Below are 57671 nucleotides of genomic sequence, written 5' to 3'. Positions count from 1 at the left end.
CGTTCCGCGACGGAACTCCTCGTGGAGCTTGGTGAGCTCCCGCGCCACGACCGCCCGTCGCGCCCCGCCGCCGGCGGCGGCGAGCGTGGCGAGGAGGTCGCCGACGCGGGGCGGGGCCTCGTAGAGTATGGCCGTGTGGGGAAGGGCCAGCGCCGCCGACGCGGCCGCGGCCCGCTCCGTGGCCGGCCGCGGCAGGAACCCCAGGAAGGTGAAGGCAGTGGCCGGCAGCCCGCTGCCCACGAGCGCGGCGAGGATCGCCGAGGCCCCGGGCACAGGCACCACCGGCACGCCGGCGGCGATCGCGGCGTCCACCAGCCGCGCGCCAGGGTCCGACACGAGCGGGGTCCCGGCATCGCTGATCAGCGCGACGTCGTCCCCCGCCACCAACCGTTCCACCAGCCGCGGGGCCTGCTCCGCCTCGTTGTGCGCGTGATAGCTGCGCACCGGCGTCGAGACGCCGGCCCACGCCAGGAGCGGCGCGCTGTGCCTCGTGTCCTCGGCCACGATCAGCGTCGCCGCCTGCAGGACCGATATCGCCCGCGGCGTGAGGTCGGCGCGGTTGCCGATGGGTGTTGCGACGATGAAGAGCGTGCCGGTCATGGACTCACAAGATGCACCTGCGCAGAGCTACGTGGCACCGCGGCGGTGCGTGGCGCTGCACCGCTGGCACCGCCGCGCGGGGAACGGGGCGCGGGCGCACAGGCTTCGCACCGGATGCGAGCCTTCCTCACGGCGCAGTGGCGCGACCTCCTGATGGTGAACTACGCGGTCGATCCCGCCCTCCTCCTTCCCCACGTGCCACGTGGCACGACGCTCGACCCCTGGCGGGGCGATGCACTCGTGAGCGTGGTCGGCTTCCGCTTCGTGGACACGCGGCTGCTCGGCGTCCCGGTGCCGTTTCACCGCACGTTCGACGAGGTCAACCTGCGCTTCTACGTGCGGCGCGAGACGCCCACCGGCGTGCGACGCGCCGTCGTGTTCGTGAGCGAGCTGGTGCCGCGTCGCGCCATCGCGTGGACCGCCCGCCTCGCGTACAACGAGCCGTACCGCGCGCTGCCGATGCGTCACGCGATCACCGGCGGAGACGGGTCGCGGCAGCTCCGCTACGAGTGGCGCGTGGGGCCACGGTGGACCCACGTTGCCGCGCGCACACGCGGACCGTGCGCACCACTCGAACCCGGGTCCGATGCCGAGTTCATCACCGAGCACTACTGGGGATACACCCGCCAGCGGGATGGCGGCACCGTGGAGTACCAGGTGGCGCACGCACCGTGGCGGGTCTGGGCCGCCGATTCGGTGGAACTGGCCGGCGACCTCACCGGCACCTACGGGCCGGAGTTCGCCGCGGTGCTGTCGGGCACACCGCACTCGGCCTTCGTGGCGGAGGGGTCGCCCGTGACGGTGTTCCGGCCGGTGCGGCTACGCTGAAACGCCGCGCCGCCGTTCCGCGGGGGAACGGCAGCGCGGCGTGGACCGTCCCGGAGGACGGCGCGTCAGACGTGCTTTTCGAAGTACGTCTGGAGCTGCGCCTTCGGCATCGCGCCGACGACCTGGTCCACGACCTTTCCATCCTTCACGAACAGCAGTGTCGGGATCGAACGGACGTTGAAGCTCGCGGCCGTCTTCTGGTTGGCATCCACGTCCAGCTTGGTGATCTTCACCTTGCCGGCGTATTCAGTCGCCAGCTGGTCGAGGATCGGCGCCACCATGCGGCAGGGGCCGCACCAGACCGCCCAGAAGTCCACGACCGCCAGGCCCTGATGGTCGAGCACCTCGTTCTGGAAATCGCCGTCGGTGACGGCCGTCACGTTCGCCATGTCTCTCACCTGTCGTGGGCGACCGATCGCGCAGCCGCCCCGCTAGAGTTCTCATCATCATGACAGATACCGCACCACGCGGCACCCGTATCGCCCACATCGGCCTTGCCGTGCCGGCGCTCGAGCAGGTCCTGCCCTTCTACCGCGACATCCTCGGCATGCCCGAGGTACCCCTCGACGACTCCGATGGTGCCCGGATCGCCGGCGTGGCCGCCGGCGAATCCCTCGTGGAGCTCCTCGAGGCCGACAGCCCCGACTCCCCCATCGGAAAGTTCGTCGCGAAGCGCGGCCCCGGCATCCACCACATCTGTTTCTCCGTCGACGACCTCGATGCAACGCTCGAGCGGTGCCGGACGTTCGGCATCCGGCTCATCGATCAGGTCCCCCGGCTGGGTGCCGAGGGCAAGCGCATCGCCTTCCTCCATCCCGCCGGCACCGCCGGCGTCCTCATCGAACTGTCGGAACACTAGTGGCGTGTGATCGAAGTTCGGATAGCACACAGCCGGATGGGGCGCCTGGATGGCCAGGCGAACACAGCAGCAAGACCAGCGGTATTGCGAGGATGTTCAACGCCGCCAGCCGGGATGCCCCGACCGGCGACTGCGTCCGGAACTTCGATCACACGCCACTAGCCCTGCCGATCCCCCGCCTAGCGACGCGGCTCCAGCGGCTGGCTGGTGCAGAAACCGCGCATCGGGGCCAGGTCCGTGTTCTCGATGTACCACCGCTGGTTGGGCCCGGGCGTGGCCGTCATCGTGGTCTGGGCCACGAGCTGGCCGCGCCGGACCTCGAGCTTCAGGTTCCGCTTCGCCCCGTCACCCGGCAATTCGGAGAGGATACGGTAGCTGTCGTGGCTCAGGTTGCACTGCATGACCAGGATTCGCTTCTCGAGGTCGCCACGATTCGAGATCAGCTCGCGGGCCGGACCCTTGGCGCTGCCCCAGATGATCGAGGTCGCCTGGATGTCCTCGGCCTTGATCGAGGCCATGAACTGGGCCACCGCCTGCCGCGGCCCATCCGCCCCCACCTGTCCGGCCGGCGTGCGCGAGCCTCCCGAGCGGCAGGCTCCCAGCACCAGCATCAGTGCCACTATCGTCCGACGCATCACGTTTTCACTCCATAAGTCCGATTGAACATGCCGAGCGAAGGTAATCCCGGGGTGGACCAGCCACCACGCACTGCACCCTACCAGCGGCTGTATGTGAACATCGACCATGTCGCGACCTTGCGGCAGGCGCGGCGCGGCAGCATGCCGGACCCGGTCGAGGCCGCCCGCTGGTGCGAGGACGCGGGCGCCGACGGCATCACGGTCCACCTGCGCGAGGACCGGCGCCACATCCAGGACGCGGATGTGGAGACCCTGTCGCGCACCGTCCGTTCCTACCTCAACCTCGAGATGGCCTGCACCGACGAGATGCTGGCCATCGCCCTCCGCCTCGCGCCGCAGCAGGTGACCATCGTCCCGGAGCGGCGCGAGGAGATCACCACCGAGGGGGGCCTCGACGTCCATCGCGACCCCGCCGGCCTCCGCCGTACGATCGCCGCCCTCGAGGCCGCCGGCATCCGATCCGCCCTCTTCATCGATCCGGACCCGGACGTCGTCCGCGCCTCACGCGACGCCGGTGCGACCGCCGTCGAGCTCCATACCGGGCGCTACGCCCACCACCCGGACGACGGGACTGCTCTCAGGGCACTCGCCGTCGCCGCCGAGACCGGTGTAGCCGTCGGGCTCGCTGTGCACGCGGGCCACGGGTTGTCGGTCAGCAACGTGGCGCCGGTGGCGGCGATCTCCCCGATCGAGGAGCTGAACATCGGTCACGCGCTGATCGGACGGGCCATCCTCATCGGCATCGCCGGCGCGATCCACGAGTTGCGGGCCGTCATGAACGCCGCCAGAATGCCGCGCTGACGCGCCCTCGCCGCCGCCGGCGTTGGAGGCGGCCCCGCGCCGCATGTAGCTTGCGGGGCGCGCCACTCGTCTGCCGGGATACGCTCCCACCCGCTCCCGTATCCAATGTCTGTCGGACTGCTCGATTTCTTCGTTCTCGAAGCCAGCGACTACGTCGACCGGCTGCAGCGCCTCGCGGCCACCGACGAGCCGCAAGGCCCCGACTCCGCCACGCTCCTGAAGCTGGCCCGCGGACTCCGCGGCAGTGCCGTGATGGCCCGGCTCGCCAGCTTCGCCGATGCCTCCTCCGGCCTCGAGCGCGGTGCGCGCCTCCTCCACGAAGGCCGCATCGCCTGGACGCCCGGCCTCGCCGCCGCGATGACCGAGTCCATTGCCGAGCTCCGGTCGCTGATCCCGATGGCACGCCTCTGGGGCGAGTCGCATGACCAGCGTGCACGGACCGCCGCGGGCCGCCTCGGCGCGGTGCTCGACGACGTCGAGCGCCAGGGTGCCCTGATGCAGGGCGGCGGGCCGGCAGCGCTGGCGGCCGCCTCCGCGCCCACGGCCCCGGCGTCCCACGCAGCGCCGGTGCCCGCGCCGGCCACGCCCGCGCCGCCCGCCGCGCGGCCGAAGAACCCCGCGGTCACCGCCTTCTTCGACTCGCTCGATCAGGCCGTGGCGACGCCGGCCTCGGTGCCGGTGGTGCCCGCCGCAGCCGAGCCGATCGCGGCCACGAGCGCCCCCGCACGTCCGGTCGAGCCCCTCCCCTCGGCCACACCGACGCGCGGGATGCCCGCCCACCCCGACGCCAACATGCCCATCGTCCCGATCGCCGCCCTCGCGCCTGCCGACGACGCCGACCACGTCGTCTTCCGGGCGCCGAACCCCGCCATCACCTTCGCGCAGCGGTTCATCGCGGACGTCTCGCCGCTCGTCGGCTCGCTGCGCGCCCGGCTGGCACCGCTGCGCCAGGGCGCGATCCAGGAAGCCAGTGCCGACATGGTCGCGGCATTCCGCCCAGTGCTCGTCTCGCTCCGCGACATCGCCTCGAGCTACCAGCACGACGACATCCGCAGCTTCTGTGACGCTGTCCTCTCGGCGCAGGCCCCGCTGCCGGCTCCCTCGGCCGGCGCGCTCGACAGCGCCCTCTCGGTGATCACACAGCAGGACCTGGCGCCACACCTCCGCGCGCAGCGCCTCAACGAGCTGCGCCGCGTGGTGCTCGCCGCCACGCCGCTCACCAGCGCGTCGCAGTCGGAGCGCACGTCGCGGCCCACGCCGTACACGCAGCGACCGCGCACGCCCACGATGTCGGCGACCGTGCTCCCGACGCCCACCGTCGCGCGTCCCACGCCCGCGGCGCCCAGCGGACGGGAACTCAGCACACTGCTCAGCAACAGCCTCGAGAAGGTGCGCGAGCTGGATGCCACGCCGCTGGACCTCATCACCGTCACCGAAGGCGGTGCACCGCCCGCGCGGCCGGCGCCCGACGGCGAGCCCGACGTGGTCCCGATCGACGCCCTGCTCTACCGCGGCCCGCGCGCGCTCTCGCGTGCCCGGCACATCGTCGGCCAGCTCCGCACCGCCGGTGCGCCGCACGACGAGGAGCTGGTGAACGAACTCCTGGACCTCGTCGAGCTCGCAGGGAGCGCGAGCTGACCGGTCGCCCGGGATGACCCGCACCCGATGGCAGACCGCGATCGGGGCGCTGCTCACCCTGCTGTTGCTGGCGTGGACGCTCCGGGACGTGAAGCCCGATGAACTGCTCCGGCAGCTCCGCGGCGCGAATCTCGCGCTGCTCCTGCTCGCGCCGGTGGTGGCGACGGCGATCTTCCCCATGCGCGCGATGCGCTGGACGGTGCTGCTCGAGCCGATCGCACCGGGACTGCGGTTCCTCGATGCCTGGCGGGCCGTGGCCATCGGGATGATGATCAACAACGTGCTCCCCGCACGCGCCGGCGAGCTCGCGCGCGCCTACGCCATCACCCGCGAGGAGCCGCGCGTCTCGTTCACCAGTGCCCTCGCCTCGATCGCGCTCGACCGCGTGTTCGATGCGCTGGTGGTGTTCGCACTCATGTTCGGCGCGATGCTCGCGCCCGGCTTTCCCGACGGCGCCACCATCGCCGGGCGGCCCGCCACCGCGCTGGTCGGCACCTGGGGCGTGACGGTGCTGTTGGTGGCCTTCGCCGGCGCCACCATGGTGGCATTCCGCCCCGAAACGGTGCGGCGCCTCGCGGCCCGCCTCGTGCGCGCCATCCGGCCCGCGTGGGAGCCGCGCGTGGCGCGGTTCGTGGAGCACGCCACCGACGGCCTCGCGGTGCTCCGCAGCCCGTCGCGGTTCGCCCGCGTGGTGTTCTGGACGGTGCTGCACTGGCTCACCAACGCCCTCGCCTTCTGGATCGCGTTCCGCGCCGTCGGCATCACCGCGCCGTTCTCGGCCGCGCTCTTCCTGCAGGGCCTCATCTCCGTCGGCGTCGCGATCCCCTCCTCCCCCGGGTTCTTCGGGCCGTTCGAGGCGTTCGCGAAGGCGGGGCTGCAGATCTACGGCGTGCCGGTGACGCTCGCCGTGACCTGGGCGGTGGGCTTCCACCTGCTGTCGTTCATCCCGATCACCGCGCTCGGCGCCTTCTACTTCTCGCGGCTTGGCCTCAGCCTGCGCGAGATGCGCGCCACGGCGGCGCAGCCCTCCCCGGCCGATGCCTGACACCACCGCACGCTACGCCGAGGTCGAGGCCTGGGCCAAGGTGAACCTCGACCTGCGCATCCTCGCGCGCGAGGCGTCGGGGTACCACCAGCTCGAGACAGTCTTCCAGCGGATCTCGCTCGCCGACGACGTGAAGGTGCTGGTGCGCGAGGGCGAGGGCATCGCGATCCGCTGCACGCCGCCGGTGGACGTGCCCGACCACGAGAACCTCGCCTGCCGTGCCGCGGCCGCCTATCGCGCAGCGGCGGCGTGGCCCGCGCCTGGCCAGCGCATCGTGATCGCGATCACCAAGCGCATCCCCACCGGTGGCGGCCTGGGTGGCGGCAGCGCAGATGCCGGCGCGGTGCTTCGCGCGCTGAACGCGCTGAACCGCGAGCCGCTCGACACTGCGACGCTGCTCACGATCGCCGCCAGCCTCGGTGCCGACGTGCCGTTCCTGTCCACCGAGGCGGCCTGCACCCTGGCGTGGGGCCGCGGGGAGCGCCTGCTGCCGCTGGCACCACTCCCCGCGCGCACCGTGCACATGGCGACCTTCGACACCGGCGTCAACACCGCCCTCGCCTACCACGCGCTGGCCACTGCACGCAGTGACGGGCGCATCACGCCGCCGGGCGGCATGCTCCTCGGCGCCGGCACGCTGGATTCGTGGCACGCGCTGCAGCGCCATGCGCGGAACGATTTCGAGGGGCCGGTGTTCGCATTGCGGCCCGACATCGCGGCCGTGCACGCCGCGTGGTCTGCCGTCGCGCCGCAGGCACTCGTGCGGATGTCCGGCTCGGGGGCCACGGTCGTGGCCATCACCGATGTGCAGCCTGACGCGTACGCCGCCGTGGCCGCGACCTGGCCGGCGCGCGACGGCACGCGCTACCAGCGCGCGCAGACGCTGACTGCCGTCCCGCCGGTGCGCATCTTGTCGCCGCCGATCGGTTTCCGTTAGCCTTCGACCCGGTCCCCGATCGTCTAATGGCAGGACAGCGGCCTTTGGAGCCGTGAATCGTGGTTCGAATCCACGTCGGGGAATCCTCGTCCCAGCACACACACCTGCGTGATCACTGAGCGGGCGCCGCGGCGCACCACCGACATGCCCGCGCACCAGGCGCCGCGCCCCGGGCTCGACCTGGTGGCCATCGCCGTCCGCCACGCGACCGTGCTGCGCCTGGCGTATTTCGCGATCATCTGCACCGCGACGCTGATGCGCCTCGGCTTCGATCCGGACCCGGAGCGCGTGCTCGCGCGCCTGCGACGCGCGCTCGATCCGCAGATGAACTTCAAGAACGTCGTCGACGCGGTGCGCAACGTCGCCCTCTTCGCCGGCTGGGGCGTGACGTGGGTGCTGACGGCGCGCGCGCCCGCCACCCGGCGCGACCTCGCGATGGCCACGTTCCTCGGCATGCTCGCCAGCCTCACGGTGGAGTCGATGCAGCTCTTCTCGGCCAGTCGCGAGACGAGCGTGCTCGACGTGCTGACCAATACCCTCGGCTCGGTGGTGGGGGCGGCCGGCGTCTGGCTGATCGAGCGCCGGGCGACGACCGACATGCGGAGCGGGACCACGCTGGGGGTGCCGGGGTGGATGCCGGCATCGGCGCTGCTGGCCACCGCGGCCGGCCTCGCCTTCGCCCCGTCCAGCCGTCCGTCGCAGGTGCTCGGCTGGGCCGCCACGCCGATGCTCCGGATGGAGGCCGTGGCGCAGCAGTCGCCGCTGGTCGTGCCCTGGCTGGCCCTGCTCACCGACCTTGGCGCCTGGGGCCTGGCCGGCATCGCGGTGGCCGTGTCGATCAGTGACCGGACCGGTCGGGTGCGTCGGGCGCAACTCGCCGTCTGGCTGCTGATCGTCCCATTGCTGCTGGCCGGGGCGTACTACGGCCGGGCGATGGCCGGACTCCAGCGCGAGAGCCGAAGCCTCCCGGTGCAGGCCGTGGCGGTGAGCCTGGGCCTGCTGCTGGGCCTGGCACTGGTCGGGCGCTGGCGCCGTCGCTTCCCGGCCCGGAGCGACCGCGGGCTGCAGCTGGCGGTGGCGTGTGCGGTGGTCGGCGCCCTGATGTCATGGGTGCCGGCGGCCTGGGCAGTGCACCCCGATGGCGGCCCCGGGTTCACCTGGCGGCAGCTCGTGCCCCTGATGTCCCAGTTCAGCCGACAGGACATGTCGAGCGTCTTCCTGGTTCTGCAGAAGGCCGGGATCGGGGCGGCGCTCGGGGCATGCCTGGCGGCGCGGAAGCGGGCCGGGGCCCCGCAGCCGGGGGTCCGGGCGGCGGTGCTGGTCGCGATCGTCTACGAGGCCGGCCAGCTCGTGGTCCCGGGCCGCTTTCCCGACGTGACCGACATCATGATCACCAGTGCCGCGGCCGCCCTGGCGGCGGTCCGGGTGGCGCGCGCCTCGCAGGCCGCCCGCCAGTCGCCGGCCGAGCTGGTGTAGCGTCGCCGACGCCCAGTTTCACCGCAGCCTTGAATGGACGAGCCTCGGCAGGTAGGTTCTGAGGCTCTGCCATATGGACACGCTGCCGCTGGCGCCAGGCGCCAAGATCATTTCCGGGACCGCCAATCCGGCGCTGGCCGACGAGGTTGCACGCCATCTTGGCGTCGAACTCGCCCGGACCACGGCAACGCGTTTCAGTGACGGCGAGATCTTCGTCCGGATCGACGAGAACATCCGCGGGTCGGATCTCTTCATCATCCAGTCGACGAACCCGCCGGCGGACAACATCCTCGAGATGCTGCTGCTCATCGACGCCGCGCGTCGGGCGAGCGCGACCCGCATCACGTGTGTGCTGCCCTACTTCGGCTACGCGCGGCAGGACCGCAAGGACCAGCCGCGGGTGGCGATCGCGGCGAAGCTGATGGCGAACATGATCCAGACCGCCGGCGCCGACCGCGTGCTCGGCCTGGATTTCCACCAGCACCAGTTGCAGGGCTTCTTCGATGTGCCGGTCGATCACCTGTATGCGGCGCCCGTGCTCACGGCGCACTACCGGAAGAAAGGCCTGAAGGACCTGGTGGTGGTGGCGCCGGATGTCGGTGCCGCCAAGATGGCCCGCGGGTTCGCCAAGCGGCTCGACGCATCGCTCGCGATCGTCGACAAGCGGCGCCCGAAGGCGAACGTGGCCGAGGTGCTGAATGTCGTGGGGGACGTGGAGGGGCGTGACTGCCTCATCGCCGACGACATGATCGACACGGCCGGCACGATGACGGAGGCGGCCCGCGCGCTCAAGGCGCTCGGCGCCGCCGACATCTACGTGTGTGCGACCCATGCGTTGCTGAGCGGTCCTGCCAAGGAGCGCTTCGACGATGCACCGATCAAGGAGGTGACGGTGACCGACTCCGTCTTCATCCCCGAGACCCGCCGCCCGCGCCAGCTGAACGTGCTGTCGGTGGGCGAACTGCTGTCGAAGGCCATTCGATTCACCCACAGTGAGCAGTCCGTCAGCTCACTGTTTGACTGACGCGCTGCGCGTCCCGAGGAGTCCTGCCGATGTCCACTGCCACGCTCTCTGCCACCCTCCGCTCCGAGTCCGGGAAGGGCGCTGCCCGCGCGCTGCGTCGCGCCGGCTCCGTGCCGGCCGTCATCTACGGCCACAAGCGCGCGCCGATGTCCCTCTCCGTGCCGACCCGTGAGCTGGAGCGACTGCTCGAGCGCGTGGCCGCCGAGACCACCGTGGTGGAGCTCAGCATCGACGGCAAGGTCTCGCGCACCCTGATCCGCGAGATCCAGAAGCACCCGTTCAAGAAGCAGCTCGTCCACATCGACTTCCAGGAACTGGTCGCCGGTGAGAAGATCACGGTCAACGTGCCCCTCGTCCTCGTCGGCACCTCGATCGGCGTCCGCTCGTTCGGCGGCATCGTCGACCAGACGCTCCGCGAGCTCGAGGTCAGCGTCGACCCGTCGGCCATCCCGAACCACATCGACGTCGACATCTCGGCCCTGAACGTCGCGGACTCGATCCACGTGCGCGACCTCACCCTGCCCGCCGGCATCACGGTCCTCACCGACGCCGATGCCTCGGTCGTCGTAGTCGCCGCGCCGAAGGTCAGCGCCGCCGATGCCGCCGCCGAAGCCGCTGCGACCGCCGAGCCCGAAGTGCTCCGCGCGAAGAAGCCGGCCGACGACGCCAAGTAAGCCCCACCGTCCGACAGCGGGGCGCTCTGCGATCACTCGCATGGCGCCCCGCTCTCGTTTCCCCGCATGAAAGTCTTCCTCGGTCTCGGCAATCCCGGCAGGGAGTACGAGCGCACCCGGCACAACATCGGCTGGTGGGTGCTGGACCACCTCGCGCGCCGGTGGAACACCGACGGCTGGACGAAGGACGGCAAGGCGATGGTCGCCACCGCCCGCGTCGGCGACGAGGTCGTGAAGCTGGTCAAGCCGCAGACGTACATGAACCTCAGCGGCGAGGTCCTCAAGCCGTTCCTCACCCGGCCAGGCTGGGACCCGGCGGCAGACCTGCTGGTGCTCGTGGACGAGGTGGCCCTGCCCTTCGCCGCGATGCGCACGCGCCCCAGCGGCAGTGCCGGCGGGCACAACGGCCTCAAGTCGGTGCAGGCGCACGTGGGCTCCACCGGCTACCCGCGCCTCCGCATCGGCGTCGCCCCGCTCCATCCGCGCGCCAGCGTCGGCAACCTCTCCGACTTCGTGCTCGGCCAGTTCGGCCGTGAGGAGGCGGAGTTCATGGAGGCCGCACTGCCGCGCATCGGCGAGGCCTGCGAGTGCTGGGTCCGTGAGGGAATCACGGCCATGATGAATAAGTTCAACCCACCGCCGCCCACCGCGCCGTGAGCGTCCCTTCCCCTCTCCGATCCATCCTGTGCTGAAGCTCGGCATCGTCGGCCTCCCGAACGTCGGCAAGTCCACCCTGTTCAATGCCCTCACCGCCGCCAAGGCGGAGGCCGCGAACTACCCGTTCTGCACCGTCGAGCCGAACGTCGGCATGGTGGAGGTGCCCGACCCGCGCCTCGACGCGCTCGCCGTCGTCGTGCAGCCGAAGCGCACCGTGCCTGCGGTCGTGCAGTTCGTGGACATCGCCGGCCTGGTGAAGGGCGCCGCGCAGGGTGAGGGCCTGGGCAACAAGTTCCTCGCCAACATCCGCGAGACCGACGCCATCGTGCACGTCATCCGCTGCTTCGACGACGACGACATCACGCACGTGATGGGCGGCGTGGACCCGGTGCGCGACCGCGACGTGATCGACTTCGAGCTCTGCTTCGCCGACATCTCGAGCGTCGAGAAGCGCCTCGACAAGCAGCAGCGGATCGCGAAGAGCGGTGACAAGGACGCCATCGCCGAGCTGCCCGCGCTGCAGAAGGCCCTCGCCACGCTGCAGGCCGGCGTGCCGGTGCGCCGCGCGGGGCTGAGCAAGGAGGAACTCCTCCTGCTCGAGCCGCTGATGTTGCTCACCGTGAAGCCGGTGCTCTATGCCGCGAACGTGACCGACGACGAACTCGCGACCGGGCACGGCGCGCACGTCGACGCGCTGCGCGCCGCCATCGGCGCGTCGGACGAAGTGGCCGACGTGGTGCCCTTCTCGGCGCGCATCGAGGCCGAGCTGGCCGAGCTCGCGCCCGAGGAAAAGCAGGAGTTCCTGGCCTCGCTCGGCCTCGAGAGCGCGGGGCTCGATCGCCTCATCCACGCCGGCTATCACCTGCTCGGGCTGCAGACCTACTTCACCGCCGGCGAGCAGGAAGTGCGCGCGTGGACGATTCACCGCGGCGACACCGCCCCGAAGGCCGCCGCCGTGATCCACACCGACTTCGAGAAGGGCTTCATCCGCGCCGAGACCGCGGGGTTCGACGACTTCGTGCGCTTCAAGGGATGGAAGGGCGCGAAGGAGAACGGGGCGGTGCGATCGGAAGGCAAGGAGTACGTCGTGCACGACGGCGACGTGCTGCTGTTCCGCTTCAACGTCTGACGAACGCGGCACCACGGCCACGGACGGCACCACTGGGACTGGTACCGTGACCGGGGCGCGGCAATCGGATTGCCCGCCGCCCGGCCGCACCGTAGTCTTGGCCCGTCACACCCGATGCCGGCCCACCGCACCACGCGTGCGCGAGCCGGCATCCGTCCATCCCGGACCCGGCACCGGCCGGCCGCTGGCCCGCGCGCGCCAGGCAGGCTGCCGCACGCTCACCCCCCAGGGCACTCCATGACTCTGCTCGCGATGCTGCAAGACACCGCCGCTGCCGCCACGGCGGCACTGCCGTTCTTCCGGACGCTGCCGTTCTACAAGTATCTGCACCTGCTCGGCATGTTCCTCGCCATGACCTCGCTCGGCGGGATCGCGATCCACGCCGCGAATGGGGGCACCAAGGCCACCGCGCGCACCCGCGGCCTCACCGCCGGTGTTTTCGGACTGGGCATGTTGATCGTGATCGCCGGCGGATTCGGCCAGGCCGCCCGCCTTGGGGTGATGGCGAACGGGATCCCCGGGTGGCTCTGGGCGAAGATCGGCATCTGGGTGATCGTCGCGCTGCTCTCGATCCTGCCGTATCGTATCCCGGTACTGGCACGCCCGATCTACCTGCTCGTCCCGCTGCTCGGCGGCCTCGCCGCGTACCTCGCGATCTACCACGGTCTCTGAGGCCGGCGCCGGTCGTTCACCCCCTGCCCCTCACGCCCATGATCCGGAAGACCTGCCTCCCGCTGCTCCTCGCCACGGCGGCACAGGCGCAGGCCATCAGCATCCCGTCCGGCAATGCCGCGATCCGGAATGCGCTGGCCGCCATCCGGGCCGACAATGCATGGACGCTCGACCAGCAGACGTCCATTTGCCAGATCCCCGCGCCGCCGTTCAAGGAGGCTGTGCGTGCCGCCGAGTTCAAGCGACGCCTCGAGGCGCTTGGCATCGCGAACGTGCACATGGATGCGGAAGGCAACGTGATCGGCGAGCGGCCAGGCACGGGCACCGGGCCCACCGTCGTGCTCTCGGCACACCTCGACACGGTGTTTCCCGAGGGCACCGACGTGACGGTGAAGCGTGACAGCACCGAGGCGCGTGGCACCACGCTGTCCGGCGCCGGCATCGGTGACGACTGCCGCGGACTCGCCACCGTGCTGGCCGTGGTGAAGGGCCTCCGCGCCGCCAGCGTGCGCACGGCGGGCATGGTCTACGTCGTCGGCACCGTCGGCGAGGAAGGCCCGGGCAACCTCCGCGGCGTGCGGGCGCTGTTCAACGGCGAGTTGAAGGGCAAGATCGACTACTTCATCTCGGTGGACGGCACCGGATTCGGTGCCACCAGCGGCGCCGTCGGCAGCAACCGATACAAGGTCTCGTACCGCGGCCCGGGCGGGCACAGCTACGGCGCGTTCGGCATGCCCAATCCCATCCACGCGATGGGGCGCCTGATCGCGAAGATGTCGGAGTTCACCGTGCCGGCCACACCGAAGACCACGTTCAGCGCGAGCGTGGTGAGCGGCGGCACCTCGGTGAACAGCATCCCCGCGATCGGGGCGGTGGAGATCGACATGCGCTCCGAGAGTGCCGCGTCGCTGGCGGAGATCGATGCGAAGTTCAAGGCGGCCGTGCAGGCCGCACTGACCGAGGAGCGTGCGCGCTGGCCCAACAGCAAGGTGCCGCTCACGGTGACCATCGACACCATGGGCCTCCGCCCCGCCGGCGGCCAGCCGGACAGCGCGCGCGTCGTGCGCATCGCGGTGGCGGCGGGCAAGGTGCTCGGCTTCCCCGTCACGCCCGGCATCGGCAGCACCGACTCCAACGTGCCGATCGCGCTGGGCATCCCCGCCATCACGCTCAGCGCCGGCGGCCGCGGCCTGGACGCGCACTCCACGACCGAGACCTACGCCGACGGCCCGAACGGCTGGCTCGGCCCGCAGTACGTCGCACTCGTCGTCGCGACACTGTCCGGTGTGTCGTCGTCGTCCGGACGGCCGGCCATCATCCCGTAGCGTCATTCGAACGACCGCGTTCTGCGGGCCTCGACAACGCGGTTCGTGAACCCCTGTTCCGATCCGAGCACGACACCGATCCAGGCTACCGCGAAAGATCCTCGAACCGCGCATTGCCGATGCGGTACGACCGCCAGTCCTTGTAGTCGAAGTGCCACCACTCGGCCGCGAACACGCTGAATCCCTCGGCTTCCATCGCGGCCCGCAGGATCTCGCGCAGTGCCCGCTGGCGTGACGTCCCGCCTGGGTACTGCGGATACGAGCGGTCCGACATCTCGTCGTAGCCGCCGGTCATCATCACCGGCTCGCCGGTGCGCAGGTCGAACAGCGTCAGGTCCACGGCACACCCGCGGTTGTGCCGTGACCCCGACGCCGGATCCGCCACGAAGTCGTGCTTGTCCGGCGGCGTGCCGTCCCAGAACATCTTCGTCACGTACCACGGCCGGTACCCGTCGTGGATCAGCAGTCCGTAGCCCTGGCGCGCCAGCGCGCGATGCGCGCGCACCAGCGCCTCGGCGGCGGGCCGCTGCAGGAAGGCGCGCGCCTGGCTGTAGAACGGGGTGCTCATGAAGTTGCGGTCCGACGCGTAGCGGATGTCGAGCCGGATGGTGGAATCGAGCGCCACCAGCTCCGTCAGCGCCTGCGCGCGGAAGGTGCCCGTCTCGGACGGCGGCTGCACGGCGAGTGCCGCGGCCTGCAGTGCCGCCACCGGCTTCAGCGGCGTGAGGCGGAACACCCCGCCATCCTCGCCCACGATCGGGCGGCGTGCGAACTCCACGCCGGCCGCGCGCGCGGTGGTGCCGCGGCGTCGGGCATCCCGGGTGAACTCGATGCGCTCGCCGGCATACAGCCCCGAGTTCGGGAATGCGTACACATCGGGTGACACCTCGGTCAGCGGGTAGTCGAAGAACCACTCGATCAGGGCATGCAGCCGGCCCTCGCGCTCGAGGATGTAGAGCACGTTGTGGTCCCAGCCGTACTCCCCGACCAGTCCCGTCCAGTGCGCGGGCGGTGCGGGCGGCAGTGCGGCGGTGCGCGCGCGCCGCCGGAGCCGGCGGTCACCCAGGCGCATCTCGTCGCCGTCCAGCCACAGGCGGCGGCCGAACGAGAGCCCGTCGTCGGCGACCAGCGTGTCACCACGCCAGTGGCGCATGCCGAGCTGCATCTCCAGCATGCTGCCGGACACACTCGCCATCGTGTCACGCGCCACGATCGTGACCAGCGAGTCACCGTCCCCCCAGTCGCCACGCAGCCGCTCCAGCAGCGCCGGCGGCACGATCGTCGTCTGCATGATGGACGGCAGCGGAGTGCCGGCGCGGGCCGCGCGCATCAACCGCAGCGCCTCGCGCGCGATGCGCGCCGTGAGCGCGTTGACGCCGTCCTTCGCCGCACTCACGGCCACGCCGAGCTTCGCGTCCGGCATGGCCGTGAGCTGCGTGGCAAAGCCGTAGATCGCACCGCCGTGCTGGACGACGGGCTCGCCGTCCAGCTCCCCGATGCCGAAACCCAGCCCGGAGCCAACCGTCGCACCGGGCGGCGCGAACTGCGGCTCCCACATCCGCCGGAGGGTGCCGGCCTTCAGCAGCCGCCCGCGCGACGCGGCACCATCGCGGAACAGCATGCTGATGAAGCGCCCCAGGTCAGGCATGGTGGCGTACATGCTCCCCGCCGGTGCCATGCCGAGCTGGAAGGTCGGCGCCGCGAAGGGGCGGTCGTGGTAGTTCCACATCACGGCCTGCGGCACACGCGCCGACAGGGCCGCGGTCGGCCGGAACGCACTCGACTCCATGCCGAGCACGCGCAGCACCCGCCGCTGGAGGTAGTCGGCGAACGGCGTGCCGCTGTCGTGCTCCAGCACGTATCCCACGACCGCGATGGCGGCGTTGGAGTACTTGTGCAGCGTGCCGGGCGCGGCCACCAGCGAGGTGCCATTCAGGCTGGCGACCGTGGCAGCGAGGCTCGGCGCGGTGTCGTCGAAGTAGTGGCCCACCGGCGGCTCGCGTACGAGGCCGGCATGGTGCGACATCAGGTGACGCAGCGTGACCGGCGTGCCGAACGGATTCCGCGGCGTGAACCCGGGCAGGTAGCGCTGCACCGGCGCGTCGAGGTCCAGCCTGCCGGCGTCGACCTGCTGCATGACGGCGATGTCGGTGAAGAGCTTCGACACCGACCCCACGCGGTACACGGTCCGTGCGGTCGCGGGGCGGCGTGCGGCAGCATCCTCCATGCCGAACCCGCGTGACCAGACCACCTGCTGGTCATCCACCAGCGCAATCGAGAGCGCCGGGATTCCCTGCACCGCCATCTCGTGCTCGATGAACGCGCTGAGCGCGGTCGCCACGGGCGCATATCTGCCAGCGGCCGGGATCACGGCCGGGGACCGCTGCGCCGCCAGCACATCCACGCCGCACACCATCGCGACGAGCGCGCCAGCGCGCACCATGCGTCTCACCATTGCCCACGCTCGCCGACGGAGGAGATCACGCGCCCGAGCCGGTCGGCGGCGTTGCGCCAGTTGGCCTGCACGGCACGCTGGGCGGCATCGGCATCGCCGGCGCGGATAGCACGGATGATGGCCGCATGCTCCGCCACCGACGGCGCCAGCCCGCGCGACAGCAGGCTGACGTAGAGGCGCTCGTAGCGCTCGGCCTGCGGCTTCACCACGTCATGCAGGGCCCGCAGGCGCGGGCCGGCAGCCGCGGTCACGTAGGCGCGGTGGAACCGCTCATCCAGGTCGTAGAGCAGGTCGTGCCGTGGCACCTTCGCCCGGCTCGCCTTCCCGAGGCGATCGTTCAGTGCCGCCAGTGCGGTCGCGAGCCGCTCGCGGGGCCCGGCATCGAGCTGCGCCGCACAGCGCGCCGCGAGTCCCTCGATCTCGGCCACGATCGAGAACAGCTCCATCGCATCCTCTCGGGTGAGCGGCGCCACCATCGGGCGCGACTGCAGCAGCGACGGCGAGTCGACGATGTACCCTTCCTGCTGCAGCCGCTGCAGCGCGCCGCGCACCGGTGGGCGGCTGACCTGCAGCCGCGCCGCCACGTCGGTCTCCACGATGCGTGAGCCCGGCGCGAGCTGGCCGCGCACGATCCGCGCGCGCAGCGTCTGGTAGACCACCATCGGGCGCGCGCCGCGCGCCGCCGGCGCCGGCGAGGCCTTCATCGCGCCACCGCGGCAATGTGTCCGGGGCCCCGCACCACGCGGCCAGGCTTCGCCCCGGTGTGCTTTCCGTCACTCCAGACCCGCACCCCGTTCACGATCACCGTCGAGACGCCGGTGGAGAGCCGGTGCGGGTCGGTGTAGGTGGCGTTGTCGATGATGGTCGCCGGGTCGAAGACCACCACGTCGGCGAGGAAGCCCTCGCGCAACTGGCCGCGGTCGCGGATCGAGAGCCGGTTCGCCACCGCGGAGGTCATCTTGCGCACCGCCTCCTCCAGCGTCATCACCCGCCGCTCGCGCACGTAGTGCCCGAGGATGCGCGGGAAGGTGCCGTAGGAGCGCGGGTGGGCCAGGCCCTTCGCGGAGTCGGGATCGAGGCCGTCGGCATCGGTGCCGAACTTCATCCACGGCTGCCGCATCTGCATCTCCACGTTCGGCTCGGACATCATGAAGACCAGCATGCCGACACGCCCCTCGGTGCCAAGCAGCACGTCCACGATCGTGTTCGCCCAGTCGGTCCGGCGATCGGCGGCGATCTCGGCGAGTCGCTTGCCCTCGTACTGCTTCCAGTCGGGGTGCTCGAAGCCCGCGGTGACGATGCCCGCCGGCGTGGCGAGTGCGCAGAGGTTCTCCCAGCTGTTCCGCGGCGCCTGCATCTCGGCGATGATCTTCGCGCGGGTGGCAGGATCGCGCAGCCGGTCCAGCAGCTTGTCGCCCTCGGTGGCCCAGGGCGGCGTGCACGCCGAGAGCGAGGTGCCGCCGGCGGTGTACGGGTACATGTCGGCGGCGATGTCCTGGCCGGCCGCGCGCGCCGAGTCGATCTTCGCCACCGCCTGGGCGGCCTTCGGCCAGTTGCGCACGCCGCCGGCCTTCAGGTGGTAGATCTCGGTCGGCACCCCGCCCTCGCGGCCAATGCGCAGCACCTCGTCGATGGCCTCGAGGTAGCCATCGGCCTCGGAGCGCATGTGCGTGATGTAGACGCCGCCGAGCGGCGCCATCGCCTTGGCCATCTCCACCAGCTCGCCGGTGGTGGCGAAGTTGCCCGGCGGGTAGATCAGTGCACTGGCGATCCCGAAGGCACCGTCCTGCATCGCGTTGCGCGTGACGGCGCGCATGGTGTCGAGCTCCGCGGGTGACGGGTCACCGCGCGTGTAGCCCTTGGCGTACACGCGCACGGTGGCGGCCCCGAGGAACGAGCCCACGTTCACCGACGTGCCGTGTTGCTCCATCGCGTCCAGCCAGCGGCCGAAGCCGTGCGGGCCGGTGAAGGTGCCGTACGCCGTCGCGGCCAGCGAGTCGTCGCGCGAGCCGCGCTGCGACTCGAGCAGGGCGACCATCGCGGCGTTCAGCGGCGCCGGCGTGGTGCCCTCGCCGAGGATCTCGGTGGTGATGCCCTGCGAGACCTTGCCGACCACGCGGCCGTCACCGACGGTGAACTGGAAGACCGACTGCCCCTGGATGTCGATGAAGCCCGGCGCGACGACCTTGCCGGCCGCGTCGATGCGGGTGGTGGCCTGTGCACGGGCGAGGGCGCCGGCCGGTGCGATGGTGGCGATCCGGTCACCGCGGATGCCGACATCGCCGGCAAACCAGGCGTTGCCGGTGCCGTCGACGACGTGGCCGTTGCTGATCACGATGTCGTAGGATCCGGGCGCCGCGGCGGTGGTGCCGGCCGAGCCCCCCGCGACGGCGCCGCGGCCGCAGGCGGCGAGGACGATCGAGGCGGCGGCGGCGGTGAGGGCGGCCTTGCGCGGGCAGTGGCGGAGGCTCATGCTTGGGCGGGAAGATTGTATACAGTTTTGTGCGCACCTATCGCTACCGCGCCGCCGCCGCCACCGCAAGAGCCGCCCCCCGCATGCCCCTGCCGACCCCCGGATTCGCCCTCGCCGACCTCACCATCCGCGACCTCGGCACCCTCGAAGACTACGACGCCGCCGTGGCGCTCCAGGACGAGACCTGGGGCCACGGCTTCGCCGAGCGCGTCCCGGGCGCCATCCTCCGCGTCAGCCAGAAGATCGGCGGTGTCACCGCCGGCGCCTTCACGCCCCACCACCGGCTCGTCGGATTCGTCTTCGGCATGACCGGCGTGCGCGATGGACAGCTCGTCCACTGGTCCGACATGCTCGCCGTGCTCCCCGAGGCGCGCGGCATCGGCCTCGGCGAGCGCCTCAAGCAGCACCAGGCCGACACCGTCCGGCGCCTCGGCGTCACCCGCATGTACTGGACCGCCGACCCCCTCGTCGCCCGGAACGCACACTTCAACATCAACCACCTCGGCGCCGCCCCGCACGAGTACGTCGAGAACATGTACGGCGAGAACACCGGCAGCGTGCTGCACGGCGCCATGCCGACCGACCGCTTCGTCTACCACTGGGCCCTGGACGCCGCCGGCGCGCACCGCGCCGGCCTGCCCGCCGACGGCGACGACCGCCTCCCCAGCGCCATCACCATCGGCCGTGACGGCACCCCCGTGGCCGTCTCCACCGTGGATGCCCGGCATCTCCGCGTGCCGCTCCCCGACGACCTCACCGTCGTGCAGGCCGCCAGCAGCGACCGCGCCCTCGCCTGGCGCATCGCCGTGCGTGCCGCCTTCACCCGGCTCCACGACGGCTGGCGCGTCACCCGCTTCGTGCGCAGCGCGGCCGGCGCGCTGCCATACTACGTGCTCTCCGCCCCGCTCTGACCCGACCGCCCCAGCCTCCGCACATGCTCCAGATCACCGGCATCACGCTCCGCGAAATCCGGCTCCCCCTCCGCGAGCCGTTCCGGATCTCCTCCGGCACCATGACCGACCGTCGCATCGCACTGCTCGAGCTGCACGATGCCAGCGGCGCCAGCGCGTGGAGCGAATGCGTCGCCGACGACCTCCCGAACTACACCTCGGAGACGATCGACACCGCCTGGCTGGCCATCAGCCGCTGGATCGCGCCCCGTGTCATCGGGCGCCGATTCAACGCCCCGGGCGACGTCTTCGCCGTGCTCGAGGAGGACTTCCGCGGGCACCTGATGGCGAAGGCCGCCGTCGAGATGGGGATGTGGGGGGTGGAGTCGGTGCGCATCGGCACGCCGCTCGCGCGGCTCATCGGCGGCACCCGTGCCGCGATCCCGGTCGGCATCTCCCTCGGTATCCAGGCCTCACCCGAGGCGCTCGTCGGGAAGGTGCGCGCCGCACTCGACGAGGGGTACCGCAAGATCAAGCTCAAGATCATGCCCGGAAAGGACGTCGCATACGTGCGCGCCGTGCGCGAGGCCTTCCCCGACGCCCCGCTGATGGCGGATGCCAACAACGCCTACACCCTCGACGACGCCGAGGCGCTGGTGGCGATGGACGCGATGAACCTGATGATGTTCGAGCAACCGCTCGCGTGGGAGGACATCGTGCGGCATGGCCAGCTCCAGCGCATGCTGAAGACGCCGGTGTGCCTCGACGAGTCGATCACCTCCCTCGCGCGCGCGCAGGACATGGTCACGCTAGGCGCCGGCCGCCTGATCAACATCAAGCCGGGACGGGTGGGCGGCTTCGCGGAATCGCTGGCCATCCACGACTTCTGCGAGGCCAACGGCATCCCGGTCTGGTGCGGCGGCATGCTCGAGAGTGGCATCGGTCGCGCGTACAACGTGGCGCTCGCGTCGCTCAGCAACTTCCAGAAGCCGGGCGACCTGAGCCCGAGTGCGCGGTACTGGGCACGCGACATCGTCACGCCGGAGTGGACCATGGACGCCGAGGGCATGGTGCAGGTGCCGCGCACCAGCCCGGGCATCGGCGTGCAGGTCGACGTCGACCGCATCGACGACCTCACGGTCCGGACGGAGTCGCTGTAGTCCGCCGCGGCGCTTGCCGTGTCACCACGCCACCACACCGACATGACCGCCGGCAACGTCCCGCTTGCCCCCGCGCGCGCCACGGACCGCTTCAGTGACGCGCAACTTGCGGCGCTGCTCACGCTCCGCCGCACGCTGCACCGGCATCCCGAGCTGTCGAACGCCGAGCACGAGACGGCCGCCCGGCTGGTCGCGGCGCTCGAGTCGATCGGCGTGGACGGGATCCGGCGCGTGGCCGGCACCGGGATCGTCGCGCGCCTCCCCGGGCGTGACCGCCATGCGCCGGTCGTCGCGCTGCGCGGTGACATCGATGCGCTGCCGATCACCGAGGCCACGGGCCTGCCATTCGCCTCCGTCACGCCCGGCGTGATGCACGCCTGCGGGCACGACGTCCACGCCACCTGGACCATCGGTGCAGCGATGGACCTGCTGCGCGAACCGGCGGCGGGAGACGTGCTGCTCGTGCTGCAACCGGCGGAGGAGATCGGGGCCGGCGCCATCGCGATCCTCGCCAGCGGCGCCCTCGACGGTGTGTCGGCGATCTTCGGTGGGCATGTGGACCGGCGCTTCACGGTGGGTCAGGTGGTGGCCGAGGCCGGGCCGCTCGCCGCGTCGGCCGACGAGTTCACCATCACGCTGCACGGACGCGGCGCACATGGCGCGCGTCCTCAGGAGGCGGACGACCCGATCGTCGCCGCCGCGGCGGTCATCACGGCGCTCCAGACCATCGTCGCCCGGCGCCTGGACCCCGCGCGGCCTGCCGTCTGCACCGTCGGCAGCATCCACGCCGGCGTGGCACCGAACGTGATTCCGGAGACGGCGGAGCTGACCGGGACCCTCCGCGCCATGGATCCCGACACGAGGGCGCGACTGGTGACCGAGGTCACCCGCATCGCGCGTGACGTCGCCGCCGCGCACAACGTGGTGGCCAGCATCACGATCGGGCATGGCACGCCGCCGATCGTGAATCCGGCGCGCGAGGCGGCGTGGGCGCGCAGCGCCGCCATCCATGCCCTCGGTGACGACAGCGTGGTGCCGTTCGGCATCACCAACATGGGGGGCGAGGACTTCGCCTTCTACATGGAGCGGATCCCCGGCTGTTTCCTCCGCATCGGCGCCCGCAACCCGGGCGAGGAACCCACGGCGGCTCACTCCCCGCGCTTCGACGTGGCCGAGGGGGCCATCGTGACCGGGGCGGTGGTGCTGGCGGCCTGTGCCCGCGAGGCATCCCGGGCCCTCGCGACGTCCTGACGCGACGCCGGCGCACCATCCGGGTGCAGGGGATTCAAGCATCCCCGACAGCCTGCCGATGCTCTGGGGAAACCCCTGTTCACCCGGGACGTGCATGTTCTTCCAGAGAAAAGCCGCCGCGCCGCGACCGGCCCCAGCGCACAGCACGCCGGACACCGAGCCGGCGGGCGCCCCGCCGCGGGCCCCGGCCGCGCCGTCGGGCGACGTGAGCGCGGTCATCGACGCCCTCGGCGGCGTGATCAGTGCGATCGCGCGCTTTCCCGTCGACCTCCCGCACCGGCCGGCGGCCGACACCACCCGCGAGATGACCGCCTGGCAGCGCCACGCCACGCTCGGCATGCCGCTGGAGGAGTCGGACGACGGCAGCGCGTCGGTCGGCTTCCACGACCGTGACTGGAAGGGGCTGGTGCGCGCCGTCGCCGCACTCCGCCGCGACGAGCAGCAGTCCGTGGAATCGCTCGTCTCCGAGCTGCGCAGCGCGCTCTGGACCTGCGTCTCCGCCGTGCACCAGGCGGTGCGCATCGACGACACCACCGAGGCGAGCACCGCGTCGCAGCTCACCCTCGTGCGCAAGGTCGTGAGCGGGTCGCAGATGAGCACCATCAAGGACGACGTGCTGAGCGCCATCAGCGAGATCGATCGTGCACTGAAGGAGCGGCGCGAGGAGCAGCAGCGGCAGTACAAGTCGCTCGCGAACTCCCTCGACTCGCTCGGCCGGCAGCTCGAGGAGGCACGCAAGGAGAGCGAGACCGACCCGCTCACGCGCGTCGGGAACCGCAAGCACTTCGACCTGATGGTGCAGCGCGCCGCACAGCTCTTCTCGCTCAGCCGGGCGCCGATGACGCTGCTGATGATCGACCTGAACAAACTGAAGGTGATCAACGATTCCTACGGGCACCCCGTGGGCGACCTGGCCATCCAGAGCGTGGCCGGTGCGCTCTGGAAGGTGTTCCTGCGCCAGTCGGACGTGATCTGCCGGTACGGCGGCGACGAATTCGCGGTGATCCTCAACGGGTGCGAACTCCCCGTGGCGCAGACGCTGGCGAAGCGACTGGTGGAGCTGGTCCGCGCACTGCCCTTGCCCAGCCCGCAGATGGAGTTCGCGCTCGGTGCCTCGGTCGGCGTGGCGCAGCTCGCCGTCGGCGAGGACGTGGCGCAGTGGGTGGACCGGGCCGACCGGGCGATGTATCAGGCGAAGCGCCACGCGACGAGCGGCGTGATGGTGGCCGATGCCGGTGGCAACTGCACCCCGACCGCCCCTGCTGGCCGGGAGCGCCTCAGCGCCTGACCCGCACGGCGGGAGGACACCGGCGCGCGCCGCCGTGATATCTTTGCGGATGCGTGCGCCGCTTCCACGGGAGCCGCACCCCCAACCGTGCCGCCAGACCCACGACGACGTGATCGACCGCACACATCCGTTTCCTCCCGGGCAGGACCGATGACGGCTGCCCGCCGCGCAGGGCCGCTGCTCCTTCTCGCCGCCGCGCTGCTCTCCGGCTTCACTCCGGTGCCCGGCCCACAGGCGCCCGCGCCGCGCCCGCGCACCGTCGTCCTCATCTCACTCGACGGCTTCCGCTGGGACTTCCTGCAGCGACCGGCCGCACGCCGCCTGCGCGCGCTGGCTGCGCGCGGCGTGCGCCCCCGCCGCATGATCCCGGCATTCCCGTCGAAGACCTTCCCGAACCACTACACCCTCGTCACGGGGCTCTACCCCGAGGAACACGGCATCGCGGCCAACGTGATGCGGGATTCCGTCCTGGGCCGGTTCGCGACGGGCAACGATCCCGCCGTCCGTGATGCGCGCTGGTTCGGCGGCGAGCCGATCTGGGTGACGGCAGAGCGGCAGGGGCTGCGCACGGCCACGTACTTCTGGCCGGGCTCTGAGGCGCCGATCGGCGGCCTGCACCCGCACTGGTACTACGCCTACGACGGCGCAACGCCGAACAGCGCCCGCGTGTCGCGGGTGCTGGAGTGGCTCGCGATGCCGGACAGCGCCGCGCCTCGGCTCATCGCGGTGTACTTCAGCGACGTCGACACCGACGCGCACAACCACGGCCCGGACTCGCCCGAGGCCGATTCGGCCATCGCGCGCGTCGACAGCGCGGTCGGCGCCATCCTCGATGGCATCGACCGGCTCCGCGCGCGCAGCCGCGTGGACGTGGTCGTCGTCTCCGACCACGGCATGGCCGAGATCGAGGCGTCGCGCACCATCTCACTCGACGACTACGTGTCGCTCGACAGCCTCGACATCGGTGACTGGTCGCCCGTCGCGACCATCATCCCGAAGCCCGGCGCGGCGGAGTACGTGTATCGCGCGCTCCTGCACGCACATCCGCACCTGCAGGTGTACCGAAAGGGGGAGCTGCCGGCGCGGCTGCACTACAACACCGGCGCGCGGGTGACGCCGATCGTGGCGATCGCGGACGAGGGGTGGTCGATCGGCACGCGGGAATACAACGCGAAGCAGGTGCCGGGCAAGGTGGGAGGCGCGCACGGCTACGACCCGCAGGTGCCGTCGATGGGGGCACTCTTCATCGGCGCCGGTCCCGACTTCCGGCGCGGGCGGGTGGTGGCACCGTTCAGCAACGTCCATGTCTATCCGCTTTTGGCGCGCCTGCTGCGTGTGCTGCCGGCGGCGTCGAGCGGGTCGCTCGACTCGGTGCGGACACTGCTCCGCTGATCGGTGCGCAGTGAACGCGGGGTGGTGCGACAGCCGCGGCCACGCGAGACTGTCGGGATGTCCCTGCCCCCAGTCATGCGCGCCGCCGTCATCACGGCCCCCGGTGCCCCGGACGTCCTCCGGATCCTCGAGCGTCCGCTCCCGGCGCCCGCGCCCGGCGACCTTCTCGTCCGGGTCCGCGCCTCGGCCGTGAATCGCGCCGACCTGCTCCAGCGCATCGGCCGCTACCCTGCCCCGCCAGGCGTCCCCGCCGACATCCCGGGCCTGGAGTTCGCCGGCGAGGTGGCCGCGTGCGGCGCGGGCGTGGAGGGATTCGTGGTGGGCGACCGGGTGTGCGGGCTGGTGGCGGGCGGGGCGCATGCCGAGTACCTCGTGACCGACGCGCGGACGGTGGCGCGTGTGCCCGACGGGATGAGCTGGGAGGTGGCGGGCGCGGCGCCGGAGGTCTTCATCACCGCCCACGACGCGATGGTGACACAGGCCGGACTGCGCGCCGGCGAGACGGTGCTGGTGCACGCGGTCGGCAGCGGCGTCGGGCTGGCGGCAGTGCAGCTCGCCACCGCGCTTGGGGCGCGGGTCTTTGGCACGGCGCGTGGCCTGGCCAAGCTCGACGCCGCCCGGGTGATGGGGATGGTGGACGGGTGCCAGCCTGGCGAGGGGGACTGGATCGCGCGCGCGATGGCGGGGTGGACCGATGGCGGTGGGGCCGACGTCGTGGTGGACCTGGTCGGCGGCGACTACACGGCCGGCAGCCTGGCCGCGATGGCGCCGCGGGGGCGCCTGATGCTCATCGGCGCGCTGGCGGGGTCGAAGGCGACGATGGACCTGCGCACCGTGCTCGGCCGCAGACTCACCATCCGGGGAACCGTGCTGCGGAGCCGCGGCCTGGACGAGCGGATGGCGGTGATCGGGGCGTACGAACGCGACGTCCTGCCGTGGCTGGCGAGCGGCCGGCTGGCACCGCGGATCGATGCCCGGTTCGAGCTGGCCGAGCTCGCGACGGCGCATGCGCTGGTGGAGTCGAACGGGACGGTGGGCAAGGTGGCGCTCCGGTTCGACTGACCCGGTTCGACCGGCCCGGTACCACCACGGCCTCGGCCGGCATAGCTTTGGAGGCTGGTCCGCATCAGGCACATGGCCGGTGCGGCACAACGGGCACCCCGATCCGGGGCGCCCCTCATTCCCCTCCTCCTGCGTCGGCAACCCGCGGGGGGCGGTTCTGACCACAGGGAGGATTGCCACTCGTGACGACGATTCTGCGTCCGTACGAGGCCGTCTACATCTTCGACAGTGCGCTCGAAGATGGTGTGATCGCCGAGAAGCTGGCCAAGCATCATGGCCTGCTGTCGCTGGCCGAGGAGGCCACGCTGGACCTCTGGGGCCGGCGCCAGCTCGCCTACCAGATCAAGAAGAAGGACACCGGCTACTACGTCGTGGCCCGCTTCACTGCCGAGACGGGCAAGCTGCCCGAGTTCGAGCGGTCACTGAAGCTCGACGACGGTGTGCTCCGCTATCTCATCTCGCTGCATGAGCACGAGCTGGGAGCCCCGCCGCTCACCGAAGAGCAGCTGGAAGCCAAGCGCCGCGCTGAAGAAGCCGGCGATGACGACGACGACGAGGATTAGCCCATGGCCCGCCGCAACAAGAAGCCCAGCCCGGTCAACGAGGCAGGCATCCGTTTCGTGGATTACAAGGACGAGCGCTTCCTCAGCCGCTTCATCACCGAGAACGGCAAGATCCTGCCGAGCCGGTTGAGCGGTGTGGACGCCCGTCACCAGCGCCAGCTGGCGTCGGCGATCAAGAAGGCGCGCTACCTCGCGCTGCTGCCGTACACCCGCTCGAGCAAGGCCTGACGGGACGATGACGGACGCCACCACGCCGGCGCCGCGACGTGGCTGGTGGTGGCTGGGGCTGGCGGTGATCGGGTACCTGGTCGCCGCGAACCTGCCCATCGCACACACGCTGCTGCCGGTGCAATCCGCCCTGTCGGTGCTGTTGCCTGCCCTCGCCGCGTGTGCGTTGGTGGGGTGGTGGCGCGGGGGCAGCCTGCCGCTGGCGATCGCGACGGTGGCGGGGGCGACGTATGTCGTGTGGGTGGCGCTGCGTGGTGGGGTCAGCAGCGAGATGCTCACGACGGGGTGGACGGTGCTGGCGGCCGGCTGCCTCGGGATCACGCTGCTCGCAGCGCGGTCACGGCATTTCCTGGTGCGTGGCGTGGTGGCGGTGCTCTCGGCGCTGCTGCTCTCGGCCGTGCTGGTGGCATCGACACCGTCGGGCCCGGCCAGCTTCGAGCGGACGGTCACGTCCACCCTCGAGGTGCGGGGCAAGACGGAGGTGGACAACTGGCGGCTCTTCCGCACCGGGATGGAGCGGGAGAACGCCAGCCGGCCGGACAGCGCGACCGTGGCGGTGCTCGATGCGTTCGAGACGAGCCTGGCCGGGTTGCCGCAGATGGCGCGACTGGTGCTGCCGGCCCTGCTGGCACTCCAGACGCTGGTCGGGATGGCGATCGCGTGGGCGCTCTTCCATCGCTTCAGCCGCACGCGGCTGGGCGAGGGGATCGGTCGGCTGCGGGATTTCCGGTTCAACGATCACTGGATCTGGTCCGTGATCGTGGGGCTGGTGGTGGCGCTGCTGCCGGCGCTCGAGGCGCTGCGTCCACTCGGCATCAACCTGCTCGTGTTCTTCGGTGCGCTCTACGCCCTGCGTGGCGCCGCCGTGCTGGCGTGGTTTCTTCGTCCGGGGCGTTCGCTGCTCGGCCTGCTCGTCGGGGTGGCATTGCTGCTGCTGCTGCGCGACGGGGCCGCGATCGCACTCGGTTTGGTGGGACTGGGTGATACTTGGGCCGACTGGCGACGCCGGATCCGGCCAGCGGTTTCCTGATTCGAGGAGGGTGATCTGATGGAAGTGATTCTTCGGCAAGCGGTGGACAGCCTCGGTCATGCGGGGGACCTGGTGAAGGTCTCCTCGGGGTATGCCCGCAACTTCCTGCTGCCCCGCGGCATGGCCCTCCCGGCCACCGACGGCAACAAGAAGCGGATTTCGATGGAGAAGGCGAAGCTGGTGGCCGCCGAGACGGCCCGCGTCGAGGCCGCCCAGGAGCTGGCCAAGGCCTACGCCGACCTCTCCATCACCTTCGCCGCCCGCGTGGGCGAGGAAGGCAAGCTGTTCGGGTCGGTCACGGCCGGCGACATCGCCGAGCAGCTGAAGGCCCAGGGCCTGAACGTGGAGAAGCGCCACGTGGACCTGCACGAGCCCATCAAGGCGCTCGGCGTCTACAAGGTCGCCATCAAGCTGCACGCCGACGTGAAGCCCGAAGTGAAGGTGTGGGTCATCAAGGGTTGAGCCGGGCGGCCCGGCCGGCTTGCCGACCGGGAATCGATGGCAGGCACGGGGCGTCTCCTCTTCCAGGCCGGATGGGGGGGGCGCCCCGTGTCGCGTGTCCGGCCGTGTGGTGGACGCCGGATGTGACGGGACCGATCGGCCGGATGGTAAGCGCGATGTCGGTGCCGGCCCGCCGGTCCAGTGTGTGGTTCAGGGTGCGACGGGTTAACCTATCTCCGGTCGCTCCCGTCGCTCCCGTCGCTTCCGGTGACGGGTCCCTGTGCCAAGAGGCGGGCCCCGGCCCGCCGTTCCTTTCTTCGATGACTGCATTGACTCGCACGACCCGCGCGGCAACCAAGGCGGAGGCGAAGGCCCTGGCGATCCGCGCAGCCCGGCTGATGAACGACTTCAAGGGGACGGATATCCAGGTGCTCTCCCTGGCCGGCCTCACCGACATGACGGATTTCTTCGTGATTGCATCCGGCACGTCGGATACGCACGTACGGAGCATGGCGGACCACGTGGTGCGCACGCTGCGCGAGGGCGGCGAGCGCGTGACCCACGCGGAGGGGGTCGAGCAGGGGCGCTGGGCCCTGCTCGACTACACCGACGTGGTCATCCACGTCTTCCACCCCACGCTGCGGAACTTCTACCAGCTCGAGCGGTTGTGGAGTGATGCGGAACGGGTCGCGTTCGAGTGAGTCGGCGCTGAGTCAACGAGTCGCAAGGGGTCCGGGAGGACTGGGAATGGGGATGCGGCGGAATCTGGTCGTGGCGATCACCACGACACTGGCCCTGGCGTCGTCGGCTGGCGCCCAGGGGTATTTCGGCAAGAACCAGGTGCAGTACAACCGGTTCGACTGGCGCGTGCTCGAGACCGAGCACTTCCGCGTGCACTACTACAAGGAAGAGAAGGCGGCGGTGGAGGACGCGGCCCGGATGGCCGAGCGCTCCTACGCCCGGCTGTCGCGCATCCTCGGGCACCAGTTCCGCGAGCGCAAGCCGATCGTGATCTTCGCCAGCCGCACCGACTTCGCCCAGAACAACATCTTCGGTGACCTGGGCGAGGGCACCGGCGGCGTGACCGATGCCCAGCGCCAGCGCAACGTGCTGCCGCTCACGGGTGACTTCCGCACCTTCGAGCACGTGCTCACGCACGAGATGGTGCACCAGTTCCAGTACGACGTGTTCTCGCGCGGCCGCGCCGGCGCGAACCTGCAGGCCCTGCAGGCGGTGAACCCGCCGCTGTGGATGATGGAAGGGATGGCCGAGTACCTGTCGCTCGGCACCGACCACAAGTTCACCGACATGTGGCTCCGGGATGCCGCCATGAACGGCGACATCCCGACCATCGAGCAGATGACGATGTACCCGGACCAGTGGTTCCCCTACCGCTTCGGGGAGTCGCTGATGCGCTACATCGGCGAGCGCTGGGGTGACCAGGTCATCGGGCAGATCCTCGAGGCGCTGCCCAATGTCGGCGTGGAGCGCGCGTTCAAGCGCGAACTCGGGCTCTCGCTCGAGGAACTCGGCGACGACTGGAAGGACGCGCTGCAGAAGCAGTTCCTGCCGACGGTCGTGAACCTCGACCGGCCGCGCCGCTTCGCCGAGAACCTGCTCAACCCGAAGAAGAGCGGCGGCAACATCTTCCTCGCGCCGACCCTCTCGGACGACGGCTCGAAGGTGGTGTTCCTCTCCAACGGCAACTACCTGCGCGGCGAGGTGTTCATCGACCTCTGGCTGGCCGATGCGCGCACCGGCAAGCGGATCCGCCGCCTGGTGAAGAGCACCACCAATCCGAATGCGGAAGAGCTGCGACTGCTCTACAGCCAGAGCGCCTTCTCGCCCGATGGCAGCCAGGTGGCGTACGTCGGCCAGCGGAACGGCAAGGACGTGCTCTACCTCACACGCACGCGCGGCGGTGACACGCGCCGCATCGACCTCCCGGTGGACGGGGTGCTGAGCCCGGTGTTCACGCCGGACGGCTCGCACATCGTCTTCAGCTCCAACAAGGGCGGCATCACCGACCTGGCGATCGTCGCCGTCGACGGCACCGGGTTCCGCATGCTCACGAACGACCGCTACGGCGACTTCATGCCGAACGTGTCGCCCGACGGCCGGACCATCGCGTTCGCGAGTGACCGCGGCGCCGAGACCGACTTCGACCTGCTCCGCTTCAGCCGGTGGAAGATCAGCCTGTACGACATGGCGACGGGCAACGTCACCGTGCTGCCCAACCAGCCGGGCCTGAACATCAACCCGCAGTGGGCGCCCGACAGCCGGAGCATCGCCTACATCACCGACCGCAACGGCGTCCCGAACGTCTTCCTCTACGACTTCGGGAACCGCGAGCACTACCAGCTCACGAACGTCGCCGGCGGCGTCTCCGGCATCACGGAGTTCAGCCCTGCCCTGACCTGGGCACGCACGGCCGACCGCCTCGCCTTCGTGCACTTCGAGAAGAAGGGCGACTACACGGTGTGGACGGTGGACAACCCGCGCGCGCTGAAGAACGAGCCGTACCGTCCCGCCACGGCGGCGCCGGCGGTGATCGCGTCCGCCGGCAGCGTCTCGGGGAACGGGATCACCATCACGGCGGTGCCGAGCGCGCCGACGACGCCCGGCATGACGCCTGGCGTGGCCGGCCAGCCGGGCACGATTCCGGGCACGATTCCGGGCACGACCCCCGGCACCGCGATCGGTCGCCCGGGGGCACAGCTGCCGGGGATCGGCCTGACCCCCGGCACGCCCGGCGCCGCCCCGATTCCCAAGCCGGCCGGCTCCACGCCGACCATCGTGGCCGGCCAGCGCCTGGCCGCCACCGGGAGCCGCTCGGTCTATCGCGGAGCGGAGGGGTACCGCACCTCCGACTCGCTGCCGCCGCGCGGCGAGCGTGACTCGACCGCGTTCACGGTCGACGACATGCTCGACAGCGCCGACCTGGCGCTGCCGGATCCCACGCGGTTCCGCGACGCGAAGTACAAGGTCAGCTACGAGGCGGACTATGTGGCGCGACCGAGCATCGGCTACGCGCAGGACAACTTCGGCCGCGGGCTCTTCGGCGGCACCACCGTGGTGCTCAGCGACCTGCTCGGCAACAACCGGCTCGCCTTCACGGCGCAGGTGAACGGGCGCCTGCAGGACGCGATCGTCTACGCGGGCTACACGAACCTCGGCGGGAAGCTGCAGTACAACGCCGCCATCTCGCAGTTCCCGTACTTCTTCTTCAACGGGCAGAGCGTCGTCCAGGTCTCGCCGGGCATCTACGAGGAGACGCAGTCGCTGGCGCGCTACGTGTTGCGAGACGCCGGCTTCACCTCGCTGCTCCCGAAGAACCGGTTCAAGCGCTTCGAGCTCGGGCTCGGCCTGCAGAACATCGGGCGGTCGATCCTCGACGTGGCGCGGCAGTTCAACAGCTTCGGCGAGAGCACGCAGTTCCAGATCGTGGGCGACCAGAACCTCGGCTCCCTCACGTTCCTGCAGCCGAAGGCGGCGTTCGTCTCCGACAACACGCTCAACGGCTACACCGCGCCGCTGATGGGCCGCCGCATGCGGTTCGCCTACGAACCGACCTTCGGCAGCCGGCAGTGGCACGAGTTCCTCGCCGACTACCGGCGCTACGACCCGATCCTCTTCAACTTCGTCACCATCGCCACGCGCCTCACCAGCACGGTGCGCACCGGCAAGGACGAGACGTTCTTCCCGAACTACATCGGCAACCCGAACGGCTTGATGTGGCTGCGCGGCTACGATCGCGTGAACGCGCTGAACTTCGGCTGCCAGCCGACCATCGGCGCCTCGTCGGGGTGCAGCAACACGGAGCTCCTCGGCTCGCGCGCCGCGGTGGCCTCGGCCGAGTTGCGCATCCCGCTGGTGCGGCGGTTCGAGCTCGGCGTGCTGCCGGTGCAGCTGCCGCCGGTGGACGGCGCGATCTTCTACGACGCCGGCATCGCGTTCAGTGCGGGGCAGAAGGCGTCCATTTCCCGGCCCGCGAACTACGACGCCAACACGCAGCGATTCCTGCTCCGCAGCTACGGCTATTCCATCCGGGTGAACCTGTTCAACTTCGCGCTCCTGCGCTGGGACTATGCCATCCCGCTGGACCGCCCCGAACGGAAGGGCTTCTGGCAGTGGTCACTCGGCTCGTCGTACTGACGCCGGGACCGGCCGACCCACCACACGGCACGCACGGGCGCCCGCATCTGCGGGCGCCCGTCGCATTTCAAGCCGTTTTCCGGCCGCGGTGTCACGGCTAGCTTGTGCAGGTGCGCACTCCCTTGCTCGCCCTCCTGCTGGCTCTGGCCGCCTGTTCCGGCGCCGACGATCGCGGGGCGACCTCCGCCACCGCCGCGTCGCCCGGTCCGGACGCCATCATCCTTCGTGTCCCGGCCGCGGGAGGCGCCGCCCGCGCCTATCTCTATCCGCGCCTCGACAGCGTGATCTGGCGCACGCGTGCCGCCCTGCCGGCGCACATACAGCCACTGGCGTTCAACATCGATGCCGGCACCCTGGCGCTCGCCGACAGCGCCGGCGTCGCCTGGCGGCTGACGCTCGGCAGCGGGCAGCTCGAGCGCGCCTTTCCCCGCCCCCTCGGTGAACTCGCGAGTCTCGACGGCACCGGCATCTTCGGCACCCACGAGGACTCGGTCTACCGCCTCACCGCCAGCGACGCGACGCCGTGGCAGGTACGCAGCGACGCGATGCCGTCACAGCTGCAGCCCCTGCGCGATGGCGGCGTCCTGATCGTCGCACAACGCATCGGCGAGACGCGCCTCAGCCGCTATCGCCCGCCGGCGGCCGCCGCGGTCGACACCGCGGTCTTCACCGGCACCGAGCGCCTCATCTCCGCCGCCGGCGGTGACCGCTACTACCTCAGCGACGGCCCTGACCGGCTCCGCAGCGTGCGGGCACGCGACCTTGAGCCGCTCGGCACCATCGCGATCGGCGATTCCATCGTCGCCACCGCGTCGTCGCCCAGCGGTGACCGCGTCTACGTGCTCGGCCTCGACGACGACGAGGCCCGCGTGCAGGTGATCAACAAGTACACCGACGAGGTGATCGCGAAGATCGAGGTGCCGGCGAATGCCAGCGCGCTGCGCATGGATCCCCTCGGCCGGTACCTGCTGGTGCGACACGGCCCGAGCGCCGACTCGGTGCTGGTGGTCGGCATCGCCACCGACGAGATCCTGGGACGCTTCGCCTCGCCGTGGCGAGGTGACCTCCCGATGGTCTTTCCCGACGGCCGCCTCGCCACCCTGCGGGGCAACGACGTGGTCGTGCTGTCAGCCGGTGAGTTCCGGCCCCAGGACGTGATTGCCGGCGGCGCGGCGGACATCTGGACCGCCGTGCAGTGGAACGGCTTCCGGCGGCGCGCCGGCGATCCGCCCCCGCGCGCGACGGCCGCCCTGGCCGACACCACCCGGTCCGCGAGACCCGCCGACTCCCTGGCACGTGCCGCGCGCGTCTCGGCAGAGTCCGCTTCGCGACGCGGTGACACGCTCACTTCCCGGCGCGACACCGCCACGCGGCGGGTCTCGCGCGCCGACTCCGTTCGCCGGGCTGCCCTCGCCGCCCGGGCGGACAGCCAGGGAAAGGGCAGCCGACCTGCACCTGAGCCCGCTACGGCGGTGCCCGCGCCGGCCGCAGCGCCACAAACGCCTGGTGAGCGCGGCGGCTACCTGGTGCAGTTTGCCGCCCTCAAGGCGGAGCAGCCGGCCAGGCAGCTGGCCAACGCCATCCGAGCCAACGGTGAGCGGGCGCGCGTCGTCGCGACGTCAACGAACGGGATCCCGCTCTACAGGGTTATTCTTGGTCCTTTCCGGTCGCGCGCGGATGCCGAGCGTGCCGGTCAGGCTGCCGGACGCGACTACTGGGTCTTCGAAGGGGGAACGAACTGATGGCTGCTGGAACCACTGCTGGGCTCGACTGGGAGATGCTGGGCACCGATGCGGCCCCGGCCGTGGATTCGGTGCACGCGGTGCTCGTCACCGGCATCGATCCGGTGGCGGCGGCGCATGCGGCCATCGGGATCGGTCGCATCCAGTCGCAGACGCGTCGCGTCGCGATCGGTGACCTCGTCGGCGATGTCGAGCCGCTCCAGAACCTCGTCACCGGCGATGACGCGCACGGCATCGTGGACAGCTTCCTGTATGGCGTGTCGCTGAACAAGATCGCCCGGCAGGTGGACGACGCCGGCATGCTGTTCGTGATGCCGAGCGGCACGGAACCGGTGGTGACGCCCGACATCCTCCGCAACGAGCGCTGGCGCCGGCTGGCCGCGGGATTCCGCGAGGTGGGTGCGCTGCTGATCCTCGTCGCGCCGAGTGATGCCGACGGCTTGCGCGAGCTGGCGCTGATGCTCGACGGCGTCGTGCTGGTGGGCGACGCCACGTCGGTGCTCTCGGTGCCGCGGAACTCCGTGCTCGCACACATCGATGCGCCGGCGAGCGTCGTGCCGACGGCCGTGCACGTCCCGACGAAGTCGGCGGCGGCGCCCCCGCCGGCGCCGGTGGTGCTGCCGGCGCACGTCACCGACGAGCAGCGGCCGATCACGCCGTACCCGGCGAACGACAACGGCATGCAGAAGAAGCTGCTGATCGCCGCCGGCGTCGTGATCGCCCTGATCGCCGGCTGGTTCATCGCGGGCCGTCCCGGGATGTCGGGTGGCGCGGGCGCGTCGGCACCCGTGACGCGTGAGGAGGCGGCGGCCGCTGCCCAGGGGGCGATCGCGGCGCAACTGCCGCAGGAAGCCGCCATCCCGGCGCCGCCGGCCGACACCACCACCATCGCGCGCGCCGAGAACCCGCAGGACTCGGCCGCCGCCGCGCCGTACGGCGTGGTGATCGTGGCGACGAACGACGAGGCGCAGGCGCTCGCGCGCTGGGCCGACCTCGGACTCACCCTCCCCGCCGGCACCGTCACGATGGTCCGCATCCGGGGCGAGCGTGGGCGCTTCTTCCAGATGCAGGCCGGTGCGTACACTCGCGCGCGGCAGGCGGACTCGCTGCTCACCGCGCTGCGCGCCAGTGGCAAGCTCGCGGCGGGCGCCGGTCGCGTGATCTCCACGCCGTACGCCCTGATGCTCGAGGCGGGGATCTCACGCGCCGCGGCGCAGAACGTCGCCAACGGCTACGGCCAGCGCCAGATCGCCGCGTATCCGCTGCTGCAGGCCGACGGCAAGGCCACGATCTTCGTCGGCGCATTCGAGTCACCGGACCAGGCCGTGCCGCTGATGGGTGAACTGGTGGCCAAGGGCATCAATCCGACGCTCTATTACCGGACCGGGAGAAGTTTCTGACGTGCGCCTGACCAAGCTCACCCTGCACGGCTTCAAGTCGTTCGCAGACCAGACCGAGATGCTGTTCGAGCCGGGCGCGACGATGATCGTCGGGCCCAACGGCTGCGGCAAGTCGAACGTGTCGGACGCCGTGCGCTGGGTGCTCGGTGAGCAGCGTGCGCGCATGATGCGCGGCGCGAAGATGGAGGAAGTGATCTTCCAGGGCTCGTCGGCACGCCGCGCGGTGAACGTCGCGGAGGTGTCGCTGCACTTCGACAACACCGACGGCGTGCTGCCGGTGGCGTTCAAGGAAGTGGTCATCACGAGGCGCCTGTCGCGTTCCGGCGAGAGCGACTACTTCCTGAACCGCGCGCCGTGCCGCCTGCGCGACATCCACGACCTCGTGCGCGGCACGGGGCTGGGTGCCGACAGCGGGGTGGTGATCGAGTCGAAGATGATCGACGCACTCCTCAGTGACCGCCCCGACGACCGTCGCGAGCTGTTCGAGGAGGCGGCTGGGGTGGGCCTGTACCGCGACCGGCGCCGGAGCACCGAGCGGCGGCTGGAAGAGACGACCGTGGACCTTTCCCGCCTCGATGACCTGATCGAGGAGGTGCAGAGCCAGGTGCGGTCGCTGGCGCGGCAGCGCAAGAAGGCGGAGCGGAACGTGGAGCTCACGCAGCGCCGCTTCCTGGTGGACGTGACGCTCGCCGCCCGCGAGCTGGAGGGCTGGGCCGACGAACTGGTGCAGCTCGAGGCCCGCCTCGAGGAGCTGCGCGAGGCGGTCCCCGCTGCCGCCACCAACGCCGAGTCGGCAACGCGCGACCGCGAGGCGGCGCAGCGCGCCCGTGCGGCCGCCGAGGCGATGCGCGCGGAGCTCGCACGCATGTCACAGGTGCAGCGCGAGCAGGCGAACCAGGTGGAGCGCGAGCTGCGCGTGGCCGAGGAGCGGCAGCGCAACGCGATGTCACGCCGCGAGCGCGCCGACGCCGAGCTGCTGGACGGGGAGGCGCTGGGGCAGCGCGTCGTCGCCGAGCGCGAGGATGCCGAGACCGAGCGGCAGCGGCTGCAGGTGGAGCTGGCGGCCGCGGTGGCGCTGCTCACGGAGCGCGCCGGTGCCGAGGAGGAGGCACGCCGCAGCGTGTCGGTGGCACGCCAGCAGGTGGAGGCGGCCGAGAAGACGCTGCGCGATGCGCGGGACCAGGTGCGGCGGCTGGAGCTGGATCGCGAGGGCACCGAGCGGGAGCTGGCCGAGGTGCTGTCCCGCGAGGGCGCGCTGGGGTCGGAGATCGCGACGCTGGCGGACGCACTCGCGTCGGTGGAGCGCGACAGCGCCGCCGCCGACGAGGCGCTGGAGATCGCGCGCGTGACGGTGGCGCGCGCGCAGGCGGCACTGGAGGCGGCGCGCACCGGGGCGCAGGCGGCGCGCAGCGCCGAGGCCGACGTGCGCACGCGGCTCGGTGATGCCGATCGCCAGCGCACGTCGCTGCAGGGCCGCATCCACGGGCTCGAGGCGCTCGATCGCGATCGTGTCGGCCTCGCGCCGGGCGCCGCGTCGGTGCTCCGCGAACGCGAGCGCTTCGGCCCTGGCGCGGTGCTCGGGCCGCTGTCGGACTTCCTGTCGGCCGAGAGTGATGCGGCGATCCTCGTCGAGCGGTATCTCGGCGCCACGGTGCACGCGGTGGTGGTGCGGGACCGCGAGGCGGCGGCGGCAGTGGCCGAGTGGCATGCAGGCGCACGTCCCGGCCCGGTGCTCCTGCTGCCGCTGGATGCCGTGCACGACAGCGCCGACGCCGCCGGTTCGCTCGCACTGCGCGTGCAGGCGGCGGCACCGGCGCAGCGCTGGGTGCATGCGCTGCTCGGCCAGGTCACGCCGCTGGGCGCCGGGACGGGGTTCGTGGACCCGCGTGGCGCGATCTACCTGCCCGGCGGCGAGTCGGCGCAGGGTCCGATCCAGCGTCGCGCCGAGATGGCGATGCTGCGCGACGATCTCGAGACGCTCGACGCGGCCCGTGCCCGCATCAGCGCCGAGGCCGTGACGGTGAGCGAGACGCTGCAGGCGGCCGAGGCGGCGGTGATGGCGGCGGCCGATGCCGCCAGCCAGGCCCAGGGTGAGGTGCGCCGCGCCGAGGAGGCACGTGCGGAAGTCGAGCGTCGTGCGGCCCGCGCGCAGCGGGAGCGCAACGAGGCGCAGGGACTGAGCGAGAAGCTCTCCGACCGCCGTGCGGCTCTGCAGGCGCGTGCCGCGGACGACGACGCCAGGGCGGAGGAACTGCGCGCCGGGCTCGCCGGCCACGAGGCCGTGATCACGTCGGCACGTGAGCGCCTGTCGGGTGCCGACGAGATGCTCGAGGAGACGCGTGAGGGCCGGACCATCGCGCAGGTGGCCCACGCGCAGGCGCAGGCGCGGGTGCAGGTGGCGCAGGACCGCGCCTCGCGACTGCTGCAGGAGCAGGCCACCGCCACCGCGCGCCTCGAGACGCTGCGGAATGAGCTGATGCAGCTCGCCAACGCCGACGAGGCGCTGGCGAACCAGATCGCCACGCTCACCGTGCAGCTCGACGAACGGCAGCTCGCGCTCTCGGAAGTGGACACGCGCCTGATCGAGGCCGAGGAAGGACTGCGCGCCGCCGACGTGGCGCTGCAGCGCGGCGACGAGGCCCTGGAGGCGGTGCGCCGCCACGCGGTGCTGCTGGCCGAGGAGCTGCACCAGGCGGAGCTGCGGCACACCCAGCTCGAGGCGCGCCGGCAGAACATCCGTGAGCGGCTCGAGACCGAGTGGCGCAAGCCGATCGCCGAGCTGCTGGAAGGTTTCGAGCCGCTGGAGCTCGAGGCCGACGCCCTGCGCACCGAGAACGAGGCGCTGCGCCAGCAGCTCGAGCAGCTCGGCCCGGTGAACCCGCTGGCGGTGGAGGAGCACGAGGAGGAGCAGAAGCGCTTCGACTTCCTCACCGCGCAGCGCAACGACCTGGCCGAGGCCAAGCTCTCGCTGCTGCAGGCGATCAAGGAGATCGACGCCACCGCACGCGAGCTGTTCCTGGCGACGTTCGCGAAGGTGCGCGAGAACTTCCGCCAGATCTTCCAGACGCTGTTCGGCGGCGGCGAGTGCGACCTGAAGCTCGAGAACCCCGACCAGCCGCTGGACTGCGACATCGAGATCCACGCCAGCCCGCGCGGCAAGAAGACGCAGCGCATCCACCTGCTCTCCAGCGGCGAGCGCGCGCTGGTGGCCCTGTCGCTGCTGTTCGGCATCTTCCTCACCCGTCCCAGCCCGTTCTGCCTGCTGGACGAGGTCGATGCCCCGCTCGACGACCAGAACGTGGGCCGCTACGTGAAGATGCTGAACGAGTTCAAGGAGCGGACCCAGTTCATCGTCATCACGCACAACCCGCGCACCACCACCGAGGCGGCCGACGCGGTGTACGGCGTGACGATGCAGGAGCCGGGCGTGAGCTCGCTGGTGAGCGTGCGCCTGCGCAACCGCAACGGCGACGCGGTGCAGAACGGCGGGGTCGATCCGGACCCGAACACACTCGAGGTGCCGGACGCCGCGAACGAGAGCGTGGCTGCGGCAGTCTAGCCTTCGACTCGGCTTTTCTCTCGTGGTGGGAGTGGCTTCAACAGTGTTCACGCGGAAAGCGCGGAGGACGCGGAAGCGGTCACGACGCTCTGCACCACTCGTTGCCGCTCACAAGTGACAATCTCGGAGGAACTGCAAGACCGGGCGCGCAGTTCATGAAATTCCTCGGCTTTTCACGGTGTAGATGCAGTGGGCCAGTGTCGTGACCGCTTCCGCGTTTTCCGTGGTTTCCGCGTGAACCCTGTTGACGATCCCGAACGCTCACGGAGCCCGGCGACATGCGACTGACGGTGATCGGATCCGGCACGATCTCGCTGTCACCGACCAGGGGCTGCGCGTCGTACCTGCTCGAGGCAGGCGACCTGCGGATCCTGCTGGACTGCGGCCCAGGCTCGGCGCACACGATGGCGCGGCACGGCATCGACTGGTGGGGCATCACGCACGTCGTGCTGAGCCACTGGCACCTGGACCACATCGGTGACCTGCCGACGCTGGTGTTCGCGTGGCGGCACGCGCGCCTGGAGCCCCGGACGGCGCCGCTGGTCATCGTCGGGCCGGCGGGCACGGCGGCCCTGCTCGGCCGCTGGGCCGAGGCGCTGGGCGGGTGGCTGGCCGAGCCGGGGTTCCCGCTGCAGGTCCTCGAGCCCGGGCTGGAGGAGCCGATCGACCTCGGGTCGGGCGTGACCCTCACCAGTCGGAGCGTGCCCCACACGGCCGAAAGCGTGGCATATTCCGTCGGGCATGACGGCAGGCGGCTGGTCTACACCGGGGACACCGGCCACGACCCGTCGCTGGGCGCCTGGGCGGCCGGCTGCGACCTCCTGCTGGCCGAGTGCTCCCTGCCCGACGCCATGCCGGTGCCGATCCACCTCACGCCGTCGGAGACCGCGGTGCTGGCGACGGCGGCGGCACCCGGCATGCTCGTGGTGACGCACATGTATCCCCCGCTGGATGGGATCGACCTGCGTGCCGAGCTGGGCGCGCGCTGGACCGGCCCGACCGTGATCGCCACGGACGGTCTTGTACTCGACTGCTGAGGACGACACGCGATGCTGGTGATGATGCAACGGAACGCCACGCCCGACGACATCGAGGCGGTGTGCGAGGCGATCAGGGAGCTGGGCTTCAAGCCGCTCCCGATGCCGGGTGCCATGCGCACCGCCATCGGGGTCGCCGGTGACGACGGCCAGGCGGACACCTCGGCGTTCGAGGGGATGTCGGGCGTGGCCCAGGTGCTGTACGACTCCAAGCCGTACAAGCAGGTGTCACGCGAGTGGCAGCCCGAGCGGTCGCTGGTGTCGATCGGCAACGGCGTCGTGTTCGGTGGCATCGAGGTGCCCATCGTTGCCGGGCCGTGCAGCGTCGAGGGTGAGGAGGAGATCGTCCACATCGCGCGGCTGGTGAAGGCGTCCGGCGCGGTGGCGCTGCGCGGCGGCGCCTACAAGCCGCGCACGTCGCCCTACGCGTTCCAGGGGCTGGGCGAGGACGGGCTGCGTCACCTGGCACTCGCGCGCAGCGAGACGGGGCTGCCGATCATCACCGAGGCGATGGACGAGCGCCAGGCCGACCTCGTCGCAAAGTATGCCGACTGCATCCAGCTCGGCGCGCGCAACATGATGAACTTCTCGCTGCTCAAGCACCTCGGCCGCCTGGGCGTGCCGGTGCTGCTGAAGCGCGGGATGTCGGCCACCATCACCGAGTGGCTGCTGGCGGCGGAGTACATCATGTCGGAAGGCAACCGGAAGGTCATCCTCTGCGAGCGCGGCATCCGGAGCTTCGACACCGCCACGCGCAACGTGTACGACCTGGCCGCGATCCCGGTGATCCAGCGGCTGTCGCACCTGCCGATCATCGGTGACCCGAGCCACGGCGTGGGCATCCGCGATGCCGTGCCGCCGCTGGCGCGCGCAACGGTGGCGGTCGGGGCCGACGGCGTGATCGTCGAGGTGCACCAGTCCCCCGACAAGGCGTGGAGCGATGGGGCGCAGAGCCTGCACCCGCCGCAGTTCGACGACATGATGCGCAGCCTGGTGCCGATCGCCGAGGCAGTGGGGCGCTCGATCATGGGCGCAGGAACGGCGGTTGCATAGGCGGGGTATCATCCGTCACTGCACCAGCCTGCTCTCCCGCTCGTGAGGTCGTCATGAAGAGATTGCATCGTGTCGCCAGTCGCGCCGTCCTTGCCGCGATCGGGGCACTGACACTGGCACACGCGCCGGCTCCGCTGGCGGCGCAGGCACGTGCGCGGGCAGCCACACCATCGCCAGCCGCGTTGCTGGAGCGCACGGCAGCGCTGTACACCGGCACGCGCGGCCTCAAGGCCGACTTCACGCAGCGCGTGCAGAACCCGATCACCTCGACCGAGACACCCAGCGCAGGCAGCTACCTGCAGCGCGGTCCCGGGGTGTTCTCGATCAACTTCACGCAGCCTGCCGGTGACCGCATCGTGAGTGATGGCCGGACGCTCTGGGTGTACGTGCCGAGCGCGACACCGGGCCAGGTGCTGAAGATGCCGGTGGGCGCGAATGCACCGGGCGGCGTGGACCTCGTGGGCCAGTTCTTCACGTCGCCATCACGGAAGTTCACGGTGACGGATGGCGGCATGGCCACCGTGGGCGGCACGGCGCTGCGGAAGCTGGTGCTGGTGCCGCGCAGCGACATGGGGTTCACGCGTGCGGTGCTGTGGGTGGTGCCGGCGAGTGCGGCGCTGCAGCAGTTGGAGGTGACGGAGGCGAGCGGGCTGGTTCGGACGCTGCGCTTCACGAGCATCGGCCGGGTGGCGACGCTGCCGGCGGGGGCGTTCGGGTTCACGGTGCCGCGGGGGATCACGGTGGTGGATCCGTCGGCGCTGACGCGGGGGATGTAGCGGGTTTGCCCCGCGGCGTCGTCCATGGCGGCGACGCTGGCATCGCGCGGCACGTCGCGTGTGGCATGCGCCGTCCAGGTGCTCCCACGCCTCACCACGGCCCGTGTAGACTTCGGCCGTGATTCGCTTCACCCCCGCCCCGTCGCCGGCCGACGTCCCGGCACGCTTCCCGAGCCCGTTCGATCGCGCGGCGGTGCACCCGCTCGCCCGTCGCGCGGCGCAGGAGACGATGGCGCAGCTGGCATCACCTGCCGCGGCGCAGTGGCAGCTGGACGCGCCGGGGAACGGGAAGATGTTCGGGGTGCTGGTGGTGCAGGCACGCGATGGCGCAGCGGGGTACCTGCGCGCGTTCTCGGGCATGCTCGCCGGCCAGTGGCACCACGAAGGCTGGGCGCCGCCGGCATTCGATGCGGCTGAGCGCGATGCGATCTGGGTGGCTGGCGATGCCGAGATGCGGGCGCTGGCCTCGGCACGTGAACAGGTGGTGCTGGGCGGAGACCCGGTGGCGGTGGCGGCGTTCGATGCGTCGCGGGCGGCGCGGTCGCGTGACCTGCTGCCGCGCATCCAGGAGAGCTACCGCTTCACGAACGCGCGCGGCGAGCTCCGGCTGCTGCGCGACCTGTTCGCACCCGCGCTGCCCCCGGGGGGTGCCGGGGACTGCGCGGCACCGAAACTGCTGGCACAGGCGTACACCTGCGGGCTGCATCCGCTGGCGCTGGCGGAGTTCTGGTGGGGGGCACCGCCGAAGTCCGCCGATCGGCGCGCCGCATCATTCTATCCGGCGTGCCACGGGAAGTGCGGTCCGATCCTTGCGCACATGCTGCGCGGGCTGCACGCCGACGAGCCGCCGGTGTTCGGCACCGCAGCCGTCGACGCCGCGCACCCGCGCACGGTCTACGAGGACGCGCACCTGCTGGTGGTGGACAAGCCGAGCGGGCTGCTGTCGGTGCCGGGGCGCAGTGCGCGGCTGCAGGACTGCGTGCTGACGCGACTGCGGGCACGGTACCCCGACGTCACCGGCCAGATCGTCGTGCACCGGCTCGACCTCGACACCTCCGGGTTGCTGCTGGCGGCGAAGGATGCGGCGACGTTCTCGGCGCTGCAGCGGCTCTTCTCGCTGCGTGCGATCGACAAGCGCTACGTGGCGGTGGTGGACGGTGACGTACGAGGCGACAGTGGCGAGATCGCGCTCCCGCTGCGCCTCGACATCGATGACCGGCCGCGGCACATCCATGACCCCGAGTCCGGCAAGCCGGCGCTGACGGAGTGGCGGGTGCTGGAGCGTCATGCAGGACGCACGCGGGTGCAGTTCACGCCGCACACCGGACGGACACACCAGTTGCGCGTGCACGCGGCGCATCCGCTGGGCCTGGATGCACCGATCGTCGGCGACCGGCTGTACGGCCGCGAGGCGCCGGCGGAGGGCGAGCGGTTGCTCCTGCACGCGGAACGCCTCGCGTTCCTGCATCCCGTGACCGGCGCCGCCGTCGTCGTCGAGAGTCCGACGCCGTTCTGACGGTTGCCTGGCGCGCCATCACGGCATCCGGGGGTCGGTGCGGCTCGGGCCTCGGTGGTGCCCACGGAGGCACGGAGCCGACGGAGCGCCCGGAGAAAGAGCACGAGCGTTGAGAGGATCAGCGCGCGCGTGGCAGCACCCAGCGCAGAACCAGCTGTTCCAATCTTTCCTCGCCCTTCCTCCGTGCCCTCCGTGAGCTCCGTGTCTCCGTGAGAACCGCCAGCGGACGCGCATCACCGCCCCCAGACCCGGCGCACCTCAGACGGTTCTCTTCAGGGATCCCCGTCCCCTTGAACTCAACATCCCCGTCCCCTTGAACTCAACATCCCCGTCCCCTTGACCTCGAGATCTCCGTCCCCTTGAACCGACCTCGCGTTCAAGATCCCCGTCCCCTTGAACTCGAGATCCCCGTCCCCTTGCACCCCGTCCCCCGAACCCGTCGCCACGCCCCCCGCACCGCGCCAGCAAACACCTGACGGCTGGCCGTTTCGCAGCCCGGAGCACATCCTCCGGTGGCTGCGACGGGGCGCCGGGCCCCGCGGGGAATACTCCGGGCGTGCCACCCCGTCTGCCCATCCGTGCCCAATTCCGCCCAGACCCTCGACGAGCAGCACGCGCGGTTCCAGGCGCTGGTGCTGCCCCACCTCGACCGCCTCCTGCGCTTCGCGCAGCGACGCACGGCCAGCGCCGGCGATGCCGAGGATGCCGTGCAGGACGCGTGCGTGAAGGCGTGGCTGTCGTTCCAGGACCTGCGTGACGCGGGCAAGGCGCGACCATGGCTCTACCGCATCCTGCGCAGTGTGCTCAGCGACGTGAGCGAGAAGAGTGACCGCCGCCGTCAGCTCGTGGACATCACACGGCTGGAGCAGGCGCACGAGGAGCTCATCGGCGGTGAGACCGACGTGGTGTTCAGCGAGGTGGCGGCCCGGCTCGACAGCGAGATGATCGCGAAGGCGCTGGAGCTGATCCCCGAGGACTTCGCCACCGCCGTCGAGCTGCACGACATCGATGGCTTCAAGTACCACGAGATCGCCGAGATCGCGGGGATCCCGATCGGCACGGTGATGAGCCGCATCTCGCGCGGGCGCCGGCTGCTGGCCGGCACGATCGTCGCCAACCGGCGCGCCTGGGGCCTGGGCGCGTCCGACACGACCAGTCCGGCCGCGCGGCTGCGGCGGGGTGGAGAGAGGAACACGCCATGAGCGACCTGCACCTGAACTTCAGCGCACTGCCGCACGAACGCCCGGGGGACGACGACGCCCGCGAGGCGCGCCACCAGGTCCTGGCAACCCTGCTCGGCGCCTACGCGGACGGCGAGCTGCCGCCGGAGACGGTGTCGCAGATCGATGCGCACCTGCTGGGCTGCGCGCGCTGCCGGCGCGAAGTCGAACTGCACTCGGTCATGCACACCCGCCTCGCGCGCGAGCCCGGTGTGAGCGCACCGCCCGCACTGCGCGAGCGGATCCTGCAGCAGGTGGCGACGAGCGCCGCCCTGCCCGTGCCCGTCATCGCGCCCGTGCAGCCGTGGTGGCAGTCCACCGCGGTGCGCGGTGGCACCGTCGCCATCGTGGTGCTGGCCGTGCTCGCGGTCGCCATCAGCCGCCGCACGCCGGTGGCAGGGTCGCTCGCGACGCCCGTGGCGGCGAGCGTCGTGGATGCCGGCGCCGTGCCGCTGCTCACCCACGTGCTCGCCGACTACCGCCGCGTGACCGCCGGCGACCTGCCCGGCCGAGCCCGTGACCTGGACGCGGTGCGCGCGGCAGTCCCATTCCCCGTGCAGCCGCTGCGCACACCGGCGGTGCGGCTGCTGGCGGCATGGAGCACAGACCTGCAGGGAGAGCCTGCCGCGGTGCTCGCGTACCGGTGGCAGGACCGACTCGTGCTGCAGTACCTCGTGGCCGAGCCGGTGTTCTTCCGGAGTCCGCTGATCCGGGGCCCGGTGGCGGCGGGATCGGCGGTCACCGCGGCCAGCGGCGCACAGACGATGCTGGCATGGGCCGCGGAAGAATCGGGAGCCATCCTCATCGGTGACGCGCCGGCCGGCGCGCTGACGGCATTGCGGGTCGGCGACACCGGGCGCTGATTCCGGCACGTACCGCCGTCATATTCCCGTCGAGGCTGGCGTCATGCGCGCCTCCACCGACTCGAGTTCGTGAGGCCCCGGTGACCGACTCCGCACACTGGTGGGACGCGATGTCCCTCCGGTGTTTCATCGCCGCGCGACGCTGGCGACTGCTCCTGCCGCTCGTCTCGCTGGTCCTGCCCGCCGGCGCATCCGGTGCGCTTCGCGCGCAGCAGCGTCCCGTCCGCGACTCGCTCGCCGTGCCGGCCGACTCCGCGGCGCGTGACTCGCTCGCCGCCCGCCTCGAACGCGCCGAGGCAGCGATCGCGCTGCTGCGCCGCCAGCTCGCCGTCGAAGCCGGCACCGCCGTGCGCACGCGCTCGCGGCTGCAGGTGGAGCTGAGCGCGCGGATCATGACCAACACGTTCCTCAGCACGCAGCGCGTGAACAACCCGGACCTGCCGCAGTTCGCGCTTCCGGACCTCGCCGTGCCGCCCACGCTGCCCGGTGCGCCACTGCCACAGCCGTCCGCCGGCACGCGCGACTTCGGCCTCTCGGTGCGGCAGTCGCGCGTGGGGGCCGCCGTCACGGTGGACAGTGTGCTCGGCGGCACGTTCGAGGGAGACATCGAGCTCGACTTCTTCGGCGGCGTGTCGAACGGGCCCGGCGACCGCCGGCTCTTTCCCGAGCCGCGCATGCGCACCGCACGCGCGCGGCTGCGCTGGGACCGCACGACGCTGTTCGTGGGCTCCGAGACACCGCTGATCTCGGACCTGAACCCCATCAGCGTGGCCGCCGCGAGCGTGCCGGGCTTCGTGGCGGCGGGCAACCTCTGGAACTGGCTGCCGCAGGTGCGCCTCTCACGCGACCTGTATGTCCACAGATCCGGATTGCGCCTTGGCGTGCAGGGCGCGGCGCTGGCACCGGTGACCGGCGTGCAGCACCTGGCGGAGCCCGATGCCGTGGACGCCGGTGAACGCTCGGCGCGGCCGTTCCTGCAGGGGCGCGTGCACCTGCGCTGGGGGGCCGGTGGCGAGTTCACCGGCGCGCCGAGCGACGTGCTGATGGGAGAACCCGGCGGCGAGGTGGGTGTCGGCATCCACCGGGGGTGGGTGCGTGTCTCGGGCGACACGAACACGGCCAGCCGCGCGGTGAGCGCCGACGTGCGCTACGCGCCCACGCGGTGGCTCGAGCTGCGTGGCGAGGCCTATCGTGGCCAGCTGGTGCGCGGCCTGGGCGGTGGCGCGATCGGCCAGAGCTTCGGGCGCGCACCGCCGGGTGAGCCGCTCGGTCCGCCGCTGCACGACAGCGCCGGCTGGCTGCAGCTGAACCTGCAGCCGCACCCGACGCTGATCAGCGGCGCCGGCTGCGGGCGCGACGTGGTGCGCGCATCCCAGGTGCCGGTGCGGCTCGCGAATTCCGCCTGTGCCGCACACCTGCTCTGGCGACCGGCGCAACCGATCATCGTCGGCCTCGAGTTCCGTCGCATCACCACGCGCTACGACGGCGACACCAACCGGGCGAACCACCTGAACCTCGCGTTCGGGTTCGAACTGTGAGTGACGCACGCCACGCCGTCGTGCGCGCCGCGCACATGCTGCCGGCGATCCTCCTGCTGCTCATCGGCAGCGCCGCATCACCGCGCGCTGGCGCCGTCACGGGGCAGCTGGCGCTGCTCGAGCGGCCGGGCGGGGCGCGCAGGGATCTCGGCACCGCGATCGTGTACCTCGAAGCGGTGGACGGACGCAGCACCGACGATCGTGGCGGTGCGCCGGCCGAGGCCAGCATCGTGATGCGCGGGCGGGAATTCACCCCGCGCGTGGCCGTCGTCCGGCGCGGTGGCACGGTGGCATTCCCGAACCAGGACCCGTACAGCCACAACGTCTTCTCGAACACCGAGCCGGTGACGTTCGACCTCGGGCTCTACCGCCGCGGTGCGACGCGGTCGGCCAGCTTCGGCCGCGGCGGCATCTACCCGATCTACTGCAACATCCACGCGCGCATGGTGAGTTACGTGATTGCGCTCAGCACGCCCTACGTGGCGCACGCCGACGACGCCGGCCGCTTCACGCTGCCCGACGTGCCGGTGGGCACCTACCGGCTGCACGTGTGGCACGAACGCGCCGCGCGGGCATCACAGGATCTCGTGGTCACGGCGGCAGGCGCATCGGCGCGCGTGGAGCTCGACGCACGCGGCTACGTGGCCGGTGCACACCTGAACAAGTTCGGCGTGCCGTACGCCGCCACCCGCAACGACCGGTACTGAGGCGGAGCATGCCAGGCACCGGTCGCCCGTCCCCTGCCCCACCGGACCGCCGCACGCTCGGCCTGACGGGCCGTGTGTTCCTCGGCACCGCGACGATCGTGGCCGTGGTCATCGCCGCCGCCTTCGTGATCACGTCGCGGTCCGTGCGACGCGCGGGCGAGGCCTCGGCGCGGCGTGGGCTGGAACAGTCGGCGGACCTCGTGGCGCAGTTCCTCGCGGGACGGAGCCGGAGCCTCGCCGGCGGGGCGCGCGTGTTCGTGCAAGGCCCCTATTTCCGCACGCTGGTGGCTGAGCAGCGGCGTGACGACATCCTCGACCAGTCGTTCGAGGCCGCCGAGCAGCTCGGGGCCGACTGGGTGTTCATCACCGACGAGCGCGGCGTGCTGCTCGCGAAGAGTGACGAGCCCGGGGCGAATGGCATCACGATGGGCAGCGTGCCGCTGGTGGCGGGTGCGCTGCGCGGCCTCACCACGAGCGGCTTCGGCGTGTCGCGTGACTCGCTGCTCTTCCAGGCCGTCGGCGTGCCGATCGTCACGCCCGGCGGCGCCCCGGTGGGCGTGCTGGTCGCGACGCGCGTGGTGGACTCGATGCTCGTGCGTGACGTGAAGGCCACCACGTCGAGTGAGCTGCTGTTCTACGTGCACGATCCCCGTGGCGACCGGCGGGTGACCGTCTCCACGCTCGGGCGCGCACCGGAGGTCGCGCGTGCGGTGACGACGGTGCCCGAGCGCCCGGCCGACGACGCTGCACCACAGCCCGACGTGGCGATCAGCGGCGTCCGCTACATGGTGCAGGGCAGCGCGCTCACCACGGCGGGTGGTGACGTGGTGGGGGGCTTCGTCGTGCTGCGCTCGCGCGAGGCGGAACTCACCGGCATCGCCGGGCTGCGGCGCTCCCTCGCCGTCGCCGGCATCCTCGGCCTGCTCCTGAGCTGGCTCGCCGCGTTCGTCGCTGCGCGGTGGATCGCACGCCCGGTGCGCACGCTGGCGGCCGCCGTGCGCCGCGCCGCCGATGGCGAATACGTGGCCGGCACCGACGCCGCGCTGCCGGCAGGCGGTGGCGGCCGCGAGCTCGAGGATCTCGGCGCCGCGTTCTCGTCGCTGCTCGCCGACCTGCGCGACAAGGAGCTGCTGATCGCGCTGCAGCCGCCACCACCGGTGGTGCCACCGGCGACCGCGGCGCCCGTGCGCGGCAGTGTGCGCTCGATCGGCGGCAGCCTCACGCCGCGGGCCTGGTCCGCGCCGCGGGCGGGGATCGGGATGGAACCGGGCGCGGTGCTCGCCAACCGGTACCGCATCGAGAGCGTCATCGGCAGCGGTGGCCTGGGCATCGTCTATCGCGCACACGACCGCGTGGTCGGTGAGTCGGTGGCGGTGAAGGTGCTGCGTCCCGAGGTGCTCGCGCTGGACGCCGCCGCGCCGGCCCGGCTGGCCGAGGAGCTGCGCATCGCGCGCCGCATCTCACATCGCAACGTGGTGCGCGTGCACGACATCGGAGAGGCCGACGGCATCACCTTCCTCACGATGGAGCTGGTGGAAGGCGTCTCGCTGCAGACGCTGATCACGACGCACGGCGCACTCCCACCCGCCGCGGTGACGTCACTGGCGCGCCAGCTCTCGCGGGCGCTCGCGGTGATGCACGCGGACGGGGTGGCGCATGGTGACCTGAAGCCAGCCAACCTGCTGCTCGCCCCCGGCGGTGTGCTGAAGGTCTCGGACTTCGGCATCGCCCGTGTGGCGCGTGGCGTGAACGGCATGACGACCCGTGGCAGCGAGGCCGTCGGGCATCTCGCCGGTGCCGTGATCGGCACGCCGGAGTACATGGCACCGGAGCAGCTCATCGGCGGTGCGCCGACCCCTGCCAGCGACATCTACGCCGCCGGCGTGGTGCTGCACGAGTGCCTGCACGGCACCACGCCGTTCGACGCCGAGACGCGACTCACGTTCCTCGCACACAAGCTGGATGCCACGCCAGTGGCGCCGGTGCGTGCGGTACGGGCCGAGGGCGCCGGGTTGCTCGACGCCCTCATTGCCCGCATGATGGCGCCGGCCCCAGACGCGCGCCCGCGGTCGGCGAGCGCGCTGTTCACGGAGTTCTCGGCGCTCGACTGACGGCGACGCGTGCAGGATTCTCCGTGCCGGTCAGGGTCCCGTGAACGGTCGGCGTGCGGGGCCGGAGTGTCGGCGTAACGTGGGGGATCGTTGGTTCCCACGGAGTCACGGAGCCCACGGAGGGCACGGAGAAACAGCAAGAGCATTGCAAGGAACAACGCGCACGTGGCAGCACCCAGCGTGGCGCTGGCTGTTCCAGTATCCCATTGCTGCAACTCCGTGCCCTCCGTGCGCTCCGTGGCTCCGTGGGAACCAACGGTGTCCGAGCCACCACAGCCACCCCTTCGCTCGCTCCTCGACCACTCGAAGGCGCCGTCAGTATCCCGGTACCCTCGACACGATCTCGCCGCACGCGTGCGGCCGGCCCTTCAACCGTGACGGCGACGGCGACGCACCACCAGCAACGCCGCCAGCCCAGTGCCGACGAGCAGGTACGACGCCGGTTCCGGGGTGACGGTGACGGCGAAGTTCGAGTTGTCGGGGGCAAAGTCGGAGATGCCGGAGAGCGCGCCGCCCGTCAGTCGCGGCCACAGGTTCGCAGTGAAGTCCCCGATGGCGAGGCCGCGGCTCGGCAGCAGGATGCCCGGGATGATGACGCTCATCGAGCTGCCGCTGATCGTCAGCGCCGAGCCGTCGATGCTGGTGGAAGTGGCCGAGACGAGGTCGCGTGTCGCCACCGTGAAGCCGCCTGCTCCATTGGACGTGACGGTCAGGACCCAGTCGAACAGCACACCCGGCGCGAGCGTGGGAAAGCGCGCCGTGCCCGCGCCGCGGTTCATGCCCCACACGAAGATGCTGTTGGTGGTCTGGCCGATGGCACCGGCCGACGTGTGCATGAACGTGAAGTTGGAGCCATCGAAAAGCACCTGCGCGGAGACGACGTCCATGTCGCCGTTCTGCGGGCCGGTGTAGCTGGGCAGGAAGTCACCGGTGGGATCGATGAATGCCTGCGCGCCGGCGCTGCCGAGCGGTGCAGCCAGGAACGCAGCGGCCGCGAGGCCCTGCAGCGCCAGGCGGTGGAGGCGGGTGGTGCGAATGGCGGGCATGCGGTGGCTCCGGGGTACTGCGACGGTGGAGGTGCGGTCGCCAGGTGCGACATCGCAGCCACCCTGCGCGGGTGGCTCGTCTCCGCAGACCCCGCGACACCACGGGGCATTCCCGCGCTGGTGTGGCCGCCGCTCACGCGGCGGTCCCCTCCCTCAGACGCGCGCTGCGAACGGTGCGAGGCAGGCGGCGGACAGGACCGGCGTGCCGCCCGACTGTGACGCCACGTACGCCGCCACCCGGTTCGCGTGCGCGTTCACGTCGTCCAGCGACCAGCCGGAGAGCAGGCCGATCGTCATCGCGGCCGTGAAGGCATCACCGGCGCCGACCGTGTCCCCGACCGTCGTCGGCACGCCGGGGTGTTCGGACCACTCGTGCGCCGTGCGCAGCAGGCTGCCATGCTCACCGCGCGTGTACGCCACCGCCCGCAACCCCCAGCGCTCGGCGAGCTGGTCGATCTGCGCGCGCACGTCGCCCGTGAGGCCGAAGAGCGTCGCGAGGCGCGGCAGCTCGGTGTCGTTCACCTTGAGCACCGTCGCCAGCGCCAGCGACTCCTCGATCAGGGCCTTGGACCAGTAGTGCTGCCGGAGGTTCACGTCGAGGATGCGCAGCGCGCCGGAATGGGCCGCGCCGAGCAGGGCGCGGACGCTCGCACGCGCGGTGTCGGCGCGCTGCGCGAGCGTGCCGAAGCACACCGCATCGGCGGCGGCCACCGTGCGCAATGCGACGGCCGTGACCTCGAGGTGGTCCCAGGCCACGTCCTGCCGGATGTCGAACAGCGGCTGGCCCTGGGCATCCACCGTCACGGTCACGGTGCCGGTCGGATGCGCCGGATCCACCTGGATGCACTCGCACCCCACGCCAAGCGCCGCCATCCGCTCGCGGATGTCATGGCCGAGCGGATCGTCGCCCACCCGCGAGACGATGCACGAGGCGGCGCCGAGGGCGTTCGCATGGTAGGAGAAGTTCGCCGGCGCGCCGCCGAGCTGCGCGCCGGTGGGCAGCATGTCCCAGAGCACTTCCCCGATCCCGACGATGCGATACATGCGAACGCTCCGGTGAGCTGCGTGTCGGTGCGCGCCAGCGCACGCGTGACTGCGGGGATGGTGTCAGGCCAGCCCGAGCTGGTGCTGGATGGCCTCGAGCGTCGCGCCCTTCGTCTCCGGCACCATGGTGCGCACCCAGATCAGCTGCAGCACCATCATGATGCAGAAGAACGCGAACACGTAGCCGGGGGCGAAGGCCGTGACCATGCCGGGAAAGAACGTCGTGATCAGCGCCGCGAAGACCCAGTGCGTGGAACTGCCCAGTGCCTGGCCGGCGGCACGGTGCCGGTTGGGGAAGATCTCGGAGATGAACACCCAGATCACCGCGCCCTGCCCGATGGCGTGGGCCGCGATGAAGGCGAAGATGCACAGCGGCACGATCGCGAAGTGCTCCGTGAAGAACGCCCACGACACCAGGCCGAGCGAGGCGATGTAGCCGAACGACCCGATGTAGAGCAGCGTGCGGCGGCCGAGGCGGTCGATGAGCCAGAGGCCAACGAAGGTGAAGACGAGGTTCGTGACGCCGATGCCGATGGACTGCAGCAGCGCGGCCTTGTCACCCAGCCCGGTGAGCTCGAAGATGCGGGGCGCGAAGTAGAGGATCGCGTTGATGCCCGAAAGCTGGTTGAAGAACGCGATCAGGAACGCGAGCAGGATCGGGCGGCGCAATTCACGGGTGAAGAACCGGCCGCCGGAGGCGGTCGCGGTGTCCGGCACCGAGATCTCGGCCGCGGTGGCCTCGATCTGCGCGTCGGTGGCACCGGGCTCGATCAGGCGCAGCACCGCCAGTCCCTTCGCGCGGTCCCCCGCCCGCGACAGCAGCCAGCGCGGGCTCTCGGGGATCGCCAGGCAGCACAGCGCGTACGCCAGCGACGGGAACGCTGCCACGCCCAGCATCCAGCGCCACGCGTTCTCGCCGGTGCCGGCCAGCAGCGCGTTGGACAGGAACGCCACCAGGATGCCGAAGACGATGTTGAACTGGAACATCCCCGTCAGCAGGCCGCGCCGGCTGGGCGGGGCGATCTCGGAGATGTACATCGGTGCCGCGATCGTGGAGGCGCCGATGCCGAGGCCGCCAAGCACGCGCGCGAGGATGAACGAGTACACATCGCCCGCCAGCGCCGACCAGATGGCGCCGACGAGGTAGAGCACGCCGATCACCAGCAGCGTGGGCTTGCGGCCGAAGCGATCTGCCGGCCACCCGCCGAAGAGCGCGCCGATGACGGTGCCGTAGAGCGCCGCCGCCATCGCCACGCCGTGCATGCCGGCGCCAAGACCCCACAGCGCCTGGATCTTCTGCTCCGCCCCGGAGATCACCACCGTGTCGAAGCCGAACAGGAACCCGGCAAGTGCGGAGGTGATCGACCAGAAGAGGATGCGCGGATTCATGGCGGCGGGTGCGTGGGATGGATGCGGCCGGCCCTGCGGGCCGGACCGGGCGACGAGCCGGTGATGGCGCCGGGCGTGGCGAGACCGCGCCTGTCAGCGGAAGCGCAGTGCCTTCAGGTAGCCGAAACTGGACGTGATCGACGCGAACGGATCAGCCGGGTTGTCGTGCTCGACATAGAAGTGCTTGATGTCGGCCACGCGCCGCTGCTCGAACAGCGCGCCGAACGGGATCACGCCCTGCCCCACCGGACGCATTTCCTTTCCCGGCGCCGCCGTCGAGTCCTTCACGTGCACCATCGGGAAGCGCCCGGGATAGCGCGCCCACCAGCTCACGGGATCCTGCCCGGCGAAGTGCATCCAGTAGAGGTCCATCTCGAAGACCACGCCGCTGCCCGCCGTGCGGTTCAGCAGGATCTCGTAGCCGGTCGTGTCGCCCAGCGGCTCGAACTCGAAGTCGTGGTTGTGGTAGCCGATGTTGATGCCGGCCGGCTGCGCGATGCGCTGCGCCGCCAGGAGCACGTCGGCGTGGGCGTTGTACTTCTCCGCCGAGCCGCGCTGGTTGGGCAGCAGCCAGGCCAGGTTGATCCACTTGTGCCCGATGTTCTGCGCATCCTCCACGAACTTCGGGAAGGTGGGCGCCTTCAGGTCGTCGAGCGAGACGTGCACGGACGGCGACGTGAGGCCATGGCTGCGCAGGCTCTCGCGCACCTGGGCAGCCGTCTGCCGGTAGTAGCCCGCGAACTCCACCTCGCGGAAGCCGATCTCCGCCACGCGGCCCAGGGTCCGGTCCACGCCGTCGCGCGCCATCGCATCGCGCACGGAGTAGAGCTGCACGCCGACACGCTTCAGCTTCGCGCTGGTGTCGGAGAGCAGGCCGTCACCCAGGGCACGGGCGGAACGGGGGGCAAGGGCGCCAGCGGCAGCGGTCAGGCCCAGCACCCGGAGGAAGTCTCGGCGGTCAGTCATGGCGCGGAAGACTGGCGCATGGACCGGGCATCGTAAAGGCTGGCCGCGGGCGTCGGTGCCCGCCACCGGACGGGCCGTCAGTCGCGTCGCGGCACGGGCCCCGGGGGCGTCGCCGGCGCCGGCTTCGGTGCCGCGAACGTCACCGGGTGGCCGAACATCCACTGCGCGTCCTTCCGCTGTGCCTGGGGCGTGGCAAGCATGTCACGCAGCACCGGCATCAGGTCGCGCTGCGTCGGCGTCAGCAGCGCGGCGGCAATCTCCGGCTGTTCCCAGAAGGCCACCCAGTAGCCCTTCTTCGCGGTCGCCGTGCTGTCGAGCGATGCCCTGGTCACGCGGCCACCGGCAAACTGCGCGAGGTACTGCCCCAGTTCCCCGTAGATCGCCCGCACGCGCTCGCCGAATGCCGCCTCGGCCCGCCGCAACTCCGCCACCTGCCCGGCGGAAAGGAAGAGCGAATCACTCTCGGCGAGGATCGCCGTGTGGATGCTCGACGTCTCCTGGAGGTAGAGTGAGGTGAGCGAGTCTGCGGACCGCGGTGCGTAGCGCCGCCCGACCTTCACCGGCGACAGGGCGCGACGCAACTGCTGGAGCTCGTAGTCGGTGGACAGGCGCAGCTGGATGTCGAGCGTGACGCGGAACGGCACCCGCAGTGTCGAGCGTGACGGCCGCGTCTCGGCGAAGCGGGGATTGATGTCGTAGCGGAATGCGCTGGCCGTGGCGTCGAACCCGCGCGGGACGAGCAGCACCGGATCCGGCACCGCCGCGCCTCCCCAGCCACGCAGGCCGCCGCCCCCGTGCACGAGCTGGTCCACACCCGCCAGCAGGTTCTCGAAGTACAGGCTCGCATTCAGCCGCTGCAGCACCTTCGGGAGCTGCGGACGGAACTGCGCGTTCAGCGTGGCCGTCCACGGGCCGCGGCAGCCGTTCCGCGGCGCGATTCGGCCGGCGAAGGCGACGAGGCAGGCGCGCGCCGTCGCGGAGCCCCCGGCCTGCAGCGCCGACAGCTGCGCGGCAAGCGCCACGTCACCTGCAGCGCCCGGGGCCGGCACGAACGCGCGGTCGCCGCTGCGTCCGTCACCGTTGATGTCCCCCTGCACCACCGGCGTGAACGGCAGTCCCGACTGCGCACGCGCGAACACGGTCGTGGTGCCGAGCTTCGGGACCGTGAACGCTCCCTGCAGCGTGGCGATGTGGCGCGCATCGCTCATCGACGGCGCCCACTCGCGGCGCGACGGGTCGCCGGCGGTGAGACCGTCGAAGCCGGGATACTGGCGACGTGAGGCCTGCAGCGTGTAGGAGACCGCGACGTAGAGTCCCAGCGGCACGTTCCGCATCCGGAACGGGTCCGGTGACAGCATGATCGTGGTCTGGCCACCATAGCCGCGCAGGTCACTGCCCCGCACGAGCACACGGCCGAAGTCAGGCGTGCGGCGTGAGCCGGCGGGTGACACCGCGCCAGTGGCGGCGTCGATGGCACCGCCGGGCACGTACACGGGACGCCCCGCCTCCTGCACCAGGGTGAACCACTGCACGCCGGCGAAGTTCGCGTCACGAACCGAAGGCTGCGACAGGTCCCATGACGCGAGGTTGTTCCAGCGCAACTGCAGCCAGTCGAAGTTGGTGTACCAGTCCAGCGAGGCACGCCACGAGCGTGGCACCTGATGGTTGGCCGCGAGCAGCGTGGCCGGCGGCGCGGCGTCGCTGAGCACGCCGCTCCCATCCACGCACGCGCGCGGCACCGCGGAAGGATCCTGCTGGAAGAGCGACCAGTCCGGCACCGGCACGGCGGCACCCGTGCAGAGCAGCGACTGCGCGCCACCGGACAGTCCCGTGCGCGACCGCGCCTCCGCCAGCAGGTCCGGGCGAAGGAGGTCGCGGAACTCCCCGATGCCGCCGCGGATCACGCCGCTGGTGGTGCGATAGAAGGTCCCCGATGGATTCATCGACATGCCGTTGCCGTTTTCCTTGGCGCGGCTGTAGCTGTACGAGAACCCGAAACGCGGGCTCACGTGCAGGGTGGCCGGTGCCCGCCCCGTCTGCACCGCCAACGCCTGCTCCAGTGCAGGATTCTGCGCCGGCGCCGCCGTGAATCCGTTGCCTTCCACGCGTGCGCCATACAAGAGGCTCAGGCGCTTCGTCGGATTCCACTGGTGCGCGACTGCCATCGCGGCGTTCCAGACGCTGCCGTCGCGCGTGGGCTGGGCCAGCGTCCGTGCAAAGGTCACCGGCCGGCCGGTCGCGAAGTCACTGATGGAGTTGAACCCGTACCGGCCGCGCAGGTCTGCCCCACCGTCCAGCGCGAGCGCATCGAACCGCCCCCAGCCGAACACCTTGAAGGTGTGGCGCCGGCCGCGTGCGTTCCAGGCGGTGAGGTGGCTCCCCTCGGCTGTCACCCGCGACTCACCGCGATCGAGGGACGCATTGCCGCCGAGGGCCAGCGATGCGATGCCATCGCCGTCGCTGCCGGTGGAGCGCACGAGCACGTCGGCACCGGGAAGCAGCACGTACGGCACCCCCCGTTCGCGTCCGAGGTTCACGCCGAGCCGGGTCTCATTCAGCACCCGCCGCCCGGCACCGGCGAAGGTGGTGGCCTGGAACTGCGCACCGAGGCGGCGATCGGTGGTCCGCCCACCCGACGACGGCGCGGCCAGCGGTGCGAAGCCGACCGCACCCTCGCGGGTGTAGTTCACGTATGTGGTGAGCTGGCGGGTGTTCAGCGAGTCGCGGATGTCGTCCATGCGTCCCAGCCACGTCACTGCGTTCCGGTCGCGCGCCAGCGGGATGCCGGTACCCGCGAGCGGCAGGCCAAGTGCAAGCGCCGCGGCCTGGAGCCGCGCGACGGAATCGCTGGCGACACCCGCCCCCAGCAGCGCAGACGCATCACCGGAGAGCAGCGTGGCGGGATCCGACGTCGTGCGCGAGAGCTCCAGCGCCACGTTGTAGGTGGCGATGCGCGGCACCAGGTAGCCGTTCGCGCCGGCGCTGCCGCGATACGCGCCGTACCGGGCGCCCA

48 protein-coding genes and 1 tRNA gene (2 of these 49 only partly in view) are annotated in these 57671 nt (G+C 71.2%); 38 read left to right on the top strand and 11 right to left on the bottom strand.

Features of this window, described 5'->3' with window-relative positions:
- Nucleotides 1-600: the 5' portion of a 16S rRNA (cytidine(1402)-2'-O)-methyltransferase gene (gene rsmI / locus IT355_18355; protein ID MCC7055242.1), read on the bottom strand. The gene continues 222 nt to the left of window position 1, outside the view; 600 of the gene's 822 nt are visible here — the first part of the coding sequence; its start codon is at nt 598-600; the stop codon falls past the left edge of the window.
- A 114-nt stretch (nt 601-714) separates the two neighbouring features.
- Here rsmI and IT355_18350 point away from each other — a divergent pair, with 114 nt between their 5' ends.
- A complete protein-coding gene (locus tag IT355_18350) occupies nt 715-1428 on the top strand; it encodes a DUF2071 domain-containing protein (protein MCC7055241.1) in 714 nt (237 codons plus the stop codon).
- A 65-nt stretch (nt 1429-1493) separates the two neighbouring features.
- On the opposite strand, the gene trxA is transcribed toward IT355_18350, so the two are convergent.
- The gene (trxA, locus tag IT355_18345; protein MCC7055240.1) at nt 1494-1817 is read right to left on the bottom strand and encodes a thioredoxin; all 324 of its coding nucleotides are present in this window, start codon (nt 1815-1817) and stop codon (nt 1494-1496) included.
- Nucleotides 1818-1876: 59 nt separating this feature from the next.
- On the opposite strand from trxA, the gene mce reads away from it, so the two are divergent.
- Nucleotides 1877-2287, top strand: coding sequence for a methylmalonyl-CoA epimerase (gene mce / locus IT355_18340; protein ID MCC7055239.1), 411 nt, complete (start codon nt 1877-1879; stop codon nt 2285-2287).
- 179 nt (nt 2288-2466) lie between these two features.
- Here mce and IT355_18335 read toward each other — a convergent pair whose 3' ends face one another.
- Nucleotides 2467-2922: a hypothetical protein gene (locus IT355_18335; protein ID MCC7055238.1), complete on the bottom strand. Its 456-nt coding sequence runs from the start codon at nt 2920-2922 to the stop codon at nt 2467-2469.
- Between the two features lie 30 nt (nt 2923-2952).
- On the opposite strand from IT355_18335, the gene IT355_18330 reads away from it, so the two are divergent.
- From IT355_18330 to IT355_18275, 12 genes are all read left to right on the top strand, one after another.
- Nucleotides 2953-3726: a pyridoxine 5'-phosphate synthase gene (locus IT355_18330; protein MCC7055237.1), complete on the top strand. Its 774-nt coding sequence runs from the start codon at nt 2953-2955 to the stop codon at nt 3724-3726.
- Between the two features lie 105 nt (nt 3727-3831).
- Nucleotides 3832-5364, top strand: coding sequence for a hypothetical protein (locus IT355_18325; protein MCC7055236.1), 1533 nt, complete (start codon nt 3832-3834; stop codon nt 5362-5364).
- Nucleotides 5365-5377: 13 nt separating this feature from the next.
- Nucleotides 5378-6409: a flippase-like domain-containing protein gene (locus IT355_18320; GenBank protein MCC7055235.1), complete on the top strand. Its 1032-nt coding sequence runs from the start codon at nt 5378-5380 to the stop codon at nt 6407-6409.
- Nucleotides 6402-7346 (top strand): 4-(cytidine 5'-diphospho)-2-C-methyl-D-erythritol kinase, encoded by a 945-nt coding sequence (gene ispE, locus IT355_18315; protein MCC7055234.1) that lies wholly within the window; start codon nt 6402-6404, stop codon nt 7344-7346. The genes IT355_18320 and ispE overlap by 8 nt, the downstream gene beginning before the upstream one ends.
- A 12-nt stretch (nt 7347-7358) precedes the next feature.
- Nucleotides 7359-7429, top strand: a tRNA-Gln gene (locus tag IT355_18310).
- Between the two features lie 25 nt (nt 7430-7454).
- The gene (locus IT355_18305; GenBank protein MCC7055233.1) at nt 7455-8822 is read left to right on the top strand and encodes a VanZ family protein; all 1368 of its coding nucleotides are present in this window, start codon (nt 7455-7457) and stop codon (nt 8820-8822) included.
- Between the two features lie 73 nt (nt 8823-8895).
- The gene (locus tag IT355_18300) at nt 8896-9846 is read left to right on the top strand and encodes a ribose-phosphate pyrophosphokinase (protein MCC7055232.1); all 951 of its coding nucleotides are present in this window, start codon (nt 8896-8898) and stop codon (nt 9844-9846) included.
- Nucleotides 9847-9875: 29 nt separating this feature from the next.
- Nucleotides 9876-10520 carry a 50S ribosomal protein L25/general stress protein Ctc gene (locus IT355_18295; protein ID MCC7055231.1) on the top strand — a complete coding sequence of 215 codons (645 nt, stop codon included), beginning with the start codon at nt 9876-9878 and terminating at the stop codon, nt 10518-10520.
- 66 nt (nt 10521-10586) lie between these two features.
- Nucleotides 10587-11177, top strand: coding sequence for an aminoacyl-tRNA hydrolase (locus IT355_18290; protein ID MCC7055230.1), 591 nt, complete (start codon nt 10587-10589; stop codon nt 11175-11177).
- 28 nt (nt 11178-11205) lie between these two features.
- Nucleotides 11206-12306 carry a redox-regulated ATPase YchF gene (gene ychF, locus IT355_18285; protein MCC7055229.1) on the top strand — a complete coding sequence of 367 codons (1101 nt, stop codon included), beginning with the start codon at nt 11206-11208 and terminating at the stop codon, nt 12304-12306.
- A gap of 252 nt (nt 12307-12558) precedes the next feature.
- Entirely contained in the window at nt 12559-12978 is a 420-nt protein-coding gene (locus tag IT355_18280; GenBank protein MCC7055228.1) for a hypothetical protein, read from the top strand.
- 38 nt (nt 12979-13016) lie between these two features.
- Nucleotides 13017-14303, top strand: coding sequence for a M20/M25/M40 family metallo-hydrolase (locus tag IT355_18275; GenBank protein ID MCC7055227.1), 1287 nt, complete (start codon nt 13017-13019; stop codon nt 14301-14303).
- Nucleotides 14304-14388: 85 nt separating this feature from the next.
- On the opposite strand, the gene IT355_18270 is transcribed toward IT355_18275, so the two are convergent.
- Genes IT355_18270 through IT355_18260 form a run of 3 tightly spaced genes read right to left on the bottom strand, consistent with a single transcriptional unit; the run spans nt 14389 to nt 19231 of the window.
- Entirely contained in the window at nt 14389-16746 is a 2358-nt protein-coding gene (locus IT355_18270; protein ID MCC7055226.1) for a serine hydrolase, read from the bottom strand.
- 5 nt (nt 16747-16751) lie between these two features.
- Nucleotides 16752-17462 (bottom strand): GntR family transcriptional regulator, encoded by a 711-nt coding sequence (locus IT355_18265; protein MCC7055225.1) that lies wholly within the window; start codon nt 17460-17462, stop codon nt 16752-16754.
- Nucleotides 17459-19231, bottom strand: a complete 1773-nt coding sequence (locus IT355_18260; GenBank protein MCC7055224.1) for a D-aminoacylase — start codon at nt 19229-19231, stop codon at nt 17459-17461. The genes IT355_18265 and IT355_18260 overlap by 4 nt, the downstream gene beginning before the upstream one ends.
- Nucleotides 19232-19314: 83 nt before the next feature.
- Between IT355_18260 and IT355_18255 the strand changes: the two genes are divergently transcribed.
- The 24 genes from IT355_18255 (at nt 19315) to IT355_18140 (ending at nt 50213) form a co-directional block, all read left to right on the top strand.
- Nucleotides 19315-20142: a hypothetical protein gene (locus tag IT355_18255; protein MCC7055223.1), complete on the top strand. Its 828-nt coding sequence runs from the start codon at nt 19315-19317 to the stop codon at nt 20140-20142.
- Between the two features lie 23 nt (nt 20143-20165).
- Nucleotides 20166-21281: an o-succinylbenzoate synthase gene (gene menC, locus IT355_18250; protein MCC7055222.1), complete on the top strand. Its 1116-nt coding sequence runs from the start codon at nt 20166-20168 to the stop codon at nt 21279-21281.
- A gap of 18 nt (nt 21282-21299) precedes the next feature.
- A complete protein-coding gene (locus IT355_18245) occupies nt 21300-22532 on the top strand; it encodes an amidohydrolase (GenBank protein ID MCC7055221.1) in 1233 nt (410 codons plus the stop codon).
- Nucleotides 22533-22626: 94 nt separating this feature from the next.
- A complete protein-coding gene (locus IT355_18240) occupies nt 22627-23820 on the top strand; it encodes a GGDEF domain-containing protein (protein MCC7055220.1) in 1194 nt (397 codons plus the stop codon).
- Between the two features lie 150 nt (nt 23821-23970).
- Nucleotides 23971-25212 carry an alkaline phosphatase family protein gene (locus IT355_18235; protein ID MCC7055219.1) on the top strand — a complete coding sequence of 414 codons (1242 nt, stop codon included), beginning with the start codon at nt 23971-23973 and terminating at the stop codon, nt 25210-25212.
- A 57-nt stretch (nt 25213-25269) separates the two neighbouring features.
- Nucleotides 25270-26274 carry an NAD(P)H-quinone oxidoreductase gene (locus IT355_18230; protein MCC7055218.1) on the top strand — a complete coding sequence of 335 codons (1005 nt, stop codon included), beginning with the start codon at nt 25270-25272 and terminating at the stop codon, nt 26272-26274.
- Between the two features lie 182 nt (nt 26275-26456).
- On the top strand, nt 26457-26837 hold the full coding sequence (gene rpsF, locus IT355_18225) for a 30S ribosomal protein S6 (GenBank protein MCC7055217.1): 381 nt from the start codon (nt 26457-26459) through the stop codon (nt 26835-26837).
- Between the two features lie 3 nt (nt 26838-26840).
- Nucleotides 26841-27065 (top strand): 30S ribosomal protein S18, encoded by a 225-nt coding sequence (locus tag IT355_18220; GenBank protein ID MCC7055216.1) that lies wholly within the window; start codon nt 26841-26843, stop codon nt 27063-27065.
- A 7-nt stretch (nt 27066-27072) separates the two neighbouring features.
- Entirely contained in the window at nt 27073-28095 is a 1023-nt protein-coding gene (locus IT355_18215; protein ID MCC7055215.1) for a DUF2232 domain-containing protein, read from the top strand.
- Nucleotides 28096-28113: 18 nt separating this feature from the next.
- A complete protein-coding gene (locus IT355_18210) occupies nt 28114-28557 on the top strand; it encodes a 50S ribosomal protein L9 (GenBank protein ID MCC7055214.1) in 444 nt (147 codons plus the stop codon).
- Between the two features lie 299 nt (nt 28558-28856).
- Nucleotides 28857-29237: a ribosome silencing factor gene (gene rsfS / locus IT355_18205; GenBank protein ID MCC7055213.1), complete on the top strand. Its 381-nt coding sequence runs from the start codon at nt 28857-28859 to the stop codon at nt 29235-29237.
- Between the two features lie 52 nt (nt 29238-29289).
- Nucleotides 29290-32691, top strand: a complete 3402-nt coding sequence (locus IT355_18200; GenBank protein MCC7055212.1) for a PD40 domain-containing protein — start codon at nt 29290-29292, stop codon at nt 32689-32691.
- A gap of 110 nt (nt 32692-32801) precedes the next feature.
- Nucleotides 32802-34433, top strand: coding sequence for an SPOR domain-containing protein (locus IT355_18195; GenBank protein ID MCC7055211.1), 1632 nt, complete (start codon nt 32802-32804; stop codon nt 34431-34433).
- Nucleotides 34433-35833: a hypothetical protein gene (locus tag IT355_18190; GenBank protein ID MCC7055210.1), complete on the top strand. Its 1401-nt coding sequence runs from the start codon at nt 34433-34435 to the stop codon at nt 35831-35833. Before IT355_18195 ends, IT355_18190 begins: the two co-directional genes overlap by 1 nt.
- Before the next feature lies 1 nt (nt 35834).
- Nucleotides 35835-39392, top strand: coding sequence for a chromosome segregation protein SMC (gene smc / locus IT355_18185; protein MCC7055209.1), 3558 nt, complete (start codon nt 35835-35837; stop codon nt 39390-39392).
- Between the two features lie 278 nt (nt 39393-39670).
- Nucleotides 39671-40429, top strand: coding sequence for a ribonuclease Z (locus tag IT355_18180; GenBank protein ID MCC7055208.1), 759 nt, complete (start codon nt 39671-39673; stop codon nt 40427-40429).
- Nucleotides 40430-40441: 12 nt separating this feature from the next.
- Complete coding sequence (gene aroF / locus IT355_18175; protein MCC7055207.1) at nt 40442-41482, top strand: 3-deoxy-7-phosphoheptulonate synthase; 1041 nt, start codon at nt 40442-40444, stop codon at nt 41480-41482.
- Nucleotides 41483-41535: 53 nt separating this feature from the next.
- Complete coding sequence (locus tag IT355_18170; GenBank protein MCC7055206.1) at nt 41536-42258, top strand: outer membrane lipoprotein carrier protein LolA; 723 nt, start codon at nt 41536-41538, stop codon at nt 42256-42258.
- Between the two features lie 118 nt (nt 42259-42376).
- Entirely contained in the window at nt 42377-43774 is a 1398-nt protein-coding gene (locus IT355_18165; GenBank protein ID MCC7055205.1) for an RluA family pseudouridine synthase, read from the top strand.
- A gap of 578 nt (nt 43775-44352) precedes the next feature.
- Nucleotides 44353-44976, top strand: a complete 624-nt coding sequence (locus IT355_18160; GenBank protein ID MCC7055204.1) for an RNA polymerase sigma factor — start codon at nt 44353-44355, stop codon at nt 44974-44976.
- Nucleotides 44973-45857, top strand: a complete 885-nt coding sequence (locus IT355_18155) for a zf-HC2 domain-containing protein (GenBank protein ID MCC7055203.1) — start codon at nt 44973-44975, stop codon at nt 45855-45857. Before IT355_18160 ends, IT355_18155 begins: the two co-directional genes overlap by 4 nt.
- Before the next feature lie 110 nt (nt 45858-45967).
- Complete coding sequence (locus IT355_18150; GenBank protein ID MCC7055202.1) at nt 45968-47395, top strand: hypothetical protein; 1428 nt, start codon at nt 45968-45970, stop codon at nt 47393-47395.
- Nucleotides 47392-48102 carry a hypothetical protein gene (locus IT355_18145; protein MCC7055201.1) on the top strand — a complete coding sequence of 237 codons (711 nt, stop codon included), beginning with the start codon at nt 47392-47394 and terminating at the stop codon, nt 48100-48102. The genes IT355_18150 and IT355_18145 overlap by 4 nt, the downstream gene beginning before the upstream one ends.
- Nucleotides 48103-48110: 8 nt before the next feature.
- Entirely contained in the window at nt 48111-50213 is a 2103-nt protein-coding gene (locus IT355_18140) for a protein kinase (GenBank protein MCC7055200.1), read from the top strand.
- Nucleotides 50214-50581: 368 nt separating this feature from the next.
- On the opposite strand, the gene IT355_18135 is transcribed toward IT355_18140, so the two are convergent.
- From IT355_18135 to IT355_18115, 5 genes are all read right to left on the bottom strand, one after another.
- Nucleotides 50582-51259 (bottom strand): PEP-CTERM sorting domain-containing protein, encoded by a 678-nt coding sequence (locus IT355_18135; protein ID MCC7055199.1) that lies wholly within the window; start codon nt 51257-51259, stop codon nt 50582-50584.
- A 153-nt stretch (nt 51260-51412) separates the two neighbouring features.
- Complete coding sequence (locus IT355_18130) at nt 51413-52303, bottom strand: carbohydrate kinase (protein MCC7055198.1); 891 nt, start codon at nt 52301-52303, stop codon at nt 51413-51415.
- 63 nt (nt 52304-52366) lie between these two features.
- Nucleotides 52367-53692: a sugar porter family MFS transporter gene (locus IT355_18125; protein ID MCC7055197.1), complete on the bottom strand. Its 1326-nt coding sequence runs from the start codon at nt 53690-53692 to the stop codon at nt 52367-52369.
- Between the two features lie 93 nt (nt 53693-53785).
- Nucleotides 53786-54658 carry a sugar phosphate isomerase/epimerase gene (locus IT355_18120; GenBank protein ID MCC7055196.1) on the bottom strand — a complete coding sequence of 291 codons (873 nt, stop codon included), beginning with the start codon at nt 54656-54658 and terminating at the stop codon, nt 53786-53788.
- Nucleotides 54659-54735: 77 nt separating this feature from the next.
- On the bottom strand, nt 54736-57671 hold the 3' portion of the coding sequence (locus tag IT355_18115; protein ID MCC7055195.1) for a carboxypeptidase regulatory-like domain-containing protein. 793 nt of this gene lie beyond the right edge of the window; only the last 2936 of its 3729 coding nucleotides appear in the window; its start codon lies beyond the right edge, outside the window; the stop codon is at nt 54736-54738.

The sequence above is a fragment of the Gemmatimonadaceae bacterium genome, from assembly GCA_020851035.1.
Classification (GTDB): domain Bacteria; phylum Gemmatimonadota; class Gemmatimonadetes; order Gemmatimonadales; family Gemmatimonadaceae; genus JACMLX01.
Note: the sequence above shows the minus strand (reverse complement) of the source record. Positions and strands in the feature narration are given on the sequence as shown.

Excerpts from the sequence above, each read along its gene's own strand:
- IT355_18275 (MCC7055227.1), top strand. The coding sequence starts at position 13,017 with ATGATCCGGAAGACCTGCCTCCCGCTGCTCCTCGCCACGGCGGCACAG.
- IT355_18170 (MCC7055206.1), top strand. The coding sequence starts at position 41,536 with ATGAAGAGATTGCATCGTGTCGCCAGTCGCGCCGTCCTTGCCGCGATC.
- IT355_18325 (MCC7055236.1), top strand. The coding sequence starts at position 3,832 with ATGTCTGTCGGACTGCTCGATTTCTTCGTTCTCGAAGCCAGCGACTAC.
- IT355_18140 (MCC7055200.1), top strand. The coding sequence starts at position 48,111 with ATGCCAGGCACCGGTCGCCCGTCCCCTGCCCCACCGGACCGCCGCACG.
- mce (MCC7055239.1), top strand. The coding sequence starts at position 1,877 with ATGACAGATACCGCACCACGCGGCACCCGTATCGCCCACATCGGCCTT.
- IT355_18215 (MCC7055215.1), top strand. The coding sequence starts at position 27,073 with ATGACGGACGCCACCACGCCGGCGCCGCGACGTGGCTGGTGGTGGCTG.
- IT355_18220 (MCC7055216.1), top strand. The coding sequence starts at position 26,841 with ATGGCCCGCCGCAACAAGAAGCCCAGCCCGGTCAACGAGGCAGGCATC.
- menC (MCC7055222.1), top strand. The coding sequence starts at position 20,166 with ATGCTCCAGATCACCGGCATCACGCTCCGCGAAATCCGGCTCCCCCTC.
- aroF (MCC7055207.1), top strand. The coding sequence starts at position 40,442 with ATGCTGGTGATGATGCAACGGAACGCCACGCCCGACGACATCGAGGCG.
- IT355_18230 (MCC7055218.1), top strand. The coding sequence starts at position 25,270 with ATGTCCCTGCCCCCAGTCATGCGCGCCGCCGTCATCACGGCCCCCGGT.
- IT355_18240 (MCC7055220.1), top strand. The coding sequence starts at position 22,627 with ATGTTCTTCCAGAGAAAAGCCGCCGCGCCGCGACCGGCCCCAGCGCAC.
- IT355_18135 (MCC7055199.1), bottom strand. The coding sequence starts at position 51,259 with ATGCCCGCCATTCGCACCACCCGCCTCCACCGCCTGGCGCTGCAGGGC.
- IT355_18210 (MCC7055214.1), top strand. The coding sequence starts at position 28,114 with ATGGAAGTGATTCTTCGGCAAGCGGTGGACAGCCTCGGTCATGCGGGG.
- IT355_18320 (MCC7055235.1), top strand. The coding sequence starts at position 5,378 with ATGACCCGCACCCGATGGCAGACCGCGATCGGGGCGCTGCTCACCCTG.
- IT355_18290 (MCC7055230.1), top strand. The coding sequence starts at position 10,587 with ATGAAAGTCTTCCTCGGTCTCGGCAATCCCGGCAGGGAGTACGAGCGC.
- IT355_18280 (MCC7055228.1), top strand. The coding sequence starts at position 12,559 with ATGCTGCAAGACACCGCCGCTGCCGCCACGGCGGCACTGCCGTTCTTC.
- ispE (MCC7055234.1), top strand. The coding sequence starts at position 6,402 with ATGCCTGACACCACCGCACGCTACGCCGAGGTCGAGGCCTGGGCCAAG.
- IT355_18190 (MCC7055210.1), top strand. The coding sequence starts at position 34,433 with ATGGCTGCTGGAACCACTGCTGGGCTCGACTGGGAGATGCTGGGCACC.
- IT355_18130 (MCC7055198.1), bottom strand. The coding sequence starts at position 52,303 with ATGTATCGCATCGTCGGGATCGGGGAAGTGCTCTGGGACATGCTGCCC.
- IT355_18270 (MCC7055226.1), bottom strand. The coding sequence starts at position 16,746 with ATGGTGCGCGCTGGCGCGCTCGTCGCGATGGTGTGCGGCGTGGATGTG.
- rsfS (MCC7055213.1), top strand. The coding sequence starts at position 28,857 with ATGACTGCATTGACTCGCACGACCCGCGCGGCAACCAAGGCGGAGGCG.
- IT355_18155 (MCC7055203.1), top strand. The coding sequence starts at position 44,973 with ATGAGCGACCTGCACCTGAACTTCAGCGCACTGCCGCACGAACGCCCG.
- IT355_18300 (MCC7055232.1), top strand. The coding sequence starts at position 8,896 with ATGGACACGCTGCCGCTGGCGCCAGGCGCCAAGATCATTTCCGGGACC.
- IT355_18125 (MCC7055197.1), bottom strand. The coding sequence starts at position 53,692 with ATGAATCCGCGCATCCTCTTCTGGTCGATCACCTCCGCACTTGCCGGG.
- IT355_18180 (MCC7055208.1), top strand. The coding sequence starts at position 39,671 with ATGCGACTGACGGTGATCGGATCCGGCACGATCTCGCTGTCACCGACC.
- IT355_18350 (MCC7055241.1), top strand. The coding sequence starts at position 715 with ATGCGAGCCTTCCTCACGGCGCAGTGGCGCGACCTCCTGATGGTGAAC.
- IT355_18335 (MCC7055238.1), bottom strand. The coding sequence starts at position 2,922 with ATGCGTCGGACGATAGTGGCACTGATGCTGGTGCTGGGAGCCTGCCGC.
- IT355_18235 (MCC7055219.1), top strand. The coding sequence starts at position 23,971 with ATGACGGCTGCCCGCCGCGCAGGGCCGCTGCTCCTTCTCGCCGCCGCG.
- IT355_18295 (MCC7055231.1), top strand. The coding sequence starts at position 9,876 with ATGTCCACTGCCACGCTCTCTGCCACCCTCCGCTCCGAGTCCGGGAAG.
- IT355_18150 (MCC7055202.1), top strand. The coding sequence starts at position 45,968 with ATGTCCCTCCGGTGTTTCATCGCCGCGCGACGCTGGCGACTGCTCCTG.
- trxA (MCC7055240.1), bottom strand. The coding sequence starts at position 1,817 with ATGGCGAACGTGACGGCCGTCACCGACGGCGATTTCCAGAACGAGGTG.
- IT355_18255 (MCC7055223.1), top strand. The coding sequence starts at position 19,315 with ATGCCCCTGCCGACCCCCGGATTCGCCCTCGCCGACCTCACCATCCGC.
- IT355_18260 (MCC7055224.1), bottom strand. The coding sequence starts at position 19,231 with ATGAGCCTCCGCCACTGCCCGCGCAAGGCCGCCCTCACCGCCGCCGCC.
- IT355_18120 (MCC7055196.1), bottom strand. The coding sequence starts at position 54,658 with ATGACTGACCGCCGAGACTTCCTCCGGGTGCTGGGCCTGACCGCTGCC.
- IT355_18200 (MCC7055212.1), top strand. The coding sequence starts at position 29,290 with ATGCGGCGGAATCTGGTCGTGGCGATCACCACGACACTGGCCCTGGCG.
- IT355_18265 (MCC7055225.1), bottom strand. The coding sequence starts at position 17,462 with ATGAAGGCCTCGCCGGCGCCGGCGGCGCGCGGCGCGCGCCCGATGGTG.
- IT355_18330 (MCC7055237.1), top strand. The coding sequence starts at position 2,953 with ATGCCGAGCGAAGGTAATCCCGGGGTGGACCAGCCACCACGCACTGCA.